We start from the raw sequence: 54741 nt of genomic DNA, 5'->3' as shown, positions 1-54741 counted from the left end.
GGCATCGCCTGCGGCGCGATCGTCTGGAAGACCGCCCCGCAGCGGCGGCTGGTCCTCGCCTACGCGGCGCTCGCACTCACCGCGTCCGCCCTGTGGACCGCCCACTCGGCGCTGCTGCTGGCCGGGGTCGGCCTCCTGGTCGGCATGTGCATCGCCCCGGCGCTGATCACCGGCTACACGCTGGTGGAGGGCCTGGTCCCGGCCGGCGCCCGCACCGAGGCCTTCACCTGGCTGACCGGCGCCGTCGCGCTCGGCCAGGCCGCGGCCGTCACGGTCTCCGGACAGCTGGAGGACCGCTTCTGGGGCGGCGCCGGCTTCCTGGTGCCGCTGGCCGGCACGGTGCTCGCCCTCGTGACGCTGCTGGCGCTGCGGTCGCGGCTGGTTCCGGGACCGCGCGGGCGCACCGTCGCACGTGGCGTGGGTCACCGCGAGCCCGTCGCAGTGGACTGAACCCTCGGAATACGTCACTATGGATCGTCGTTAGCACTCATCGAGTGAGAGTGCCAGGAGGAAGACAAGTGCCGACCTACCAGTACCAGTGCACCGAGTGCGGCGAGGGCCTCGAGGCGGTGCAGAAGTTCACCGACGACGCCCTGACCGAGTGCCCCAACTGCCAGGGCCGCCTGAAGAAGGTGTTCTCGGCGGTCGGCATCGTCTTCAAGGGCTCCGGCTTCTACCGCAACGACAGCCGCGGCTCCTCGTCGAGCAGCTCGCCGGCGTCGTCGAAGTCCTCGGGCTCCTCCTCTTCCACGTCGTCGTCCTCCTCGGACTCGGCTTCGAGCTCGTCATCCGGTTCGTCCGGCTCGTCCGGTTCCAGCAGCTCCACCAGCACCACCGCCGCGTAGGGCCGCACTCTTACGAGACCCTGTCGTCCACCGACGACGGGGTCTTCGGCGTTCCCGGGGGCGGTTAGGGTGCGGGGCATGGCGAACAAGGCGAACGCCGGGATCGGCGTGATCGGCGGCTCCGGTTTCTACTCCTTCCTCGACGACGTGACCGAGGTCCAGGTGGACACCCCGTACGGGGCGCCCAGCGACTCCCTCTTCCTCGGCGAGGTGGCCGGCCGGCGGGTCGCCTTCCTGCCCCGCCACGGTCGCGGCCACCATCTGCCGCCCCACCGGATCAACTACCGGGCCAACCTGTGGGCGCTCCGCTCGGTCGGCGTGCGCCAGGTCCTCGGGCCGTGCGCGGTCGGCGGTCTGCGGCCCGAGTACGGGCCGGGCACGCTGCTGGTGCCGGACCAGCTCGTGGACCGGACGAAGTCCCGGGTGGGCACGTACTTCGACGGGCTGCCGCTGCCCGACGGCACGGTGCCGAACGTGGTCCATGTGTCCCTGGCCGACCCCTACTGCCCCACCGGGCGGGCCGCCGCGCTGAAGGCGGCGCGCGGCCGGGACTGGGAGCCGGTGGACGGCGGCACGCTGGTCGTGGTGGAGGGCCCGCGCTTCTCCACCCGCGCCGAGTCGCTGTGGCACCGGGCGCAGGGCTGGTCGGTGGTGGGCATGACCGGCCATCCGGAGGCGGTGCTCGCCCGCGAGATGGAGCTCTGCTACACGTCCCTGACCCTGGTCACCGACCTGGACGCCGGTGCCGAGACCGGTGAGGGCGTCTCCCACGAGGAGGTGCTGCGGGTGTTCGCGGCCAATGTGGACCGGCTGCGGGGCGTGCTCTTCGACGCGGTGGCGGCGCTGCCGGCGACGGAGGAGCGGGACTGCCCGTGCGTGTCGGCGCTGGGCGGGATGGATCCGGGGTTCGCGCTGCCGTAGCGGCTCGCGGGGGCGGGGAGGGAGACGGGGGACGGGGAGGGAGACGGGGGACGGGGACGGGGAGGGCGGAACCTCACGTTCGGGTGGGCGGGTTGTCCACAGGTTCGTGGTGCGTCCACAGGGCCCGGCGGGCCCTGGCGGGAGGCCCCATCGTGGGAGTCGCAAGCCGGTCCCTCGTCGCAGGTGGTGGTACCCGTGTCCCGTCCTTCCTCCGCTCTTCCCTCCCCGCTCTGCTCCCCCTCCCCCGCCGTCCCCCGCCCGCCCGGCGCGGAGGTCCCCCCGCCGTGCGAGGTGCCGCACTTCGCCCCGGTGCGCGTGCGCGGCGGCCTTCCGTTCCCGGGCCGGCTCGTCCGGCACCGGAGGCGGGCCATGGCGGTCGGCCTCGCGGTCACGGCGGCGGCGCTGGTGGCGGCGGGCCCACGCGACACGGAGCGGCCCCGTGGGCATCCAGGGGGGCCGCCGACGGCCGGGGCGTCCTCGGCGTCCCCCGGTGACCGTCCCTTACGGGCGCGGCGCGTGGCCGCGACGGTCACGGCGCCGGTGCGGATCGCCGACGCGGCCACGGTGCGGCTGCTGCGGGCGGGCGACCGGGTCGACGTGATCGCCGCCGGGGAGACGGCGTCCGGGGGCGGGGCCCGCGTGGTCGCGCGCGGGGCGCGGGTGACCGAGGTGCCGGAGCCGGTCGACGGCGCGGGCGACGGCGGGGCGCTGGTGGTGCTGTCGGTGCCGCGCTCCACCGCCGCCGATCTGGCCGGCGCGAGCGCGTCCGCGCGGCTGGCGGTGACGCTGTGGTGAACGGTGCCGTGCCGGGCGGCGTCCCCCGCCCGGCGGGCCTTCGCTTCGGGCCGCTCGACTGGACACACGGGCCCGGCGGTGACGTAGGTTGCGGAGCGTTTTCTTCCGCAACCTGTGCACGAGAGATGAGGGCCCGAAGTGAGCGACCAGGAGAAGACGAGCTTGTGGCAGGGCTTCAAGGCCTTCCTGATGCGTGGGAACGTCGTCGATCTGGCTGTCGCGGTGGTCATCGGCGCCGCCTTCACGAACATCGTCAACGCGGTGGTGAAGGGCGTCATCAATCCGCTGGTGGGGGCCTTCGGCACCAAGAACCTGGACAGCTACGCCTCGTGTCTGAAGGGCCCTTGCGAGGGCACCGGCGATGCCGCGACGGGCGTCAGGATCCTGTGGGGCTCGGTCCTCGGGGCGACGCTCCAGTTCGTCATCACCGCGGCGGTCGTCTACTTCCTGATGGTGCTGCCGATGGCGAAGTACCTGGCCCGGGTGGAGGCCCGCCGGAAGGCGAAGGAGGGCGCGCACGAGGTCGTCGAGATCACCGAGCTGGAGGTGCTCAAGGAGATCCGCGACACCCTCGTCGCGCAGCGTGGCCCCGGCCAGGGCGAGCGCGGGTGACCGCCCGCCGGCGGGCGGGTCAGATGTGGTGGGGCGGCTTCTCGTCGAGGAAGCGCTTCAGATCGGCCGCGCCGTCGCCGGACGGGCGCTCGCCCCACCCGCGGTCCGTGTCGTCCGAGGTCTGCTGGTCCAGCGGGTCGTCGAAGACCAGCGCGGGCTTCGGCTCACTGGGCCGGGGGTCGGGGGCGGTGCTCATGGGTCCAGAGTACGGCCGCGCGTGACCGGGCAGGACTGGCCCCATGACAGCTGACGCTCTGACGGATGTGGCCGGTGTGCGCGTGGGGCACGCGACGCGCACCGGCGACGGGTGGCTCACGGGCACCACGGTCGTCCTCGCGCCCGAGGGCGGGGCCGTGGCCGCGGTGGATGTGCGCGGCGGCGGCCCCGGCACCAAGGAGACCGACGCGCTCGATCCGCGCAACCTGGTGCAGAGGGTCGAGGCGGTCGTGCTGACCGGGGGAAGCGCCTACGGGCTCGACGCGGCGTCCGGGGTGATGGCCTGGCTGGAGGAGCGTGGGCGGGGGGTGCGCGTCGGCCCGGATCCCGCCCATGTGGTTCCGGTGGTGCCGGCCGCCTGTGTCTTCGACCTGGGCCGGGGCGGCGCCTTCCGGGCCCGGCCGGACGCGGCCACCGGCCGGGCCGCGGTCGAGGCGGCCGCGGCGAGCGAGGAGGGCGCGCCGGTGCCGCAGGGCTGTGTGGGCGCCGGTACGGGGGCCGTGGTCGGGCAGGTGAAGGGCGGGGTCGGCACGGCGAGCACGGTGCTGGGGTCGGGCATCACGGTGGCCGCGCTGGTGGTGGCCAACGCGGCGGGGTCGGCGGTGGATCCGGAAACGGGGGTGCTGTACGGGGAGTTGTTCCAGGGCCGGGTGCGTTATCCGGAGCCGGAGGTGCACGAGGCCGCGTTGCGGCGGCTCGCGGAGGTCGCCGAGCGGAACGCGGCTCCCCCGCTGAACACGACGCTCGCGGTGGTCGCCACCGACGCGGAACTGTCCAAGGCGCAGGCGCAGAAGCTGGCCGGCACCGCGCACGACGGCATCGCGCGGGCCGTACGGCCGGTGCATCTGCTCAGCGACGGGGACACCGTCTTCACCCTCGCCACGGGCACCCGCCCGCTCGACACGGCGAATCCCCTCGCCCTGAACGAGGTCCTCGCGGCCGGCGCGGACCTGGTGACCCGCGCGATCGTCCGAGCGGTGCGCGCCGCCGACCCGGTGGAGGGCGCGGGCGGGGCGTGGCCGTCGTACGGGGAGTTGTACGGCGGGCGTTGAGGGCCGGCTCCGGGCTGCCGAAGTACCGTTCTGTCAGGAACAATTGACGTCCGCCCGGGCGGCGTCGGGAACTTCTCGCGCGGCCCGAGCGTTTTTCGGCCATACGTTTTCTCGGTTCCTGGACATGATGTCCGGCCGAGGGGCTACGGTATGCACCCACAAGGTGACATGCAGCAACGCCGGGAGAAACCTTGAGCGTTCCGTACGAGACGGCAGCGTACGAACCACCCGACTCACCCGAGTCTCCGGAGGAGCACCTCGCGCGCCTCCTCGGCCGTGCCCTGAACTCCTTCGAGTTGCCGGACGAGACGATCCGGCGGCTGGAAAGCGCGCTGGCGCACGACGGTTCGCTGCACTCCGCGCACCACAGCGCGGGGCTGCACCGGGAGACGTACCGGCACACCTGGCTGCTCGCCGACGGTTCGGCGCTCACGCTCTGGGAGCTCGTGCACAACACGGCGCCGGGGGCCGAGCCGCAGCACGAGCTGTATGTGGACGAGGAGGAGCTGCGGACGGCCACGGCCCGGCTGCCGTTGCCGCCGGACCCGCCGGATTTCGAGCTGCCGGTGACGGTGCAGCTGTCCTCGCCTCCCGCGCTGCGGCAGGTGTACGTCCCGGACCGTTCCGCGGACCACGGGCGTCGTTTACTGCGCCGGGCGGAGAACGGGGACCGGCCGGGTGCGGAGACGGCCGCGCTGCTGGCGACGGCGTGCGCGCACCGGATCACGCAGGCGTTCGGCCGCCCGTCCCGCGCGGGGCGTCCGGGCCTGTGCTTCTCCCTCTACGAGCACGCGTTCCTGCTGGGTGACGGCGGGGAGATGTCGCTGTGGGAGGTCGAGCACACGGTCACGCCGGACGGGCGGCACATGTGCGAGGTGTACGTCAGCGAGGACGCGGCGCGGGACGCGATGGAGCGCCGGGCGACGCAGGTCTCCTGACGCGCGTCGGAGCGTGGGGCTCAGCCTCCCTCGCTGAGACGTCGTACCAGCACGGCGAACGCGTCGCGCTCCGCGTCGGTGAGCCGTACCGCTTCCGCGTGCGGGCCCGTCCGCCGCTGGCGCGGGATCGCCGGGCCGCCGTGGGCCGGGTGCCGTCGGGCGGCCTCGGAGTGCCTGCGGGCGCGCTCCTCACGCAGCCGCCCGCGTCGCCGCCGCAGCGTGTCGGCCAGACCCGCCGCGCAGGCCACGGCCACCAGGGTGAGGACGGCGGCGCCCGTCCTCCGCGAGAGTGTCTTGTACTCAGGCATGCGCCCCAGTACACACCACGGTCCGGGACTTCGGACCCGGACCGTGATGATCGTGATCTATATCGCAGTAGGCATGAACCGCGCACACCTACCCAAACGGACGCATCGTCGTAGGCCCTACGCGGCCACCGTCTCCTTGCTCCGGGCGGCCGGGGCCGTGCCCTCGCCGGGGCTCGTGCCGGAGGCTCCCCGCACCGGCCCGCGCAGGCCCTTGAGGACGATCACCAGGGCCGTGGTGACACAGACACCGGCGGCGATGGCGACGAGGTAGAGGAACGGGTTGCCGATCAGCGGGACCACGAAGACGCCGCCGTGCGGTGCGCGCAGGGTGGCGCCGAAGGCCATCGACAGGGCGCCGGTGACCGCGCCGCCCACCATGGAGGCGGGGATGACCCGCAGCGGGTCGGCGGCGGCGAACGGGATCGCGCCCTCGGAGATGAAGGAGGCGCCCAGGACCCAGGCGGCCTTGCCGTTCTCGCGTTCGGTCCGGTTGAAGAGCTTGCCGCGGACGGTGGTGGCCAGGGCCATCGCCAGGGGCGGCACCATGCCGGCGGCCATCACCGCGGCCATGATCTTCATCGCGGAGTCGCTGGGGCTCGCGACGGCGATCCCGGCGGTGGCGAAGGTGTAGGCGACCTTGTTGACGGGGCCGCCCAGGTCGAAGCACATCATCAGGCCGAGCAGGGCGCCGAGCAGGACGGCGTTGGTGCCGGTGAGGCCGTTCAGCCAGTCGGTCATGCCCTTCTGGGCCTCGGCGATGGGCTTGCCGATGACGACGAACATCAGGAACCCGACGACCGCGGCGGAGATCAGCGGGATCACCACCACGGGCATGATGCCGCGCAGCGCCGTGGGGATGCGCACCCGCTGGATCGCGATCACCACCCCGCCGGCGATCAGGCCGGCCGCGAGTCCGCCGAGGAATCCGGCGTTGATGGTGAGCGAGATCGCGCCGCCGACGAAGCCGGGCACGAGGCCGGGCCGGTCGGCCATGCCGTAGGCGATGTATCCGGCCAGGACCGGGACGAGGAAGCCGAAGGCGACGCCGCCGATCTGGAAGAGGAGGGCGCCCCAGCTGTCGGCCTGGGTCCACACGAAGTGGTCCATCACCGAGGGCGCCTCGTTGATCTCGTAGCCGCCGATCGCGAAGCCGAGGGCGATGAGCAGTCCCCCCGCCGCGACGAACGGGACCATGTAGCTGACGCCGGACATCAGCCAGGTGCGCAGCTTGGTGCCGTAGCCCTCGCCGCTGTCGCCGGCACGCTCGACGGGCGTACCGGTGGCGGCGGCCGTGGTGACCTCGCCGCGTTCGGCCTTGCCGCGGACCTCGGTGATCAGGTCGGCGGGGTGGTTGATGGCCGCCTTGACGCCGGTGTCGACGGTGGGCTTGCCCGCGAAGCGGTCCTTCTCCCGTACGGGGACGTCATGGGCGAAGATCACGGCGTCCGCCGCGGCGATCACGGCCGGGTCGAGGCGGGTGAAGCCGGCGGAGCCCTGGGTCTCGACGACGATCTCGATGCCCGCCTCCCGGCCGGCGTTCTCCAGCGATTCGGCCGCCATGTAGGTGTGGGCGATACCGGTGGGGCAAGAGGTGACGGCGACGACCCGGAACGGGCGGTCCTCGGGGGTGTCGGTGCCCGTGGCGGCGCCGGCGGAGGCCGCCGCCGGCGCCGTCACGGTGTCCTCGGTGCCGCTCGCCCCGGCCGTCGGGGGTTCGTCGCCGCGGATGAGCGCCGCCGCCGCGGCCGCGTCCCCGGCCGACCGGAGGGCGGTGGTGAACTCGGTGTTCATCAGCTGCCGGGCCAGCGACGAAAGGATCGTGAGGTGGGCGTCGTCGGCGCCGGCCGGGGCGGCGATCAGGAAGATCAGGTCGGCGGGTCCGTCCGCCGCCCCGAAGTCGATCCCGGCGGCGCTGCGTCCGAAGGCCAGCGTGGGTTCGGTGACGTGCTCACTGCGGCAGTGCGGGATGCCGATGCCGCCGTCGAGGCCGGTCGGCATCTGCGCCTCGCGGGCGGCGACGTCGGCGAGGAAGCCCTCCAGGTCGGTCACCCGGCCCAGGGTCACCATGCGCTCGGCGAGGGCGCGTGCCGCCGCCTCCTTGGTGTCGGCGGACAGGTCGAGATCGACCAGCTCCGCAGTGATCAGGTCACTCATCGCGGGCTCCTTCGCACGCGTATCGCCCGTACAGCGGGGTGGGCGGGGGAGGGGACGGGGGTGCGGTGGGGGGTGCGGGGGTTCATGACGTGGGCTCCCGCAGGGGGCGGCCCACCGGGACGTCGTCCGTGACCGTCACGGCCGCCGGGTCCAGGTCGTCCGGGGTCGGCATCACGCTGCCGGGGAGCCGGACGGCCGCCGCGCCGTGGGCGACGGCGGAGGCGAGTGCCCCGGGGCCCCGGCCGCCGGCGACGAGGAAGCCCGCGAGTGAGGAGTCACCGGCGCCGACATTGCTGCGGACGGCGTCCACCGGCGCGGTGCCGAACCACGCGCCGTCGTCGTCCACGAGCAGTTGTCCGTCGGCGCCGAGGCTCGCGAGGACGGCGCGGGCTCCCGCCTCCCTCAGTTCCTCGGCCGCCTTCAGCGCGTCGCCCACGGTGGCCAGGGGCCGCCCCACGGCCTCGGCGAGCTCCCCGGCGTTCGGCTTCACCACGTCGGGCCGCGCGCGCAGGGCCGCGAGCAGTGCCGGTCCGGAGGTGTCGAGCGCGATGCGTACGCCCGCGTCGTGCACCCGGGCGACCAGGTCGGCGTACCAGGAGGGGGCGAGTCCGCGGGGCAGGCTGCCGCAGCAGGCGATCCAGTCGGCGTCCGGGGCCTGCCGGCGCACCGTGTCCAGGAGCAGTTCCCGCTCGGTCGCGGTCAGTTCCGGGCCCGGCGCGTTGATCTTCGTCAGCACGCCGTCGGCCTCCGCGAGCGCGATGTTGGAGCGGGTGGCGCCGACGACCGGGACCGGAGCGACCTCGATGCCCTGCGCGTCGAGCAGATCGGCGACCAGGGCGCCCGGTGCGCCGCCCAGGGGCAGCACGGCGACCGTGCGCCGGCCGGCCGCGGCGACGGCGCGCGAGACGTTGACGCCCTTGCCGCCGGGGTCGACGCGTTCGCCGGTGGCCCGGACGACCTCACCGCGGTCCAGCGAGGGAACCTCGTAGGTGCGGTCCAGGGAGGGGTTGGGGGTGACGGTGAGGATCATGCGCGTACTACTTCCGTGCCGCCGCGCTCGATCGCGGCGGCGTCCTGCGGGCTCAGCCCGGTGTCGGTGATCAGCAGGTCCACGTCGCCGAGGTCGCCGAAGCGGGCGAAGTGCTCCTGGCCGTGCTTGGAGGAGTCGGCGAGCAGCACCACGCGGCGGGCGGCGGCCATGGCCGCGCGTTTCACGGCGGCCTCGGCGAGGTCGGGGGTGGTCAGCCCGTGCTCGGCGGAGAACCCGTTGGCGGCCACGAACAGGACGTCCGCGCGGATCTCGGCGTACGCGCGCAGCGCCCAGGCGTCCACGGCGGCGCGCGTACGGTGCCGGACCCGCCCTCCGACGAGATGCAGCTGGATGCCGGGGTGGTCGGCGAGGCGGGCCGCGATGGGCAGGCTGTGGGTGACGACGGTGAGGGAGAGCTCCACCGGCAGGGCTCCGGCGAGCCGGGCGGCCGTCGAACCGGCGTCGACGATCACGGTGCCGTCGGCCGGGAGTTCGGCGAGGGCGGCCTTGGCGATGCGGTCCTTCTCGTCCGCCGCGGTCGTCTCCCGCTCGGCGAGGTCGGGCTCGAAGTCGAGGCGTCCGACGGGGATGGCCCCGCCGTGCACCCTGCGGACCAGGCCGGCGCGGTCGAGTGCCTTCAGGTCCCGGCGGATGGTCTCGGCGGTCACCTGGAACTCCTCGGCCAGCGAGATCACGTCCACCCGGCCGCCGTCGCGGGCGAGCCGCAGAATCTCCTGCTGGCGTTCCGGTGCGTACATGTCCGTCTGCCTCCGAGTCCGTTCATGCCCGAACCTGTGGTTTCGCTCGCAGAGTACGCCCGGAAGTCGGTGAAGTAAACATGAGTGGGCATGTTCGGGCATGAACGGGCACCCGTTGGGGACTGCGGTCCGTTGGGGACTACGGTCCGTTGGGGACTGCGGGCAGAGACGGCAAGGGCCCGGCACCCCCGTGAGGTGCCGGGCCCTTCCCGTCAGCCGTGGGCGCCGCCCGCTCAGGACACGAGCTCGCGCTCCTTCTCCACCGTCACCGGAGCCTCCCCCGCCCCCTCCACATGCTGCGCCGGCCGCTTGGGCAGGGCGAACATCAGCAGGAAGATCACGCCCATCACCACGGCCACCCAGCCCAGCGCGTGCTGGAAACCGTCCGCGAAGGCCGGACCCACCTCGGCCGGCGCGAGCCGCTCATCGATCACCCCGAAGAACACCACCGACACCAGCCCGAGACCCAGCGCGTTCCCCATCTGCTGCACGGTGTTGATCAGCCCCGACGCCGACCCGGCGTGCTCACGCGGCACCTCGGACAGCACCGCGTCCGTCAGCGGAGCCACGATCAGACCCATGCCGACGCCCATGACCACCAGCGGGAGCGCCATCTGCCAGGATGCGATGGACTGGCCGTACCGCTCGGCCTCCCACATGTAGATCAGGACACCGGCCGCCATCACCAGCGCGCCCGCCTGGAGCACCTTGCGTCCGTAGCGCGGGACCAGCAGCTGCACCGACATGCCGGCCGCCGCGGAGACCGCGACGGAGAAGGGCACACCGGTCAGTCCGGCCCGCAGCGCGCTCCAGCCCAGGCCGACCTGCATGTACAGCGTCCAGACCAGGAAGAAGATGCCGAGGCCGATACCGAACACCGTCTGCACGGCGATGCCCGCCGCGAAGCTCTTCACCCGGAACAGGGACAGCTCGATCAGCGGGGACCCGTCCCGGGCGCCCTTGACCCGCTCGTACGCCACCAGCGCCGCGAAGACCACCAGCGCGCCGGCCATCGACACGTATCCCCACACCGGCCAGCCCAGCTCACGGCCGCGGGTGAGCGGGTAGAGCAGCATCAGCAGACCGAGCGTGACCAGCGCGACGCCCACCAGGTCCAGCCGCAGGGCGCGCGGGGCCTTCGACTCGGTGATGAAGCGGCCGCCGAGGATCAGGCCCGCTATGCCGACCGGGAGGTTGATCAGGAAGATCGGCCGCCACTCCAGGCCGAACAGGTTCCACTCCGTCAGCAGCGCGCCGAGCAGCGGCCCGGACACCGCGCCCAAGCCGACGATCGCTCCGAACAGCCCGAACACCTTGCCGCGTTCATGGGCGGGGAAGGTGGCGTGCACGATCGACAGCACCTGCGGAACCATCAGCGCCGCCATGGCCCCCTGGAGGATGCGGGAGGCGACCAGCATCTCCGGGTTGACGGCGAGCCCGCAGAGTGCGGAGGCGACGGTGAATCCGCCGATGCCGATGAGGAAGATCCGCTTGCGGCCGTGGATGTCGCCGAGCCGGCCGCCGGTGACGAGCCCGGCGGCGAAGGCCAGCGCGTAGCCCGCGGTGATCCACTGGATCTGGCTGAAGGTGGCGCCCTCGTCGCGCTGGATCGACGGGATCGCGATGTTGACGATCGTGACGTCGACGAGGTCCATGAAGGCCGCGGTCATCACGATCGCCAGCGCGAACCAGCGGCGCCGGTCGCCCGCGACGGGCTGCGGGGCTTGCGGGGTGTCGGTGAAGGTCATGTCCCGAAAGCTATGACCCAAGTAGGTCAGATCACGTCCTAGATACCGGGCATCCTCGTTTTCATGACAACGGACACTCCGGCCCGGCTCCTTCAGCTCCTCTCCCTCCTCCAGACGCCCCGCGAATGGCCCGGCGGCGAGCTCGCCGACCGCCTCGGGGTGTCCCGGCGCACGATCCGGCGGGACATCGACCGGCTGCGGGAGCTCGGCTATCCCGTACAGGCGACGATGGGCGCGGACGGCGGCTACCGGCTCGTCGCCGGCAAGGCGATGCCGCCGCTGGTGCTCGACGACGAGGAGGCGGTGGCCATCGCGGTCGGCCTGCGGGCCGGCGCCGGACACGCCCTGGAGGGCGTGGACGAGGCATCCGTGCGGGCGCTGGCCAAGCTGGAGCAGGTCCTGCCCAGCCGGCTGCGCCACCGCGTCAGCACGCTCCAGGCCGCGACCACCCCGCTGACCAGCGGCGACGGAGCGACCATCGCGCCCGAGACGCTGATCGTCATGGCCTCCACCGTGGCCGGGCACGAGCGGCTGCGGTTCGCCTACCGCGCGGCCGACGGCACCGGGTCCCGGCGCGTGACGGAGCCGTACCGGCTCGTGTCGACCGGGCGGCGCTGGTACCTCGTGGCGTACGACCTGGACCGCGCGGACTGGCGCACGTTCCGCGTCGACCGGGTCAGCGACCCCTTCGCGACCGGGGCACGCTTCACCCCGAGGGAACTGCCCGCCGGGAGCGCGGCGGAGTATCTGCGCCGCTCCATGCAGCGGGCGCAGGAGTCGTACGAGCTCGACGTCACCTTCGCCGCACCGGCCGGGACGGTCGCGGCCCGCCTCCCGGGCTGGCTGGGCCCGCCCGAGCCGCTCGACGAGGGGAGCTGCCGACTGCGGGCGACCGTGAGCGACGCCAAGGACTGGATGGCGGTACGGCTGGCGATGCTCGGGTACGACTTCACGGTGCACGAGCCCGCGGAACTGGCCGAGGCGGCGGGTGAGTTGGGCGCACGGATGAGCCGGGCCGCCGGCCGGGGCGAGCGCTGACACGGCATCACGTCACGTCCCCCGACCGCCGGTCAGGCCCCATCACCCCACGGCACATCCCGAAGCGCGGCCAGGTGAGCGGGCCGCCGACCGGGCCCAGCACGCGCCGCGAGGTACGCGGACCGCCGACCGGCCCCAGCACTGACACGGCACCACGGCCGCCGGTCAGGTCAGGTCGCCACGGCAAGTCCCGAAGCGCGACCAGGCGCGCCGGCCGCCGACCGGCCCCAGCACCGACACGGCACCACGACCGCCGGTCAGGTCGCCCCACGGCAAGCCCCTCAGCGCCACGAGGTACGCGGGCCGCCACCGGGCCCAGCACCGACACGGCACCACGCCACGCCCCCGACCGCCGGTCAGGCCACCTCGCCCCACGGGAAGTCCCGTAGCGCCGCGAGGTTGGCGACGGCCAGTTCGGCCGGTCCCTGCGGGCCGTTGGAGGGGCCGTCGCCCGCCGCCCAGCTCTCCATGGCCGTGCGTACGGCGGCGCTCGCGACGGCGGCGGTGAAACCCAGCCGGGCACGGGCGGCAACGTTGTCGGCACTGTAGGGGACTTGAGCGGCCGTCAGCCGGTCCGTGAGCGCCTGCGCCAGCTCCCGCTCCGCCGCCCGGCACGCCTCCGCCCACACCCGGCGCAGGGCCGGGTTCGCCTCCGCCAGCCGGATCAGGGTGCGGACCCAGTCCCAGGAGGCCTCCGACACCCCGAGGCCGGGGGTGAGCGTATGGCGCACGGCGTCCTCGAGCACCCGCGGCAGGGGCGCCTCGGCGGGGGCGGCGCGCACCGCCTCCACCCAGCGCTGGGCACCGGTGGCGTAGAGCGGGCCGATGGCCTCTTCCTTGCTGGCGAAGTACCGGTAGAAGGTGCGCGGGGCGATGCCGGCCGCCTGGGCGATGTCCTCGGCACGGGTGGCCCGGAGGCCCTGGCGGACGAAGAGACCGGCCGCCGCACGGGCGATCTCCATACGTGTCTCCGCCTTGCGCCGTTCGACGAGCGAGACCGGGGGCGGCGGAGGGGGCGACATCGGGGTGGTGCTGCTGCTCACGTTCGGCAGGCTATGCCCATGTGACACAATCTGCCATCTGGCGGGCCACCCCGGGGTTCAGGTTCGGGGTGGCCCGCTGTGCCGACGTGGCAGCGGGCGGAACCGGCCCGGTGGTACGGAGAGGCCCGCGCCCCGTGGACATGGGGAAGCCGGGCCCGGCGCCCGGGGGGAGGGCGCCGAACCCGGCTCTGGGAAGTCCCGGCGCCGGGGGGGGTTGTGCGTCGGGACGTGGCTCGTGGGTCCAGGGTCTCAGGTGGCCCCGGAGTTCGAACTCCTGGGCCTGGCATTCTTGTTCCCGGCGCCCGGCGGGTTGAAGCGGCGGGGAACAGCCATGTTTTGCGCGGTCTTTCGCCACCCGGCGTACGCGGCCGGGGCCCGGCACGGGCCCCGTCGCCCCCCAAGGGCCTGGGCTCCGCACCGGACTCGGCCGTCACACCACCGTGCTCGGTCCGGGCGTCACGCTACCGCGTCGTCGCCGGGCCTCACGCCGCCGCGTCGAACCCGGTGTCCCGGGCCAGCTTCTTCAGCTCCAGCAGCGCGTGCTTCTCGATCTGACGGATGCGCTCGCGGGTCAGGCCGTGCTCCTTGCCGACCTCGGTCAGCGTGCGCTCGCGCCCGTCCTCGATGCCGTACCGCATCTTGATGATGGAGGCCGTGCGCTGGTCGAGGCGGCCGATCAGGTCGTCCAGCTCCTCGCTGCGCAGCAGCGTCAGCACCGACTGCTCCGGCGACACCGCGGAGGTGTCCTCCAGGAGGTCACCGAACTGGGTCTCGCCCTCGTCGTCCACCGACATGTTCAGCGAGACGGGGTCACGGGCCCAGTCGAGCACGTCGACGACGCGCTCCGGCGTGGAACCGAGCTCGGCGGCGACCTCCGCGGGCTCCGGGTCACGGCCGTGCTCGCGGTTGAACTCGCGCTGCACGCGCCGGATCCGGCCCAGCTCCTCCACCAGGTGGACGGGGAGACGGATGGTGCGCGACTGGTCGGCTATGGACCGCGTGATGGCCTGACGGATCCACCACGTCGCGTACGTGGAGAACTTGAAGCCCTTGCGGTAGTCGAACTTCTCCACCGCGCGCACCAGACCGGCGTTGCCCTCCTGGATCAGGTCGAGGAGCGGCAGACCGCTGCGGGGGTAGCGGCGGGCCACGGCGACGACCAGGCGCAGGTTGGAACGGATGAAGACGTCCTTGGCCCGCTCACTGGCGTCGTACAGGGCCTCGAGCTCCTCCTCGGTGGCCCCGGCCTTGTTCTCCTCGAGACCGTCGAGGATCTGCCGTGCGAACACACCCGCCTCGATGATCTGGGACAGCTCGACCTCCTTGGCGGCGTCGAGCAGCGGCGTGCGCGCGATCTCGTCGAGGTACATGCCGACCAGGTCGCGGTCGGCGATCTCGCCGCCATGGGCGCGAACACTGCGTGCCGAGTCGGCCGTCTCGCCGGTGGCGGACTGACGACGGGCGACGGCGCGGGTTGCCATGCGTGCTCCCTTGCGATGATGAGGTCAGCGGGTGGTCCTGCGGACGCTCAACACGTCTCTCAGGTCCCTCCGGACTCTGGTCGAGTGCCCTGCATCCGATGGAAACAACGACTGGAATCCGGACAGAATTCCCAACCCGCCCCCCGATTTTTCTGATCATGCAGTACCCTGTCCGGCCACGCGAGGAGGCGGAATGCCGTCGGAGCTCACGGAGATCCAGGTCAGGCCGGGCGAGGAGGGCGATCTGGTGGCCCTCACCGACCTGTACAACCACTACGTACGTGAGACGGCGATCACATTCGACACGGCGCCCTTCACCCCGGAGGAGCGCCGCCCCTGGCTGCTCTCCCACCCTGTAGACGGCCCGTACCGCCTGATGGTTGCCACGGGCGCCGACTCGCGGCGGATCCTGGGATACGCCACCTCCAGCCCCTTCCGGCCCAAGCCCGCCTACGCGACCTCCGTGGAGACGACGGTCTACGTCGCCCCGGACGCCGGCCGGCGCGGCATCGGCACCCTCCTCTACAAGGCCCTCTTCGAGGCCCTGGCGGAGGAGGACGTGCACCGCGCCTACGCGGGGGTCGCCCAGCCGAACGACGCCTCCACGCGGCTGCACGAGCGTTTCGGCTTCCGGTACGTCGGCACGTACCGGGAGGTGGGCCGCAAGTTCGGCCGCTGGTGGGACGTGGCCTGGCACGAGAAGGAGCTCTAGCCCGGCCGGGTCAGCCGAACTGCACCGACCGCTTGGCCAGCCCCAGCCAGAACCCGTCGATCACGGACTTCTGTTCCCCGAGCTCCCCCGCGGCGTCCGCGGCGCCCATGGTCACGAAGAGCGGGGCGAAGTGCTCGGTGCGCGGATGGGCGAGCGAGCCCGCCGGGGACTTGCGGGTGAAGTCGAGCAGCGCGTCCACGTCGCCGGACTCCAGCGCCCGCCTGCCCCAGTCGTCGAACTCCGTCGACCAGGCGGGGATGCCGCCCTGCCGCAGCGCGGCCAGGTTGTGGGTGAAGAACCCGGAGCCGATGATCAGCACGCCCTCGTCGCGCAGCGGCGCGAGCCTGCGCCCGATCTCCATCAGCCGCACCGGGTCCAGGGTCGGCATGGAGACCTGGAGCACCGGGATGTCGGCGCCGGGGTACATCTCGACCAGGGGGACGTAGGCACCGTGGTCCAGCCCTCGGTCGGGGACGTCCTGTACGGGCGTGCCGGGGGCGCGCAGCAGCTTGCGGACGGAGTCCGCGAGGGCGGGGGCGCCGGGGGCGTCGTAGGTGACCCGGTAGTAGTGCTCGGGGAAGCCCCAGAAGTCGTAGACGAGGGGGACGGTCTCGGTGGCGCCCAGGGCGAGCGGGGCCTCCTCCCAGTGGGCGGAGACGACGAGGATCGCCTTCGGGCGGGGCAGTCCGGCCGACCATGCGGCGAGTTCACCGGGCCAGACGGGGTCGTCGGCCAGGGGCGGGGCGCCGTGGCTGAGGTAGAGAGCGGGCATGCGCTCCTGGGTGGCGGCGGTCATGACAGCGGCTCCCTTCGACGCGGTCCACGTCGCTCCGGCGGCTTGGATCCGGCGACTCGAATCCGGGTTACTTGAACTCTCAACCTGCTCCATCGACAGTACGCCAAAATTGTTTAACCTTCAAGGAGAGTCGCCGTACAGTGGAGTACATGAACACGGCACCCGCAGCACCGTCGGCATCAGGGGACGAGCCCCGCTGGCTCACCGACGAGGAACAGCGCGTCTGGCGCTCGTACATCGAGGCCGCCACCCTCCTGGAAGACCACCTCGACCGTCAGCTCCAGCGCGACGCGGGCATGCCGCACGTCTATTACGGCCTCCTGGTCAAACTCGCCGAATCCCCGCGCCGGCGGCTACGGATGACCGAGCTGGCGATGTCCGCGAAGATCACCCGCTCCCGTCTCTCGCACGCCGTCGCCCGGCTGGAGAAGCACGGCTGGGTACGCCGTGAGGACTGCCCCTCCGACAAGCGCGGCCAGTTCGCCGTACTGACGGACGAGGGCCAGGAGGTGCTGCGCCGGCACGCGCCCGGCCATGTGGACGCCGTACGCCAGGCGGTCTTCGACCGGCTCACCCCGGAACAGCAGAAGTCCCTCGGCGAGATCATGCGGATCATCGCCGAGGGACTCCAGCCGAGCGGAGCGGGCGCGGATCTGCCCTGGCTCCGCTGACGCGGGGGCGCCCGATGTGGAACTGCCCCGGCACCCGCTTCTCGGCGGGGGCCGGGGCAGATCCGGGAAGCCGTACGGACGAGGCGTCCCCTCCTCGTCCGTACGGTAGGTCTCCGGCGCTCCGAAGTGGTGGGAAGCGGCGTACAGCCGTCCGTCAGTGGACGACGACCGGCACCGCCACCTCGTCCTCGGCGTTCTCGTCGGCGGACCCGGCGACAGCGGTGCTGCCCGGCCGGCCGGCGTTGATCAGGACCAGGGCGATGGCCGCGGCCACCACCAGGATCCCCACGGCGAACCAGATCGCGCTGGTGTAGCCCTGCACCTGTCCCTGGAGCTGGACCAGCTGCTGCTGGGACCGGCTCGTGGCACCGCCGATGTGGTCGGCGACGTAGGACGTGGTGGCCGAGGCGGCGATCGTGTTCAGCAGGGCCGTACCGATCGCGCCGCCCACCTGCTGCGAGGTGTTGACCATCGCGGAGGCGACACCGGAGTCACGCGGCTCGACGCCCAGCGTGGCCAGCGACATGGCCGGCATGAACGCCGTACCCATGCCGAGACCGAGCAGCAGCATGCCGGGCAGCAGGACCGCCGCGTAGGAGGTGTCGATCTCCAGCTGCGTCAGCAGCAGCATGCCGAGCGCGGCGACCAGGAAGCCGGGGCCCATCAGCAGCCGGGGCGCGACCCGGGTCATCAGCCGGGTGCCGATCTGCGTCGAACCCGTGATCATGCCCGCGATCATCGGCAGGAAGGCGAAACCGGTCTTGACCGGCGAGTAGCCCTTCACGACCTGGAGGTAGTAGGTCAGGAAGAGGAACAGGCCGAACATCGCGATGATCGCCAGACCCAGCGAGAGGTAGACCCCGCCGCGGTTGCGCTCGGTGATCACGCGCAGCGGCAGCAGCGGCGCCTTGACCTTGGCCTCGACCGCCACGAAGGCGGCGAGCAGCACGGCGGACGCGACGAACATGCCGATGGTGAGGGAGTCGCTCCAGCCCTCGGACTCCGCGCGGGTGAAGCCGTAGACCAGCGCGACCAGGCCCACCGTGGACAGGATCACGCCGGGGATGTCGAGCGGCGAGCGGTTGCGGCCGCCCTCGGGCTCACGGATGACGAAGTACGCACCGGCCGCGGCGACGACCGCGAACGGGATGTTCACGAAGAAGGTCCAGCGCCAGTCCAGGTACTCGGTGAGGAAACCACCGAGGATCAGGCCGACGGCACCACCGCCACCGGCGATCGCGCCGTAGATGCCGAACGCCTTGGCGCGCTCCTTGCCGTCGGTGAACATCACCGCGAGCAGGGACAGCGCGGCGGGCGCGAGCAGCGCGCCGAACACACCCTGGAGGGCGCGGGCGCCGAACATCATCGCCTCATTGGTGGCCGCACCACCGAGCGCGGAGGCCAGCGCGAAGCCGCCCAGACCGAGCACGAAGGCCCGCTTGCGCCCCCACAGGTCGGCTATCCGGCCGCCGAACAGCAGCAGTCCGCCGAAGGCGAGCGCGTAGGCGGTGACCACCCACTGGCGGTTGCCGTCCGAGATGCCCAGGTCCTGCTGGGCGGAGGGCAGGGCGATGTTCACGATGGTGGCGTCGAGGACGACCATCAGCTGGGCGAGCGCGATGAAGACGAGCGCTTTCCAGCGGTTGGCATCCGGAACGCCCGTGGCCTTTGTGGCCACTGAGGCTGTTTGAGACATGGGGGTACCCACTTCGGTACTTGTGACGGAAATCGGGACTGTGTAAGGAAAAATCGGGTGTCGTAAAGGGAACGACTCGCCCAAGGGACGGCCGCCGGAACGGGAATCCTGCTCGCGTCAGAGATCGCTCAGCAGCGCAGATCCTCCACGGTCACGGCCGCACCCGGCAGGACGGTCGGGGCCGGAGCCCGCATCCCGTCCAGGAACAGCTGGAGATGGCGGTGGACGAAACGGTCGGCGTTCACACAGCCGGTACCGGCCGGGGGCCGGCTCAGCTGGGCGACGCCCACCATCAGATCGCCGTACTCCACGTCGGGACGGAGCTGACCGGCCGCCTTGGCGCGGTCCATCAGCTGCGCGACGAGGCTCTCGGCGCGCCGGCGAGCGTCCTCGAGGTCGGGGTGGTGCTGGTCGAAGGTGCTGGAGACCATCGGGCACAGCGCGCTGATCCGCTCGTCGGCGGCCGCGTGCGCGAAGCGCTCCAGCGCCTCGAAGGCATCCCCGGTCTCGTTGAGCGCCTGCTCGGCCGCCCGCACCGTACGGTCCATCACGGAGCAGACGACCTCGCGCACCAGCGCGTCACGGTCGGGGAAGTTGCGGTACACCGTGGCATTGCCGACACCGGCGCGGCGGGCGATCTCGTCGAGCGGCACGTCCGGCCCGAACTCGACGAACATCTCCCGGGCGGCGGTGACGATCCGCTCCCGGTTGCGCAGAGCGTCGGCGCGGGGCCTGGGCATCTTGCGCGCTACGGGACTGGCGGTCTGCACGGTGCACTCCTGGGTCGTGGTTGGCGGGCTTGGCCCTTGTGTCGCTTGGCTTGTGTCGCCGTCCTGGCAATCCGGGGAGCAAGTCCCCGTTTCGCACGGACACAGGTCTAAACGGGGAAACGATCCCCGGTTATTTCCCGCCGCCGACTCCTTTCCCTGTGACTCGCCTCACAGGCTCCACCGGACCGCGCCCCACGATCGGCCCTCCCAGCGAGCGTCCGCACACCCGGCGACGCAGGGTGATCGGGAGGGTGCAGTCGGAGACCGGCGGCTGCCGTGTGGAGCGGAGGTCCCCGCATGCAGCCGCAGCCGAGCCGACGCCGGATATCCCCGCGCCGACTGGCCGCACTGACCTCGGTGGCCGCCCTGACCCTCGCGGTCAGCACCTCGGCCGGAAACGGCCACCTCTCCCCCGGCACCTCCACCGCCGGCGCCGGACCCAGCGCCCTGTCCCGCACCTCAGCCCACGGCCCGTGCATGATCACCGGCGAGGGCGGGGTCCAGATGTCCGAGGGCATCCCCACGCCCCCCGGCTACACCCGCTCCACCGGCACGGTCCGCGCCCTCACCCTGATGATCGACTTCTCGGACGCACCCGGCGAGGGCGACGCCCTCGACCGCTACCGCGAGTTCTTCCCCAAGACCCGCGAGTGGTTCGCCACCAGTTCCTACGGCCGCCTCGACTACCGCCCCGAACTCCCGATCCCCGACTGGCTCCGGATGCCCAAGTCGTTCCGCCAGTACGGCATAGAGCGCGGCGCCCCCTTCGACCCCGGCTACCGCGAACTGGTCCGCGACATCGTGGCCGAGGCCGATCCCGAGGTGGACTTCAAGGCGTACGACCTGCTGAACGTGCTGGTGACCCCGAACGCGGGCCCGGCCGCCCTCGACACGGTCCTGTCCGTCACCTTCGCGGGCAACAAGGAGGCCCCGAACGCGGACGGCGTCCCCGTCTCCAACGCGTCCTTCGTCTACTCCCGCCAGGACGACGGCTCCGGCTCCTACGACCGCACCGGCTACCGCGTCCTGCCCCACGAGAACGGCCACGTCTTCGGCCTGCCCGACCTCTACACCGCCGAGGGCGGCGGCGCCGTCGGCCACTGGGACATCATGAGCGAGGACTGGGGCGCCAACAACGACCTCCTCGCCTGGCACAAGTGGAAGCTGGGCTGGCTCGACGCCTCCCAGGTCGGCTGCGCGGCGAGCGCGGGCACGAGGGAGTACGTCCTCACCCCCCTCGCACAGGCGGGCGGCCCGAAACTGGTCTTCATCCCCCTGGACGACCACTCCGGCTACGCCGTCGAACTGCGCACCCGCGCCGGCAACGACGAGGCGGTGTGCCGCCCCGGCATCCTCGTCTACCGCGTCGACGCGAACGTCGACACGGGCATGGGCCCGATCACCGTCTTCGACTCCCGACGCGACAGCGGCGGCTGCACCCGCTCCCCCAACGTCCACGCGGAACTCTCGGACGCGACCTTCACCCCCGGCGAAAGCTTCGTCGACCACCGCAAGGGCATCCGCGTCACGGTCCTCCCAACGGGCCCCAAGGGCCACCGCGTCCAGGTGACCCGAACCACCCGCGGCTGACCCCCATCCGGTACGCTGACGCCAGCGACCGCACACGTGCGGCTCCGCCTTCGTAGCTCAGGGGATAGAGCACCGCTCTCCTAAAGCGGGTGTCGCAGGTTCGAATCCTGCCGGGGGCACAAATAGAAACGCCTGTTCAGCGGGCGTTTCGCTACGGCCCGTCCGGGACTGCCCGGACGGGCCGTACACATTCTGTACACCCGCCAGAGGATCGCCCGCGCGGGCCGCGGTCTCGATGGCCCGGCGATCGAGCAGACCGCGCAGCAGTCCGGCGAACGCTCCGAACTCTTTCCGCTTCGCGAGCATAAGCTGACGTTTCACGTCGAGCGCGTGGGCGACCTCGTCGAGCCGGTCGGGCCGCATCGAGAGTGCCGCCGACGCCATCGGCGCCGCACTGGAGATCACCGACGCCAACCCCGCACCCTTCAGCGATCACCTCGCGCCCCGCCTCGAAACCGCCCTCGAAACCCTGGCCGCGCTCCGCGCACAGATCGACGACCGATCCCACCCCAACCGCCCCGGAGCCCTGTCCGATGCAGTTCTGGCGGGGCTCATGCGGAGGCGACCTCGATCGTCTCGTCCAGGATGTCGCGCGTGAGCATCAGATCGGCGATCTTGCTGTCGATGCGGGCCCGCTCCTCGGCAAGTTGGGCGATGAGGCGGGGTGTGGCCACAGAGGAGGGGCCTCCGTCCGCGTCCCGCATACACGGCAGCAGTTGCTGGATCTTGGCGCTGCACAGCCCGGCGGCGTAGAGGGCCTGGATGCGGATGACGCGGTCCACGGCCCACTCCCCGTAATGCCGCTGCCCGCCAGGGCTGCGCTCGGAGGTCAGTAGCCCCTGCTCCTCGTAGTAACGCAAGGACCGTACGCTCACCCCGGAGCGTCGGGCCAGTTCACCTATGCGCATGTTCCCTACCCCCTGCGGCAGTTGAACCTCACACTGATGTCAGCTCTTACGTTACGGACATGACGAACACGGCAGCAACCACCGGAACCGACAGCCGCCTCTTCGAGCCCGTCCACCTCGGTCCGCTCGCCCTCCCAAACCGCCTCGTGATGGCGCCGCTGACGCGGAACCGGGCACACGCGGACGGCGTTCCGTCCGATCTCATGGCTGAGCAGTACGCGCAGCGCGCCACCGCGGGGTTGATCATCGCGGAGGGCACGACACCCAACGCCGTGGGCCAGTCGTATCCGAACATCCCCGGTATCCACCGACCCGAGCACGTCGCGGGCTGGCGTCGAGTGACGGACGCAGTACGAGCCCAGGGCGGTCGGATGTTCCTGCAGCTGCAGCACGCCGGGCGCTCCGGACACCCCGACACGAGCGGGCTGGCCCCCGTCGCCCCGTCGCCCGTCCCGCTGCCGGGGACGATCCACACGCCGCACGGCAAGCAACCAACGGTGGTGCCCGAAGAGTTGAGCGCGGAGGGGATAGCGGCGACCGTCGCCGACTTCGCGACAGCTGCACGGAACGCCCGCGCCGCCGGTTTCGAGGGCGTCGAGGTGCACTCCGCCAACGGCCACCTCCTGCACCAGTTCCTCGCCCCCAACACCAACCGCCGCACCGACGCGTACGGCGGCGGCGTAGAGAACCGCATCCGCTTCACTGTGGAGGTCGTCCGCGCGGTCGCAGACGCGATCGGGCCCGAGCGGACGGGGCTGCGCATCTCGCCGGGCAGCACCGTCAACGGCATCGACGAGGGCGAGGAGACGGAAGAGCTGTACCTGGCTCTGGTGGAGGAGCTGGCCGGCGACGGCCTCGCCTACCTCCACCCCGTCTTCGCCGACCCGGAAGAGCCGCTGTTCGCCAAGCTCCGCGGCGTCTGGCCCGGCACCCTGCTGGCCAACCCCCGACTGGACTGGTCCGGTCCGGGCCCGGCAGACGGGGGCAAGGCGGCGGGCGAGCGGCTCCTGGACGCAGGGGCAGATCTCGTCTCCCTGGGCCGCGCCTTCCTCGCCAACCCGGACCTGGTGGAGCGGCTACGGACGGGCGCCCCGCTGAACCCGCTGCGGCAGGGACCGCTGATGTACGTAGGCGGCCCGGACGGCTACACGGACTACCCGACGCTGGCACAGGCAGCTGCCCCGCCGGCGTGAGCTGCGGCGGGCGAGCCCCCACCCGGACGCAGAGACGCGCACCGCGCTGCACCGGCCACCAACCAGGCGCGCGCTGGGAGACCCTCTCAACCGTAGGCATCCGCCCGCCCTGTCATGCCATGGCTTCCTTGTGGCGCATCATCCGTTCGGCTATGCGCAGCCTCAAGCGCTTGGAGAAGAAGCGCGATGAGAGCGTGGCGAGAATGCTGTTCGCCAAGCCGTCCACCACCGAAGGCGATGAACCCGAGATGGCCTTCCACGCCGTGTCAACGACCTGCTCCGGTTGGCGCTTGTTCTTCGCGGCCCCCGGGTTCATCGGCGTTTCAGTGTCGCCGGGGGAGACGGCGAAGATGCGGAGCCCATGTCTGCGGTTCTCTTCGGACATGGCCTCGGTGAGCATCAGGACGTAGGACTTCGACGCCGAGTACGCCGCGAGATGCGGCATCGGCTCTGGACGCCATCCCGTGCGTGAGCGGGACCGGGATCCCCTGGCATTACCTCTGCTCGACTACCCGACACCGGCAGTTCTGCGATGAGGGCCCCGAGTCTTCCTCGTAGGCCGGCTCGGCCGGCGGGATCTGTCCTTGCGGTGCTCGTGTCCCTTGGCTCACTGGCTGCTGCACACGCGTCCAGTCGGTGTTCCCATATGCCCGTCCTCCGTTCTGGGAGGCTGGGCAGACCCGGTGCTCTCGTACCAACCGCGGTGAGTGACGGCCTCGCCAGGCGGCCGATGGGATGGGGGCAGGAAGCCTGCTCGGAGTACCATCCCCGCGAGGTTCTCCGGTCGACGCTCCAACCCTCAGTGGCGCAGGGGCGTTCGTGCAGAGGGGTAGAGGGAAATGAGTGTGGCGGAGAGCTGGTCCCGCGTGATGAGTCTTCTTCGGCAGCACGCCCCCGCCGATTACGCGGATCTGCCTGGGCCCGCTACGGAACAGCTGCTCGCGGCTGCCGAGGAACGGATGGGTGTCCCCCTCCCTCAGGATCTGCGGGCGTGGCTGCTGCGGAACAATTTGGATCTTCCCGAGGAAGATGTGTATGACGACGTGGCATGTTGCGGCTTCGCCGGGTTCCCGGATGAAGGACGCTTCTTTCTGGGCATCCGGGCGATGGAGAAGTTCTACTCGAACCGCTCCGTGCCCGGTGGATTCGATCCTCCGGACCGGCCGGACGATCCGTTCTGGCGCAATGAGTGGATTCCCTTCCTGTCGGATCAGGACGGCTGGACGGGGAAGTTCATCGACGTGCGGGACGGGCGGGTCGGCAGGTGGGTCGTGGGTGAGATCACGATCACGGACGAGTACGAATCACTGGCTCACTACTTCGACTCGGTGGCGGGGACGCTGACGAAGATCGCCGATGGAGACCATCCGGTCTGTGAGGTCGCCGACGGGCGACTCGTCTGGTCGTGAAACAAAGGCCCGGCGGCGCGCTGCGTGCAGCGGGCAGGGACGAAAAACGATCTACCGCATGCCCAACAGGCAAGCCAGGATGGCCCCCATGGGGGAATCCATCGTGCGCACCGCGTTCCGTCTCACGTTCACCGACTACCACCAGGACCCGGACGACAGCGACGTACTACGGCGGGCAGTGACCATCCAGGCTGATCGGATCACGTTCGACGAAGGCCACCTGCACCTCTGGCTCACAGGCACCCACGTCGGAGAGTTCCCGCTCGACATCATCGAGTCCGTCTGCCCCTACGGCGATACCGACAGGAAGCGTGAGACGCCGGAAGAGCTGCGGGCTCGCTTTCCGCGGATGGGCCACCCATGGTCACCGGAGGACGACGCCCGTCTCCTCGCGCTCTACCAACAAGGCGAACGGGACTTCGGCACCCTCGGAGAGCAGTTCGGCCGGAAGCCCAGCGCCATCCGCTCGCGCCTGGCCAAGCTCGGTCTCGAAAGTCTCGCCTAACAGCACTGAGTTCAGGCTAACGCTCGCTTTGCGGGTCCGGCGGTCCGACGGTCAGGCCGGCGCAGGCATGAAGCCGCCGCGTGCGGTGCCCGAGGACAGCAGGGCGGACCAGTCGAGTGCCTCAGGCAGCCGGTCCAAGGACAGAACGACTGCTCCGCCGGCCTGCTCGGCGTCCGCGCACCAGTCGCCCATGCCGCTCGGTGCCGTGCCGTCGTCGGCTCCGCCGACCACCGGCGCGGCGAGGGCGGGGACGACGAGACCGTGGCCCCCGGGTCCGTCCACGACGCACAGGGTGAGTCGGGGAACGATGTTCCAGCCCTCGCACAGGGGCACCGCGCCGTCCGGCGCGGTGAGGGGCGGCAGGGCATCGTGGACAGGGGCGCCGGCCAGCAGGAGAACGGGTGTGGCCCCACGGACGAACAGAGTGTTCTCAGGATCCAGCAGCACGGGACCACTCTCGCAGGCCGGGGCGTCGGGGCGGCAAGGGGGTGCCGAGGCGGCCGGCGAGCACGCGTCGGCCACGGCCTGAGCGCAGTGCCGCTCGAGGGCCTGGTCGATGGCCGTGCTCCGGAGCGCGGCTGGAGCGACCGGTCGGCTCAGTCCCGTTGTCCGTCGGCCGGTGCCTTGAGCAGCCGGGCCAGTTCGTCTCCGGCCTCCTCGTAGCCGGCGTCGGAGATTCGTTGCAGCTCGCGCAGGTCGCCGGCCGTGGCCGCGCGTCGCGTGAGGAGGAATCCGGCGTGCATGGAGCCCTCATCCAACAGATCGCTCAGCTCCGCGAGGTCGCCGGTTGCGTCGGCGAGGTCGGCCAGCCGGTCCAAAGCGGTTTCGTTGCCCTCATCGGCCAGCTGCCGCAGAGTCGCCCGATCGATGTTCGTGTTCGCCATGACACCATGCTGCAACCCTGCCCCAGGGGAAGGGTCAAGTGGGACGATGGCCAGGTGATCACCATCGGGCAGCTGGCCAGGTACGTCGGAGTGTCGGTCAAAACCATCCGCGTCTATCACGACAAGGGCCTACTCCCCGAGCCCGACCGCGATGCGTCCGGCTACCGACGGTACGGCGCGAACGACGCCATTGATCTGATCAAGATCCGGACGCTCGCCGAAGCCGGCGTCCCACTGGCCCGTATCCGAGAGCTTGGATCAGCGAGCGACGAGGCGTTTCAGCAGGCCCTGTGCGAGATCGACGACGAGCTCACCCACCGCATTCGTGGCCTGCGGGCAACGCAAGGGCGTCTGCGCCGGCTCGCCGCCGGGCATCTGACACCGCTGCCCGGTGAGGTCGCAGACCATCTGAAGCACCTGACCCGCTGGGGATTCACCCCTCGGTGGGTGGACCTCCAACGCGACCTGTGGATCCTCGTGTTCGCCACCCACCCGGACCGCGCGATCACCCTGTTCCACGACCAGGCCGAGACTCTCGCGGACCCGGCGCTACGGCAGCTCTTCCTCGACTACGACCACGCGCACGATCTCGATGCCGACGATCCCCGCATCGACGACCTCGCCCGCCGGATCGCCGAGGCGACCCGGGAACGCTACGGACCTGACGAACCACCCGAGCTGGACGAAGCCTCCGAGATCCCCGCCCTCATCCAGCGCGCGGTCAACGCCTCGTCCCCGGCGTGGCAGCGACTCGACACACTCATTCGCGCACGACGGGACGCGTGACTTGACGTGTACGCACCAGAGGTGTTGCCCTCCGTGGACCTTGACGGGTTCACATCCACGGCTACCAGGGGGCCCTGTGGGTGCCGCTCGCCGCGGCGCTGCTCGCCACGCTGATCAGTGCCTTCGGCCTGCGCGCCCGGCCGGCCGCCACGGTGGTCGCGTCGGGGGAACCCGCCGACCGTACGGCCGACGAACTCCCCGCCTCTCGCTGATCCCGGTTGCGGGCGTTTCAGGCCGCGCGGCCGGTGAGCTCGTAGCCGGCCTCGTCGATGACCTTGGCCAGCAGCGCGTCGTCGGGCTCGGCCTCGGTGGTCACCGTGACCTGGCCGGCCTCGAGGTCGACGTCGACCGCCAGGACACCCTCCAGGGCGCCTATCTCCTTGGTGAGCGTGGCCTTGCAGTGGCCGCAGGTCATCCCGGAGACGTTGTAGACGGTGGCGGTGCCCTGGGTCGCCGTGGCCGTGGCGGTGCCGGTGGAGCAGGTGCCGTCAGGGGTGCAGCAGGACATGGTTCCTCCAAGACGAGATGAGACGGTCGGGTACCCCATGGGGGTACCGCCACTGACGCCATTAGTTATACCCCTAGGGGGTATGCATCGCAACCGCCCTGCGGAGTGGTGCGGATGGTGAGGTTGCCGCCGATCTCCTCGACGCGTTCGTACATGGACTGGATCCCCACGCCGGGTGTCCATGTCCCGGCACAGTGGCCGCTGTCGGCGACCGTCACGCGCAGGAGCGCGGGGTCCGCGAGCTCCAGGACGAGGTGGGCGGTGGTGCCGGCGGAGTGCCGGGCGATGTTGGTCACGGCCTCGACCGCCACCCGGCACGCGGCGACCTCGACGGCTGCGGAGGGCTGCGGCAGCCGCTCGGGGGCGTCGACCGTGACGGTCAGGACGGCAACCCGCTGGGCGTGTTCGAGCACGACGTCGAGCGGGCCGACGTCGACTTCAAGGGCGAGAACAAGAAGTGGACGTCGTACGCCCGCGACAAGGTCGTCAAGGTCGAGCCGGCGGACGACGGGGACGAGGTCGAGGCCCACCGGCTGGTCGATGTCCAGGAGTCGGATGCCGGACTGGAACGGCCGGTGGGCTCGGACGGCACACGGGACACCGCCCTGCCCGAGGACCCGGGTGAGGCCGGCACCGAGGACGACGGCGGAGACGACGGCGAAGACGTCGAGGTGCCCGACGTGACGCGGAGCTCCGTCGAGGAGGCCACGGGGATTCTGGAGGGGCTGGGTCTGGCCGTCGAAACAGCGGAGGAGCCCTCCGCGACGGCCGGCTCCGGAACCGTCCTCGGTCAAAGCCCCGCGGCGGGTAAGAAGGTCCCGGTCTCCGGCACGGTGGCCCCCGTTCAGGGCCCGACCGACCCACCCGTCACGCCCCCTCCGGGCGAGTCCGTCACCCCGGCGTCGACGGTCGTCCCCTCGCCGGGGGACACGACAGCCGTACCGCAACCCCCGGCCTCGGACGTCCTGTTCACCGGCACCTCCTGAGGTCGCGGGTGCTCAGTGCTCGCAGAGCGAGAACTCCCGTTCGTAGAGCTGCTCGTTGTGCTCGTCGACGAAGAACTTGCGTTCCTTCATGAGTTCTTCGCGGTAGCCCTTGGCCTCGTCCAGCGTCATGGTCGACGTGTCGGCCCACGGCTGCTGCGGCGGCACATCGGAGGTCGACGGGATGGTCACCGACGGGTCGACCAGGAAGAACGCGAGGATCTTGCGGTGGCCCGCCCGAGTGGGGTCGGCGAGGCGGAACGCGCCCACGCGGTGTTGCAGGACGTTCGGGAACGCCAGGCATCGGCCCGCCGGGGTCGATGCCGATCCCAGCACCTGGTTCAGGGCGTCCTCGTTCTCCAGGCCGTAGACCTCACGCATGCCGTTGTCGTCGTTCTGCTCGTAGCGCGGGTCGTCGACCGCCGCCCGGAAGCTCAGCCGGCTCTCGGTGATGTTCTCGCTGTCCCAGTAGTAGATGCCGGTCGAGACGATCCGCTCGTTCAGCATCCCCTCGACATGCCAGGAGCCACCGGCGTATTCGGGCTTGTCGGGGGTGAGATGGATGGTGGCGAGCTTGACGATGACCTGGAGACGGCGACCGCGCAGGTCGACGCGGGCGGAGTCGTCGGGCGGCGCGGGCGGGGTGAAGGCGGGGGCGTCCGGGATGACCGGGACGCGGTTGTCCCACCATTCGTCCATGGCCGCTTCGTACGCTTCGTAGGCCTCGTCGTCGTCCTCGTCCTCGGGTTCGACCGGCTCGCCCGCGCCCTCGTACCACGAGTAGGGGTCGGCCTCGATCCGCAGGGGCCGATGGTGGCGCAGATCGGTGAGCACGTTCTCGAAGAGCGGGCGCATGCGGGCGAACAGGTCCGGCAGGACGGAGGCGAGTTCGCGATGAGCCACCGGGTGGACGTTGTTGACGTACGAGCGGAAGACGACATCGCCGTCGTCGCCGACCTCGACGTCCGTGGGCAGCCACTGGAATTTCTTGGAGAATTCGTACCGCGCGCTCGTGTCGGCCGGGCCCCGCCACGCCTGCTCGGGTATGTCGCTCAGCCCGCGCACGAGGCAGAACAGTGACGGATGGACCAGATCCAGTACCTGGCCGTCGGATCCCGGGTGCCAGTCCTTCTCCGCTTCGGGGACCTCTTCCAGCACCCGGACCGCCTCACGCAGCCGGGACCTGAGCCCGTCGTCGACCAGCGTGTCCGACTGCCACACCCCGTCCACGGCGGACACCTCGATGCCGGTTCGCTCGTCCCGCAGCCCGGCGTAATGCGCGAGCTCGGCCAGCACATAACGGATTTGCGCTTCGGTCAGGCCCTGGTCGAGCGCTTCTCGCGTCCACTTGGCGGCGATTCCGGCATCGTTCATCTTGACGAACCACTCGGGCTTCGACCGGATTTCGGCGCTGCACTGGATCATCTGAAGCTCCCGCAGCGTGCGGGGCTTCGTGAGCGGTATGGCGCGGGACGCGAGAAAGGGCAGCGGGAAAGCAGACAGGTCGGTCAATTCGCTCGATCCTCCCGGGTGAATTTCGGCGCCGGGAAGGATACTTCAGCGGACTGACACGGCTGTGCCGCCGCTGCCGGACCCGTGCGGCTTCCGGGTCAGCAGCAGGGTGGCGCCCACGGCCGCCGCCCCCACCGCTCCCGCCGCCAGGAAACCGTGCGAGGAACGCCACGACAGCACCGACCAGCGGGACTGCGCGGAGAACAGCGAGCCGGTGCTCAGCCACGATCCGGTGGAGACCAGCGACAGGGCGGACCCGATGGAGCCGACCGACAGGGCGCTTCCGATCGAGCCGACCGACAGCGCGGAGCCGACGGACCCCACGGACAGCACCGAGCCGACCGAGCCGATCGACAGCACGGAGTCCTGTGACCACAGCGACAGCACCGAGCCGGGGGAGGAACGACGGACCGACGGTCCGGACAGTTTCGTCATGGGGCCATCCTGCCCGGGATCCGGCCGTGGATCTCGGCGAGGAGGTCGCGCATCGCCATGTGGAAGAGCTCGGCCTGGTGCCCCTCCATGAAGGAGGTGTGGCCGAACACCTCCAGGACGACGAGGCCGTGCATATGGCCCCACCCGCTCAGCATGAGCACGGTCGCCGGGGCCGGCGGGGCCGACGCGCCGGTCGGGGACAGGCCCTCCAGATGGGCCCGGAGCGCGGGCGAGAGCGAGCGGGTGTCGGCCGCGGCGAGCTGGGCCTCGGTGAAGCCGCTGTACAGCTCGCGCTCGAAGATCGCGCTCATCCGGCGCATCGCGTCGGTGGTCGGACCGCCGGCGGGTGCCGCGTAGTCCCGCAGCGGTGTGCCGTACAGGAGCTGGAACAGCTCGGGATGGTCGATGGCCCAGCGGCGGTAGGCCTCGGCCGCGATCACGAACCGTGGCACCGCCGGGTCGTCCGGCGCGATGTCGACGGCAGTCTGCACGGCGTCGGCCATGTCGTCGTACGCCTTGGCTATGAGCACCGTGACGAGGGCGTCCCGGTTCGGGAAGTAGTGGTAGAGCGCCTGGACCGTCATGCCGAGGCCGCGGGCGACCGCCCGCAGGGACAGGGCGGCGGGGCCGTGTGCGGCGATGTGGCGCTCGGCGGCGTCCACGATCTCCTGGGTGGCGACGGCCCGGCGGCGCTGCCGCAGCGTGAGCGGGGCCGCCGTGGGCTGTTCGTCTGCGGGCATGCGGTGACCTTACGGCGGAACACTCCTGCCGTTCGGGAAATCTGACACTGTCAGGAAAATCTCCTTCTGCTCAACAAGTCGCCCGCTCACTAACGTCGTTCGCGGCGACGAGGAGTGCGGTAGCACCGCACCCGCCCGCACGGGCCGAAGTGCCTCCGCGGGGTACCGCGCCGGCTCCCCCGTGCGCCCCGGCCGACACACGTCGTCTCCGAACCAACCCCTGCCGACGCGAAGGAGATCCCACGTGTTCGAACGTTTGGCCGAATTGACGATTCGGCGGTCCCGGCTGGTACTGGTCGTCGCCGCCCTGGCGGTGGCCCTCATGGGGGTGCTGGGCGCCGGCGCGTTCAGCAAGCTGCTCGGCGGCGGCTTCGACGACCCCGCCTCCGAGTCCACCCGGGCCGCGCGGGTCATCGACGAGAAGTTCGACGGGGAGACCAACCTCGTCCTGCTGGTCCGCGCCTCCGACGGCCGGGTCGACAGCGCCCCGGCCAGGCGGAGCGGACGGAGCCTGGTGGCCGACCTCAAGGACGACGCGCGGCTCACCAACGTCGTCTCGTACTGGGACTCGGGCAGCGACGATCTCCGCTCCCGGGACGGCCGCGAGGCCATGGTGCTCGCCCATGTGACGGGCGACGAGACGCGGCAGCAGGAGAACGCCAAGGAGGTGCTCGACGCCTACACCGGAACGTACGAGGACGTCCTCACCGTCCGGGCCGGCGGCGGGGCCGCCGTGGGCAGCGACATGTCGGAGCAGGTGGTCGCCGATCTGGTCCTGGCGGAGACCATCGCCATACCGCTGACCCTCCTGCTGCTCCTGTTCGTGTTCGGCAGCGTGGTCGCGGCGCTGCTGCCGCTGGTCGTCGCCGTCGTGGCCGTCATCGGCTCGTTCGCCCAGCTCTCCCTCCTCGCGGGCGTCACCGATGTCGCCAACACCGCGACCAACCTCACCACCGCCCTCGGCCTCGGCCTCGGCATCGACTACGCCCTGCTGATGGTCAGCCGCTTCCGGGAGCAGCTCGCGGCGGGGGCGAGCGTGGACGACGCCGTGCGGCGCACGGTGAGCACCGCGGGCCGTACGGTCGCGTTCTCCGCCGCGACGGTGGCGGCGGCGCTCGGGGCGCTCCTGGTGTTCCCGCAGTACTTCCTGCGCTCGTTCGGCTTCGCCGGGGTCGGGGTCGTCGCCATCGCCGCCGTCGGCACCCTGTTCGTCATGCCGGCTCTGCTGGCCGTCCTGGGGCACCGGGTCAACAGCGGGCGGCTGCCGTGGTCCCTGCGGGGGCGGGCCGGCGCGCGGGGGCCGCTGTGGGGACGGCTGGCCCGCACCGTCATGCGGCGGCCCGCGCTCACCGCGCTGCCCGTGCTCGCGGTCCTGGTGCTGGCGGCGAGCCCGCTGCTGGGCATCACCTTCGGCACCCCGGACGAGCGCGTACTGCCCGAGGACGCCGAGAGCCGTCAGGTCGCCACCGCCCTGCGGGAGAACTTCGACGGCAGCGAGGACTCGGCCCTGCACCTCGTCATCGACAAGCCCATGAAGCGTGCGCCCCTGGAGTCCTACGCCGCCGAACTGTCCGCACTCGACGGTGTCGTCCGAGTCGAGGCCAGTACGGGCGACTACGCCGAGGGGCGCTCCACGGGTGCCGGGCCCGGCAACGCCGCCCTCGGCCGCGACGACGCGCAGCGGATCACCGTGGTGAGCGGCCTGGTACCGAGGTCGGACGCGGCGCAGGAGCTCGTCGAGGAGGTCAGGGCGGTCACCCCGCCCGCGGGCGCCCACCCCCTGGTGGGCGGCGTCGACGCCCAGCTGGTCGACTCCAAGGAGTCCATCGGCGGCCGGCTCCCGATCGCCGTCGCGCTGATCGCGCTCACCACCTTCCTCCTGCTCTTCCTGTTCACCGGGAGCGTGGTGCAGCCGCTGCGTGCGCTGGTCCTGAACCTGATCAGCCTGGGCGCCACCCTCGGCGTCATGACCTGGATCTTCCAGGACGGCAACCTCTCCTCCCTGCTCGGCTTCACCGCGCAGCCGATGGAGGTGTCGATGACGGTGCTGATGTTCTGCATCGCCTTCGGCCTCTCGATGGACTACGAGGTGTTCGTCACCAGCCGCATCAAGGAGCTCCACGACTCCGGCGCGGACAACGAGTCCGCCGTCGCCGACGGGCTCGGCCACACCGGACGCGTCGTCAGCGCGGCGGCCTGTCTGCTGGCGGTGAGCTTCTTCGCCTTCGGCACCGCGGAGATCAGCTTCATGCAGATGTTCGGCCTGGGCAGCGGACTGGCCATCCTCATCGACGCCATCGCCGTACGCGGCGTCCTCGTACCCGCCGCGATGCGCCTGCTCGGCCGGTCGGCCTGGTACGCGCCGCCCTTCCTGCGGAGGTTCCACGACCGGTTCGGGCTCAGCGAGGGCGGCCCCGAGGCCGCGGCCGGGCCGGTGGAGTCGTCGTACGTGAAGGACCCGACGGCGGTCTGACCGCGCGAACGGCCGGGGCGGTCACGGGGCGAGGCGCTGGAAGGCGACGTCGAAGGGGGCCAGGCGCGCCGACTCGCGCGCCAGCTCCCGGAGGAACACCAGGTGGGGACGGCGCCGTGGCGCAAGGCGCAGCCGGCGGGGGCGCGAGGGGAAGGACGCCACCGTCTCGGCGGACAGCATCGGCACCCCGAGGGTGAGGGTGACCTGCTGCTTCTCCTTCCTGGTCAGGCCGAGTTCGAGTTCCGTCTCGTGGACGAGGGTGCGCAGCTCCTCCTGGGCCGCCGCGATGGAGACCAGGTCCTCCTGGTTGCCGAGCTTCTCCTCGATGCCGTGGATCCACTTCCGGAGGGCGGTCGCCTTGGCGCTGCGGCGGACCTCGACGGCCGTCCGCAGGAGTGCGGCCCGGCTGTCGCACTGGCTGACGACGTAGGAGGCGATGAGCGGGAATCCGGCGGAGATGGCGGCGCCGTCGAACTCCCCGTTGACCCGCTCGCGCATCCCGTCCCTGATCAGGCCGACCCTGCTCAGCACGAGGTCCCGGAAGCGGACGGGCCGGGCGGTGAGCCGGTTCCGGATCAGTGTCGAGCGCCAGGTGTGCGGCATGTACGGGACGCCGGCGACGGAGGCCAGGCCCTGGTAGTAGAAGCCGCGGAAGGCGAAGTGGGCGAGACCGCGTACGACGGGGCCGCTGTCGTCGAGGACGCGGGCCAGGTTCTCCATCTCCCGCTCGACGGTCCGCGCGTACATCTCCTCGACCCCTTGCAGTGTCAGCTCCACGAACTGCGCCGAGTCCTGGTAGAGCGGCGGCAGGGTCCGGATGTCGTCCGAGTCGGCGATGAACCCGAGATCCCGGAGCAGCCGGCCCGACCGCACCAGGCTCCGCACGTGCGCCGCGCTGCTCTCGAGCAGGTCGGCGTGGAGTTGCCCGCCGTCGACGACGAAGGACGTCTCCCAGAAGAAGTCGCCGTTCGCACGGCTGATGTCCCACAGCTCGGGCCAGTCGACGTACGTGTCCCTGCTGGAGTTGTCGACGGTGAAGCCCTCGACGAGGACGATGGCCTCCAGGACGTCCATGAGCGAGCGCAGATCGACGCCGGAGGGCGGCACGCGGCCCGCCCCGTGGGCCCGGCGGGCCCCGAAGATCGTGGTGTTGTCCATCAGGACGTAGCCGTCCCCCGGCTCCGGACCAGCCCCCATGGCGTTCCCTCACCTCGTCACCAAGTCGGCGTCCCTCAAGATATGCAGCCGACGTCACGGACACCAGCGGACAACCGTGCGTGTGAACTCGCTTCCTTCCAAGGCAAGTTGACCTAGGTTGGAGACACTGGCCGGTCACCGCCCAACACAGGAGGCTCAGCCGTGTCCGAGGACATCAGTCGGGACGCCACCGGGTTCGCGGCACGCGCCCGGATCGACACGACCAAGCCGCACTCGGCGCGGTTCTGGAACTACTTCATCGGCGGCAAGGACAACTACGCCGTCGACCGGGAGATCGGGGACCGGATCAAGGAGATCTTCCCCGGGCTGGTCGACGTGGCGCACACCAGCCGCCAGTTCCTGGGCCGGGCCGTCCGGTACCTGGCGGGTGAGCAGGGGATACGGCAGTTCCTGGACGTCGGGACGGGGCTGCCGACCGCCGACAACACGCACGAGGTGGCCCAGCGCGTCGCCCCGGACGCCCGGATCGTGTACGTCGACAACGACCCGATCGTCCTCGCCCACGCACACGCCCTGCTCACCAGCGCGCCGGAGGGCAGGACGGCGTATCTGGACGCCGATCTCCACGACCCCGACGCCGTGCTGCGGGCCGCCGCCGGGACGCTCGACCTCTCCCGGCCGGTCGCCCTGATGATCCTCAACACGCTCGGGCACGTCCCCGAGTACGAGCGCGCCCGCGACCTGGTGCGCCGGCTCACGGCGGGGCTCGCCCCCGGCAGCCACCTGGTGATCTGCGACGGCACGGCCACGAGCGAGGCCATGGTCGCCGCGTCCGAGGCGTACAACGCGAGTGGCGCCGCGCCGTACCACGTGCGCGGCGTCGAGGAGATCGCCGGGTTCTTCGACGGGCTGGAGCTGGTGGAGCCGGGCGTCGTGCGGGTGCCGGAGTGGCGGCCGGACGCGGACGGCGACCGGCCGGCGGCCGTGGACGCCTACTGCGGTGTGGGGCGCAAGCCATAGCCGCCGAGCGGCACCCGGCGGGCCGACGCGATAATCGAGGCATGGTCTCACCCCCCGCCGGCGTGGACGCCGTGCACGAGCGGCTGGTGGCCGAGCTGCTCGCCGTGGGGGCGCCGTACGGCCTGGTCCTGGCCGGAGGTGACGCCGTACGGGCCCACGGGCTGGTGGACGCCCGGGTCAGCCGGGGCGTGGACGTGGTCACCGAGCATCCCGCGGACATGGCGGAGATCGTCGGTGTGGTGCGCTCCGGGGTCGAGGGGCGCGGGTGGGCGGTCAAGGACCTGGACGTCGATCCGCTGGCCGCGCGGCTGGTCGTCGGTGATCCCGCCTCCGGCGCGGAGTGGCGCGTCGACCTCCGCAAGGAGGCGCTGTGGCGTCCGGCGGTGGAGACCGCGGCCGGGCCGGTGCTGTCCCTGGAGGACCTCGTCGGTACGTCGGTGCGGGCGCTGGCCGATCGAGGGCTCCCCCGCGACCTCGTCGACGTTCACGCCGCGTCCGGCCGGTGGAGCCACCCGGAGCTGGAGGAACTCGGGCGCCGTCACGCCCCCGACACCTTCGACCTCACCGAGCTCCAGTCCCGGCTCACCGGCACGGAGTGGCTCGACGACGGCGAGTTCCGGGCCCACGGACTCGACGGCCCCGCGATCGAGCACCTCCGCCGCTGGGCGCAGAGCTGGGCGGACGACATCGCGGAACGCCTCCTGGAGGGCGAATACCCCCTCGAGGACTGACCCCGGCCGCCGCTCACGCCCTCCGCGCCCGCGTGATCCGCGCCGTCCGCCGCTGCGGGGCGGTCACCGTCAGCAGCAGGGTCACCGCGACCGACACCGCCGCCAGTGTCGTCATCGTGGCGGCCGGTGAGGTGAGTTGGGCGAGGGTGCCGGCCAGGGCCGCGGCGATGCCCTGCATCGTGAGCATGCCGGAGGAGTGCAGGCCGAGGGCGTGGCCGGAGAGTTCGGGCGGGGTGAGGGTCATCAGCCGCTCCTGCTGGACCAGGCTCGCCCCGAAGCCGGCCGAGGCCACGGTGACCAGGACGGCGGCCACGGGAAGGGGCGGGTGGAGGACGAGGGGGAGGTAGGGCGTGGCCAGGAGGAGCAGCAGCGGGGTGGCCAGGCGTCGGCGGCGGTCCGGTGGCAGCAGGCGGCCGACCGCCACGTCACCGGCCAGCATGCCCACGGCGGCGCAGGCGAAGAGGGTGCCGGCCGATTCGGGGGCGTAGGAGACGTAGAGGGACTCGCAGCCGACGATCAGGCCGTTGGGGATCCACAGGCCCAGGTAGGTGTGGCGGCGGGGCGGGGACGCCCAGAGCCGGGCGTTGGCGCGCCAGGTGGCCCGTACGGACGGGCGGCCCGTGGCGCGCGGGGGACGGCGGGTCAGGCCGAGGCGGGCGCCCAGTGCCGCGGTGGCGTACAGGGCCGCCGCCAGCAGCAGCGACAGCCGCGGGGACAGGAACGCGACCAGGACGCCGCCCGTCGCGTAGCCGGTGATCTGCATGATCCCGTTCATCATGTTGAAGACCGAGCGGCCCAGGAGATAGCCGTCCTTGGGGAGGATCTCGTTCAGCAGGCCCCAGCGGACTCCCCCGCCCACCGACGCCACCAGCCCCTTGAGGAAGAGGATCGCGAAGACACCGGCGACGGGCAGGGCGGGCAGCGCCAGCAGCGCCGTGACCGCCGCGAAGGCGACCGCCGTACCGGCCAGGGTCGCCCGGGGCGGCAGGCGGTCGGCGGCCGACATGAGGAGGGTCGCGCCGAGGACGTGCGCGAGGGACGGGCCGAACATGCTCAGCGCGGACAGCAGGGGCGAGCCGGTGTCCCGGTAGACGAGCGTGGCCAGGGCCAGGCCGCTCATCGTCTGGGCCACGGTCTGGGCGGAGGAGGAGAGGAAGAGCGGGGTGAATTCGGGGGTGCGGAAGAGGTCCCGGTAGCTGCGCATGCGCGGAGTCTGCGGACGGCGCGGGGGCGGTCGTTAATGTTTCGCCCAGGTGCGAAACATCTCCCGGAGGTGGCCGGTCGTGGGCTGGTGGCAGATCAGTGCGGACACGCTCGCCGGGAGCCGGTTCGTGCTCTCGCCGCTCGCCGAGACCTTCGCGAGCCTGCGGCTGCTGCACGCGGCACGGGCCGCGCACCCGGGTGAGCGGGCGTGGCTCGACGCCCATCTGCCCGCCTACCGCGCACGGCTGGCCGCCGATCCGGTGACCGCCCTGCTCGTGCCGTCCGCGCTCGGGACGGTGTGGATCGCGGACTTCCTGACCGGCGCCCCGCGGGGTGACGAGACCTACGAGGAGGAGGTCGAGCGAGTGCGCACGGTCCCGCCCGCCACCGCCCGCGCACATCTCCGGGTCTCCGTCGGCGGCCCGCTGCCCGCCCTCCTGGACCGCGACGACCTCGCGGAACGCGCCGCGGACCTCCTCACCCACGTCTGGGAGGACGCCGTACGCCCGTACTGGGCGCGGCGCCGGCGGATCCTGGAGGCCGACGTGATGGCCCGGGTGGCGCAGGTGGGCCGGGGCGGCTGGGCGGCCGTGCTGGACGCGCTGGGGCCGGGAACGCGGTGGCTCGGGGACAACCGGCTCCAGGTCAACGCGCACGAGCTGCCCCCGCGTGAGATCTCCGGGGCGGAGCTGCTGTTCGTGCCGGTGACTCCGCAGCGGGTGGGCTGGGTCTCCCAGGAGGGCACGCGGCGGTACGCGCTGGTGTACCCGTGCACGGGCGCGCTGGCCGGCGACGGTGACCGCGAGCCCGTCCCGGCGGGTCTGGGCGCCCTGCTGGGGGCCGCGCGGGCCCGGGTGCTGATGCTGCTCGGCTCCCCGCTGAGCACCAGCCATCTCGTCGCCGTGACCGGGCAGGGCCTGGGCTCGGTAGGTCGGCATCTACGGGTCCTGCTGGACGCGGGACTGGTGGAGCGGTGCGGCAGGGCGGGCCGGTCGGTGCTGTACGTACGGACGGCGGCCGGGGAGGTCCTCGTCGAGGCCGGTCGGGGATCGTCACCTCCCGGGGCTAGGGTCGGCTCATGACGACTCAAGAGAACAACGGCACCTCTCCCCTCGGCGTCGAGATCGGCGCCCTCAACGGCGGCTCCGCGGGCCTCGCCCAGTACGCGGGCCGGGCCGTGCTCGTCGTGAACGTGGCCTCCAAGTGCGGGCTGACCCCGCAGTACGCCGGACTGGAGCGGCTGCACGAGCGGTACGCGGAACAGGGCTTCACCGTGCTCGGCGTGCCCTGCAACCAGTTCCTCGGACAGGAGCCGGGCAGCGCCGAGGAGATCGCCGAGTTCTGCTCGGCGACGTACGGCGTGACGTTCCCGATGACCGAGAAGGTGGAGGTCAACGGGGACGGGCGGCACGCGCTGTACGAGCGGCTGGTCGGGTTCGCCGACGCCGAGGGGCACAGCGGGGACGTCCGCTGGAACTTCGAGAAGTTCCTGATCGGGCGGGACGGCGAGGTCGTCGCCCGATTCTCGCCGCAGACCGAGCCGGAGTCGGCGGAGCTCGTGGCGGCCGTGGAGAAGGCGATCGGCTGACCGTTGACCTTGCCCCTGGGGCAGGGCGGAGCGTACCGGTCGCCGGGCGGAAGGGCCGCCCGGTGACGGAGGACGTCGGCATGGGCGAGGAACTGCTCTCCATCGGAGCGTTCGCGGCGCGGGCACGGCTGTCGGCCAAGGCGCTGCGGTTGTACGACCGGCTGGGGCTGCTGGCCCCGGCGCGGGTCGACGAGGCCACCGGTTACCGGTTCTACCGGGCCGGCCAGGTCGAACGGGCCCGGCTGGTGGCGCTGTTGCGGCAGCTGGACATGCCGCTGGCCCGGATCGCCGAGGTCGTCGACGCGGACGGCGGTGCGGCGGGGGCCGAACGGCTCGCCGCCTACTGGTCGGACGTCGAGGCGCGGCACGCCGCGCAGCGGACGCTCGCCGAGTACCTCCGTGGACGGTTGTCGGGGAGGAGCTCCGAGATGTACGGGAAGTTCGTGGTCGAGACGGTGGACGTGCCGACGCAGGTGCTGGTCACCGAGTCACGGCATGTGCTGGCGGACGAGTTGCCGGCGTGGATCGGTGCCGCGCTGGGCCGGCTGGAGGAGGCGGCCCGGGAGTGCGGCGGCGTGGCCGGGACGCCGTTCGTGGCGTACCACTCCGAGGTGTCCATGGAGAGCGACGGCCCCGCCGAGGCGTGCGTCCCGGTCGCCGACGAGGCGGCGGCACGCGCCTGGGCCGAGGCGCGGGGCCGGGCCTTCGGGACGACGGTACGGGTGGAGCCCGCCCTGCGGCTGGCCCGCACCCGGATCACCAAGGCGCAGGTGGCGCATCCGCAGATCCTGGCCGCCTTCGAGGCGGTGGAGGAGTGGATGAAGGCCGAGGGGCTGTCGCCGACGGGCCCCTGCCGGGAGGTGTACTTCGCGGACTGGTCCGCCGCGGGTCCCGAGGACCCGGTGTGTGACGTGGCCTTCCCGGTGGGGCCCGCGGCGGGCTGAGCCGAGAGGCACCAGCCGAGCCCTCTCGGCTAGGACGGCGAACTGGTCGAGAGGGCCCTGTCGATGGTGCTGGTGCCGGCCGGTGCCGCCCGTGGGCGGTCGCCGGGCCGGTCAGCCCTTGACCGAGGCCACGAAAGCGCTCCACGCGTCCGCGGGGAAGGCCAGCTTGGGGCCCTCGGGGACCTTGGTGTCCCCGAGCTCCAACGCTGCCTCGGTGGTCGACCTGACCATCACGCACGCGCCGTTGTTGTTGGTGTAGGAGGACGTCGTCCACGTTTCCGTGGCGCCCAGACGAATTGCCATGTTCGCTCCGTAGCCAGATGCTGAGTCGCTGTCACCGGCCTGCGCATTCCGCCATGGACCCGCAGAACGGATTTCGCCAACCCTCGCTGGTGGTTGGCGTGATCGACGCTACTCGCCAACATCTTCTTCCGGAGCGGTCGTTCACTCGACCGGATGGCATATTCCAGGCGAGACTTCCAGCCAGGCATGTCAGCGGTGTACCATTCCGCCTCCTCCTGACAAGAGCTCAGCGCGCGTACTCCTTCGCGAGACGCTCGACCCGCTGCCTGGACTGTTCCACGTTGAGTGACTGCGCCCGCAGGTGCTCGTACATCACCGTGTACTTCTGCACGTCGTGCGGCTTCTCCAGGTACAGGTCGCTGGTGACGCCCTCGATGTAGACGACGCTCGAGTCGGCCGCGTCGGCGAACTCCAGGATCGAGTACTGGCCGTTGATGCCGGCGTGCGCGCCGACCTCGAACGGCAGCACCTGCACGGTGACGTGCGGCAGCTGCGACAGCTCCATGACGTGCTCCAGCTGCTCCCGCATCACCTGCCGGCTCCCGACGACCCGGTGCAGCGACGCCTCGTCCAGCACCACCCACAGCCGCAGCGGGTCCTTGTCGGCCGTGATCCGGCTCTGCCGGCGCAGCCGGACCTCCACCCGCTTGTCGTTCTCCTGCCCGGTCGACTCCGGCGAACCGCCCTGCACGATCGCCTCGGCGTACGCGCGGGTCTGCAACAGGCCCGTGATGATCTGCGGTTCGTAGACCCGGAGCGACTCCGCGTCCGTCTCCAGGCCGATGTAGACGCTGTACGGGATGTCGCCGAAGGCGTGCCACCAGCCCTGCTGGCGCGAGTCCTTGGCCATCTGCATCAGCGACTCGACGATCCGCTGGTCCTCCACCTCGTAGACCCCGCACAGGTCGCGGACGTCGCGCTGGCTGATGCTGCGACGGCCGTTCTCCAGGCGGCTGATCTTCGACTGCGACACCAGCAGTCGCTCGGCGACCTCCTCGGCGGTCATGCCCTTGAGCTCGCGGAGCCGGCGCAGCTCCTGGCCCAGCCGGCGCCGCCTGACGGTCGGATTGACATTGGACGCCACGGGACGTGCACCTCCGGCTGCGTGCCTCGTACTTGCAACTTTGCGTGTCTGCTGATGAGCAGACTGCCACCAAGGTGCTTCCTACCGCTGGGAAACGGTGGATATACGACGGGTACACGCCATCTCACGGCCCGATGGCCGGTATTGGCGGTATCGGCGCCGGTCCCGGGGGACGCCGAGCGGGGCGGAGAGAACCCGTGTGTTCTCTCCGCCCCGCTCGGACAGCGGCTCCCGTGACCGGGTCTGCGGTGCCGTGGATCCGTCGGCCGTGCCGTGCCGTTGGGCCTGGGGGACGTACGGCTCAGTGGGCCGCGGCGCGTGCCATGGATCCTCGACGGGGTTGCGCCGGAACGCCACGGGCGGGCTCCGGTGCGCCCCGGCCGCCGGCGGGGGCCTGCCGGCCTGCCGGAGGAGCGGGGCTGCGGCGCGGCTGGGCCGCCACGCCGTTCTGGACGTCCATCACGGCGTGCGCGACGAGTCCGCCCATGGGGTCGTGCCGGATCAGATCCCGCAGCCGGGAGCGAGAGGAACGCCCCTCGTTGCCCGGATACAGGTGCTTGCCGAGACCGACCGCGTGCGCCAGCGCGGCGAGCGCCGCGGTCCGCGGGTCCGGCGGAACGCCGGTGCGGATCGCGGAGTCCAGCCGGGCCCTGATCTCCCGGCTGATCTCGGTGTCCGTCGCCTGGTAGCGAGTCGTCGGCAGCACCCCGCACATCTGTCCGGCCACGGCATGCACCATGCCGCACCGCTCCAGATGCGAGAGGTAGGTCTGGCGCAGCCCGAGACGCGGCCCGCCGATCCAGTGGACCGCCCGTACCGGAGCGCCGCGCCTTCGCAGCAACTCCAACGCGCAGTCCAGTGTTGGGTCTCCAGTCGGCCGTGGCACCACCACGGCGATACGATCCCCGTCTGGGGCTATCCGTCCGGCCAGCGCCAGCTCCACTAGCTGTGCTCCGGCCAGACCGAGGTCGAGCGACTGCGGCTGTGCAGTGGTACCCGTGGCCGGGTCCAGTGCCAGCAACAGAAGCTCCTCCGGAAGTGTTCTGCGGCTCCTGCCCATCCATGCCTCCCCGCGTGGATGAATGACAGGGTGACCCCTCTCACATTGGTCTGTCGAGGGTGCGTGACCGGTTCGTAGTGGAACCGGTAGGTATGTCGTTCTCGTCTACCGCGTGGGGTAAGCCCGCACACAGGACACTGGTACATGGTTCGGACAGCGCCGTGGAGCGTTGTCGCGGGCGGGCGGTTCACGGTTCGGTTGGCGCACGCGGGGCGTGCGGCACATGGAGGAGGCATCGGTGGCGGGCGAGTCCCCCGACAGGTCGAAGCAGCGCGAGTCGTCGGAAGAATCGACGTCGGGGAGCGCGGGTCCGGTTCCCGAGAAGCGGGATCCCCGATTGGCGGTGGCCCGTGAGGCCGAGCCCTCGGAGAGCCGCGGCACCGTCGACACGGCCACGCGCGTGCTGTCGGCGCGCGACGGTTCTCCGGCGGAGGGCGACGGCCGGCTGCGCGAGGCGGTGGCCGCGTGGGTCCGCTCGGCGGAGCCGGAGGACGGGCCGGGCGAGGTCTCTGCCGCGAGCGGCGACGCGGACGCGGAGGCCGACACTCCGGATGCTCCGGACGCCGGTACGGCTTCGGAGGCGCCCGACGCCTCCGAGGACACCTCGACCTCCACGACGCCGGAGGTCCCGGACGCCCGTCCGTCCTCGGAAGCGCCCGACGCCTCCGAAGACACCGGCGCCTCCACGGCGGACGCGCCCGGCGACGAGGAGGACGCGGAGGACACCGCGCCGGACGCCTCCAAGGCCGCCCCGAGCGACGTGCCCGCGCGGGACGCCGCCGAGACCGCCGCGAGCGACGGGTCCCGCGAGGAGACCGACGCCGAGGACACCGCGCGGGACGCCGCCAAGCGCGCCCCGAGCAACGCGCCCCGCCAGGAGACCGACACCGAGGACACCGCGCGGGACGCCGCCGAGACCGCCGCGAGCGACGCGCCCCGCCAGGAGACCGACACCGAGGACACCGCGCGGGACGCCTCCAAGGCCGCCCCGAGCGACGCGCCCACGCGGGACGCCGCCGAGACCGCCGCGAGCGACGCGCCCCGCCAGGAGACCGACGCCGAGGACACCGAGGGTGAGGCGCCTGCCGCTGCGGCGAGCGAGACGTCCCGTGAGCCGGACGCGCCCACGGACGCCGACGCCGAAGCCCTCTCGGGGTCGGCGAAGCCCACCGCCCCCGCGAGCGACAGCTCCGACGCCCAGGACACGCCTGAGGACGCCCTGGACGCTTCCAAGGACACCCAGGCCGAAGCCCCCGCACGGACGGCGAAGCCCACCGCCCCCGCCGACCAGGACACCCCTGAGGACGCCGCCGACGGCCAGGACACGGCCGCGGACACGGCGAAGGGCGCGCCGGACGCCTCCGACGACCGGGAGGCGTCCGAGGACGCCGAGAAGGCCGCGCAGGACGTGCCTGAGAGCCGTACGTCCTCGGATGACGCTCCCCGCGCCGAGGGGGCCGACGGCTCCGGCGAGGAGGACGGTGGGCCCGTCGATCAGCCCACCGCCGTGTTCCGGACCGGGCGGCCCTCCGCGCCCGCCGTCGACCAGCCCACCACCATGCTCAAGATCGGCGACGTGGACCGCGCGGCCGACGCCGAGCGGACCAGCAGGTTCGTGGCGCTCAAGCGGGACGAGGACCTCGGCGGCCGCAAGCCGCCAGCCGCCCCCGCCGGGCCCACCGGCCCCACCCGCTCCCTCCCGCAGGTCGGCCCCGAGCGGACCACGCAGCAGCCGCTGCCGCCCAAGCCGCCGCTGGATCTGCTGGCCGAGCTGACCAACACCCCGCCGCCCCCGCAGACGCCGCTGCGGACCGCCGTGCGCCGGGTCAAGATCTGGACGCCGCTGGTCCTGCTGCTGGTGATCGTCTTCGCGGTCGTGCAGAACGTCCGCCCGCTCCCGGCACCCACCCTGGAGCTCACCGCCGAGGACAGCTACACCTTCGAGGGCGGCAAGCCCGACATCCCGTGGCCCGCCGACGGCCAGGCCGCGCTGGACGTCGACGGCATCGGCACCTTCGGCTCCTCCGGCGCGGAGAAGCCCGTACCGATCGCCAGTGTCGCCAAGGTCATGACCGCGTACCTGATCCTGCGCGACCACCCGCTCAAGAGCGGCGCCGAGGGTCCGATGATCAAGATCGACGAGCTCGCCGAGAAGCAGTCCGACGCCGGGCAGGAGTCGACGGTCAACGTCACCGCGGGCGACGAGATCTCCCAGCGGGAGGCGATCGAGGCCATCCTGATCGCGTCCGCGAACAACGTGGCGCGGCTGCTCGCCCGCTGGGACGCCGGTTCGGAGAAGGCGTTCGTCGAGAAGATGAACGAGGCCGCGAAGGACCTCGGGATGACCAACACGACGTACACCGACCCGTCGGGTCTGAACAACACCACCGTGAGCACCGCCGTGGACCAGGTGAAGCTGGCCAGGGCCGCGATGGAGCAGCCCGCCTTCCGCGAGGTCGCCGCGATGATGGAGTACATCGACTACAAGGGCACGAAGCACGGCAACTGGAACCGCCTGGTCGGCTCCAACGGCGTCGTCGGCATCAAGACCGGCACCACCACCTCCGCGCTCGGCAACCTCAGCTTCGCGGCGAAGAAGGACGTCGACGGCGAGACCCACCGGATCATCGGCGCGGTGGTGCGCCAGCCCGAGGGCGGCGCGGACAACACGATCCTGGGCGGTGCCCTCGCCGCGGGCGACCAGCTGATCCGGGCCGCGCAGGACGTGCTGGAGTCGGCGACGATCCTGAAGAAGGGTGAAGTCGTCGGCTACGTGGACGACGGTCTCGGCGGCCGTACGCCCGTCGCCGTCACCGAGGACGTCAAGGCCGTCGGCTGGGCGGGCCTGTCGGTGAAGCTGACGTTCGCCGGGGACGACCTGCCGCACACGGCGAAGGCCGGCACGAAGGTGGGCACGCTCACCGTGGGCGACGGCTCGAACGGTGCCGTCAAGGTGCCGGTGGCCCTCCAGGAGGACCTGGTGGAGCCCGGCTTCACGGACAAGCTGACGCGTCTCGCCTGATCCAGGACCGTACGGAACCGGCGGCCGCCGCCCACCGCGGGCGACGGCCGCCGGGCTGCGTGCTAGCGTCACGAAACGGGCAAGAGGACGGGATACGGGGAGTGCCTTCAGGTGGCCACAGCGGAGCCGACACGCGCCGACGACGCCGATCCGGACCCGGGATCCGGCCCGCGAATACCCCTACCCGGGGATCAGCGGCAGCCGCCCGCGGAGCGGCCGCCCGGCACCGTGATGAGCGCCGTCCTCGCCGTGCGCGCCCGCATGCTGCGGCACCCGGTGCTGTCGGTCACGGCTCTCGCCGGTCTGCTGCACGTCGTCTGGTTCTTCACGTTCGCCAACAGCGGCGGTGACCTCGCCGCGCAGGACGCGTGGGCCGAGTTCGTCGGCCGGCACCCGGACTCCGCGTACAACCTCGCCTGGTACGGCGGGATGCACCCGGTGTCGTACAGCGTGGTGTCGCCGTATCTGATGTCGGTCCTCGGCGTGCGGACCACCATGATGATCGCGGGCACGGTGTCGGCGGGGCTGCTGACGCTGGTGCTGATGCGCAGCCGGGCGGTGCGCAACCCGCTGTGGGCCGCGCTCGCGGGCGTGTTCGCGCTGCTGTGCAACGCGGCCTCGGGCCGGGTGACGTACGGGCTCGGCACGATGTTCGCGCTCGGCGCCGTCGCCGTCGTCTTCTGCTGGCCGTACCGCTGGCGCTACAAGCGCTGGGCGAAGGCCCTGTGCGCGGCCCCGCTGGCGGCGCTGGCCACGATGGCCTCGCCGGTCGCGGGACTGTTCGTGGGCCTGGTGGCGGTGGCGCTGTTCCTTCAGAAGCGCCGGCCGGGGGCGTGGGCGCTGGGGCTGGCGCCGAGCGCGGTGGTGGCGGTGTCGGCCTGGCTGTTCCCGTTCTCGGGGACGCAGCCGATGGGCATCGGCTCGGTGATCCTGCCGCTGCTGTACTCGATCCTGGTGTGCGTCCTGGTGCCCAAGGAGTGGAAGACCGTACGGATCACGTCCGCGGTGTACGGGCTGGGGGTCGTGCTGGTCTGGCTGATCAGTTCGCAGATCGGGTCGAACATGACCCGGCTGGCGATGCTGTTCGGCGGGGTGGTGCTGGTGGCGGCGCTGCCGTTCACGGTGCCGAAGTCCCGCAAGTGGTACGTGATCGTCGTCGCGATCGTCGGGTTCAACGGCTGGATCGGCTTCAAGTCCGTCGACGACGTCATGCACACCACGCCGGCCGCGTCCTGGGCGCGTGAGCTGGCGCCGCTGGTGAACGAGCTCCAGGAGGTCGGCGCCGAGCGGGGCCGGGTGGAGGTCGTCCCGGCCCGCTCGCACCGCGAGGCGTCCGCCCTCGCCCCGTACGTCAATCTGGCCCGCGGCTGGAACCGGCAGGCCGACATGAAGCGCAACCCACTCTTCTACGACAACACGCTCAACTCGGCGAACTACCACGAGTGGCTGAAGCGCTGGGGCGTGCACTTCGTGGTGCTGCCGAAGGACGAGCCGGACGGGGACGGCGGTCAGCGGGAGCGGGAGCTGGTGCAGCGCGGGCTGCCGTATCTGAAGCAGATCTGGGGCGACGCGAACTGGCAGCTGTTCGAGGTGGACGAGCCGACCCCGCTGGCGGAGCCGAACACGGTGGTGGAGCGGGCCGAGCAGGGCGAGATGACGCTGCGGGTGGAGCGGGCGGGCCGGATCCTGGTGCGCATCCCGTACTCGCCGTGGCTGAGCCTCGTCGACCCCGAGGGCAACAAGCTGGATCCGCCGCAGGAGACGGAGGAGTCCCGGAACCGTCCGGAGGGCGAGCCGAGCACGTACGAGAACGTCCACGGCTGTCTGATGGAGACGGAGGAGGACGCGAACGGCGACAGGTGGACGATGCTGCTCGCGCCCGAGCCGGGGACGTACCGGCTGGCGGCTCCGTACCAGTGGCAGCGGGGCACTCCCTGCCCCGACGAGCTGCGCTGACGGGGCGGATCCGGCACCCCTCGCTCCGTTCATAACTGTGAACGGAGGTCAGCTAGTCGAACATTTTTACTTCCTCTTGACCTTACGCTTCCTTGTCGTGCCCACACCGGCCCGCCCACGATGAGCGGGCACTTCGCACCCTTCCCTGCCCCTACCCCGCTCAGGCGAAGTGCCAACCAGCTGAGTGGAGTTCACAAGGCGGACCCTGGAAGGGGGGACATGAACAGTCTCGACTGGGCGGTGCTCATCGGCTACTTCGCCGTGATGGTCGCCATCGGCATCTGGTCGCACAAGCGGGTGGACAACGTCAGCGACTTCTTCACGGCCGGCGGCAAGATGCCCTGGTGGCTCTCCGGCATCTCCCACCACATGTCGGGTTACAGCGCGGTGATGTTCACCGGCTACGCCGGCATCGCCTACACCTACGGTGTGACGTCCTTCGTCACCTGGTCCTTCCCCATCGCCCTCGGTATCGCCATCGGGTCGAAGCTGTTCGCGCCGCGGATCAACCGGCTGCGCTCCCGGCTCCATGTGGCGTCACCGCTGGAGTACCTGAAGAACCGCTACGACCTGAAGACCCAGCAGGCGCTGGCCTGGTCCGGGATGCTGCTGAAGATCGTGGACGTGGGCGCCAAGTGGGCGGCGATCGCCACCCTGCTGTCGGTGTTCACCGGTGTCTCGCTCAACCAGGGCATCCTCATCACCGGCGTGGTCACGGCGATCTACTGCACCATCGGCGGTCTGTGGGCGGACGCGCTGACCGAGCTCGGCCAGTTCGTCATCCAGCTGTTCGCCGGTCTCGCGATGTTCTTCGCGGTGCTGGTCGAACTCGGCGACCACGGCGGCTTCTTCGGCGTGTGGGACCAGCCGGAGCTCCAGGGACACGAGAAGCCGCTGGTCGGACCGTACGGCACGATCTTCCTGCTGGCGTTCCTGTTCATCAAGCTGTTCGAGTACAACGGCGGCATGCTCAACCAGGCCCAGCGCTACATGGCCACCCCCAACGCCCGTGAGGCGGAGCGCTCGGCGCGGCTGTCGGCGATCCTGTGGCTGGTCTGGCCGCTGGTCCTGTTCTTCCCGATGTGGATGTCCCCGCTGCTGGTGGAGTCCCAGAAGGCGGACGGTTCCGACTCCTACGCCCTGATGACCGAGCAGCTGCTGCCACACGGTCTGCTGGGCCTGGTCATCGTCGGCTTCTTCTCCCACACCATGGCCATGTGCTCCTCGGACGCCAACGCCATCGCGGCCGTGTTCACGCGCGATGTGGCGCCGGTGCTGTCGGCGAAGGCCCGCTCGTGGGGCGACCGGTCGGGTCTGGTCGCGGCCCGGGTCACGACCGTGGTCTTCCTCGGCCTGTCCATGGCGGTCGCGACGCAGGTCAACTCGCCGACCTTCAAGGACATCATCACGGTCGTCATCAAGTGGGTGGCCGGGCTGATGGGCCCGATCGCCATTCCGATGATGCTCGGTCTGCTGCGGCCGTTCCGGCGGTCCGGGCCGACGGCGGCGCTGACCAGTTGGGGGCTGGGGCTGGTCGCGTTCTGGCTGGTGAACTATCCGATCAACTGGGCCGTCGATGGTGGGGTGCCGCTGGAGTACCAGGTTTCCATTCCGCTGGCGGTTTCGCTGATCCTGTATGTGCTGATCGGGTTTGTGAAGCCGGAGGACACGCCGGAGCGTATGGCGATCATCGATCGCGTGAACACCGATGACGACGATTCGGCGGCGGCTTCGGTGCCGGCGCAGGGGGTGGCGCCCGCGCCCGTGAAGGACTAGGTGGCGGTGCGGGACGGGGGGGGCTTGCCTTGGGTTTGTCGCCCCCGCCGCCCCTTCCCGTCCCGTTCCTGGGGGCTTCGCCCCCAGACCCCCTTCGCGCAGTTCCCCGCGCCCCTATGGGTGTTAGGCCCCTCGGGGGTAGCGGGTCAGCCACGCCGGGGACGAGCCTGCCGGGCCGTGGAGAGCGGGGCCCTGGGTCATTTCCATGGCGAAGTCGTCGGCCAGTTCCAGGATCGTGGGGCGGCCCTCCAGTTCGGCCAGCCAGGCCGGGGGGAGGGCCGTTTCGCCGTGCAGGGCGCCCAGCAGGCCGCCGGTCAGCGCGCCGGTGGCCGCGCTGGGGCCGTCGTGGTTGACGGCGAGGCACAGCCCGTGCCGTACGTCCTCCCCCACCAGCGCGCAGTACACGGCGGCGGCCAGCAGCCCGTCGGCGGTGGCGTTGCCGGCGAGTTCCGAGACCCGCTCCGGGCTGGGCATCCCCTGCCGTACGGCACCCAGCGCGTGCTGGAGCGCGTCCGACACCGGCTGGTGTCCGGGCCGCGCCGCCAGCAGCGCGAGCGTCCGCTGCACCGCCGTGTCCAGGCTCTCGCCCCGGGCCAGCGCGTGCACGATCACGGCGTACGCGCCCGCCGTGAGGCAGGCGACCGGATGGCCGTGGGTCTGCGCCGCGCACTCCACGGCGAGCTGCGCGACGAGTTGCGGCTCCCAGCCCACGAGCAGCCCGAAGGGCGCGGACCGGGCTGCCGCCTCCGGCCCCGCCTCGCCGGGGTTCTTGGGCGCATCGAGCGTTCCCATGGTCTCGTCGCCGAGCCCGAGCAGCAGCGTGCGGACGGGCTCCCGGCGGGCGTAGAGCCACTCCTCCCGGGCCAGCCAGCCGTCGTCCTTGCGCCGCTCGTCCGGCCCCCAGTCCCGCTGGGTGGTGGCCCAGCGCAGATACGCCCGGTGCAGATCGGTCGGAGGGTGCCAGGCGCCGGTGTCGCGCCGTACCTGGGCGCGGATCAGGCCGTCCACGGAGAAGAGGGTGAGCTGGGTGTGGTGGGTGACGGCACCGCGCCGGCCGTAGGCGGGGGCGAGGTCGGTGAGGCCCTCCGCGCCGTGCGCCCGGCGGATCCCGTCGGTGTCCAGCCCGTCCACGGGTGCGCCCAGCGCGTCCCCGAGGGCGACCCCGAGCAGCGTCCCGCGCACCCGGCTGCGGAAGTCCTGCTGCTCGCGACGCCCCCACACGGGCCCGGCAGTACCTCCCACCAAGACCTCCCGGGGCACCGTCCGTACGTACGACGCCCAGCACTGTAATCGAACGGGGACGGTCGGTTCAGGGGGCGGATCGGTATGCGGAGTGTGGGGGGTGTGAAGTGAGTGACCGGAAGTGGTCGGGGAGGGGGTTTTCAGCCGTCGCGGTGCCGCACGACCTCCTCGCGCCGGTCCCGTGCCCACGCGTAGGAGGGGTTGAGTTCCAGGGCGCGGTCCAGGTCGGCCAGGGCGTCCGTGACGCGTCCGAGGTGGAAGCGGGAGACCCCCCGGCTCGCGTACGCCGACGCGTACTCGGGGTCGAGGGCGAGGGCGCGGTCGTAGTCGGCGAGGGCCTCCTCGTCCCGGCCGGCGGCGCGCAGCGCGTCACCGCGTTCGCAGTGGGCCCACGGGGAGTCGGGCTGAAGGGCGACGGCCCGCTCCAGGTCGGCCAGCCGGCGGCCGGGTTCGCCGAGCTCCCGCCACACGCGGGCCCGGCGGATCAGCGCCCAGGCGTAGTCCGGGTCGAGGTCCAGGGCGCGGTCCAGGGCGATGAGCGCGGCGGCCGGGGCGCCGAGGGCGAGACGGGTGGCGCCGAGGGAGGCCCAGGCGTAGGCGTGACCGGGGTCCAGGGTCAGCGCCTTGCGCAGGTCCCGTACCGCCGACGAGTGAAACCCCAGGGCGCGGTAGTACTCGCCTTGCAGGGCGAGGAGGCCGGCGTCCTGGGGCGCCAGGCGGACCGCGTACCGCAGGTGGGCGACGGCGGCCCGGTAGTCGCCCCGGGTGGCGGCCAGGACGGCGTTGCCGCGGTGGAGCCGGGCCGCCAGGGAGGACGGGAGCGCGAGGTCGGGGTCCACGTCATCGGTCCCGGGCACATCCGGCTCGTCGTCGGCGTCGTGCCTCCCCGCACCGGGGGACAGGGGGCCCGCCCAGGGAACGCCCAGCAGGTCGGCGTCGTCGCCGGCCACCGGCGGCGTCTCACGGCGCCACCCCGCGTCCAGCCGATCGCGCCTGCTGAAGTGAACGGCGTGCGGATCGGGCAGCAGGCGCAGCAGCCGGTTCAGGACGGCTGCCGGGCCGCCCGTCCCAAGTGCCGCGGACAGCTCCCGCCACCAGTAGGTCACCGTTTCCAGGTCCGCGTCCCGGCCCGCGTCCTCCAGCAGCCGCACCCACCGCTCGGCCGCGGCCTCACCCTGCTCGCAGGCCTCGATGAGATCCCCGATCACCGCCTGCGGCGCCCCGCGCTCCCGGGCGCACAGCAGGTGGTACGACTCGGCCAGCCGCAGTTCCCGCCACTCCTCGTCCGCCCACAGCTCGCCGGTGTCCCGCCCGGCCTCGCTCTCCTCGCGCCACCGGCGGAACGTCCCCGCCAGGTGCCGGTGCCGTTCCGCCCACAGGCGCGGGGAGCGGCTGCGCTGCCAGCGCAGCATGGGGGCGCGTACGACGTCGTGGTAGTGGAGCCGGGCCGCGCGCTCGTCGGTGAACGCCAGCCCGCTCAACCAGTCGTACAGCTCGTCGCGCCGCTCCTCCGGGCAGTCGGCCGCCGCCCGGAACACGTCCGCGTCCAGCCAGCGGGGCAGCGCGCCCCAGACCGCTGCGGCCCTGCGCAGGGGTTCCCGCTCCCACTTCAGGAACCGGTCCAGCGCCGTGGCGCTCGGGTCGTGGACGTCGTCGGGTCCGGCGGGCCGGGTCCCGGCGAGGGTGGACACCAGCACCGGAAGGCCGCCGGTGAGCCGCAGGACCTCGGCGACGACCGGCTCCGCCGTGACGCCCCGGCCGGCGAGCAGGTCCCGCGCCTCCGCCTCGGTGAACGGTTCGAGCGGCACGACGGTCATGAAGTCCGCGAAGCCGCCCCAGCGGGCGGTGTCGAAGGGGCGCTGGCCGGCGGTCACGACGATCACGGTGGCGGGCAGGGCGCCGTGCCGGTCGGTCGTCATGACGTCGTGCAGCCAGCCGTCGAGGAACGGGCCGGTCCGCTCGTAGGTGTCGAAGAACAGGACGATCCACGGCACCGCGGAGGCGGCGTCGGCGAGTTCCTTCGTCAGCACGGGCGTGAGGACGCTCTCCGGGGAGAGGACGAGCTGCACGTCCTCGTGACTGCGGAACCGCGCGCTGAGGGCGGAACGCAACCGGTCGGCACCTTGGGCGAGTTGACCCGGATCGACGGCACCGGTGAAGGCGCCGACGCCCGGGATCAGTCCGAGCCCGGCCAGTCCCGCCCGGGCGACGGCCATGCTGCCCGCCGACGGGCCGCCCTCCGGGGCCGGTTCCAGGGCGGCGAGGGCGGCGACCTCCGCCTCGTGGCGCCGTTCGCGGTGGGCGAGCAGGAGCTTGTCCAACTCCTTGAAGCGGTGGCCCTGGTCGGCGACCTGGCGGCACACCGTGGCCAGCACCTCGGGCACGCTGCCCGCGCTCTCGTCGACGTACGCGGTGAGCGCGCCCCGCTCCCGGGCGATCTGCTCGAACTCCCGGACCAGGAACGTCTTCCCGACCCCCGCGTTGCCGTGCACATGGAACAGGAAGCGGTGCCGTTCGTCCTCGGGCGGGGTGTCGAAGTTCGCCCGGAACAGCTCGCGTTCGGCGCTGCGGGCCACGAGTCCCGCGCGTCTGCGCCGCTGGATGAGCTGCTGCATCGACGACCGTGCCTGCGCCACGCGAACGTCCCCTCGCCCCGGAACCCGACGTCCCCCATTCTCGCCCAACTGGCAGGGGAGACAACGGCGGTTACGGGGAAGGACGATGGCATGCCCACCATCCCACGCGGCGCCCTGCCCCTCGCGGCCACGCTCCTCACCGCCTCCGTCGCCCTCTACATGGCGCTGGTCGCCCTCGGCAACATCACGGACTTCGGCACGAACCAGGAGTTCGTACGGCATGTCCTCGCCATGGACACCACGTTCAAGGACGACGACCTGATGTGGCGCGCGATCACGAACGAGGGCGTGCAGGACGCCGCGTACGTCGCGATCATCGTCTGGGAGACGGCCGCCGCGCTGGTCCTGATCTACGGCACCTGGCTCTGGGCCCGCCACGACCACCCCCGCGCCCGCCGGATCTCCACCTACGGCCTGCTGATGGTGATGCTCCTCTTCGGCGCGGGCTTCATGGCGATCGGCGGCGAGTGGTTCGCGATGTGGCAGTCGGAGAACTGGAACGGCCTGGACGCGGCCCTCCGGGTCTTCGTCCTCAGCGGAGTGGTCCTCCTGGTCAACCACCTGCCGACGGCACCGACAGGAGGCACCGGCCATCGCTCCGATTGACTTCGGAATACGTTCCGAAGTACCGTCGGACTGTGTCCACTCCTACGGTCGCCTTCAGCGAACTCTCGAAGAATTCGAAGCGGGTAGCCGCGACCCTCGAGCGCCTTCAGCGCGTGCACGTCACACGCCGGGACGGCGAGGATCTCTACCTGACCACCGCCCGCCACGACCGGCAGCGCGAGGAAACCGCGGACATCACCGCCCGCCTCCTCGCCGCCCTCGTTCGCAGCGATGCCGGCGAGCGGGCCATACTGCGGGCACTTCCCTCGGTCTTCCCATGGGTGCGCCACCTGTCCGCGGAGGAGTCGAAGGAGTTCGTGGCGGAACTCATCGACGCCACGCAGGACGCGGCCCAATTGGATGTGCACGGCAACCTTCATCGCGTCATCGTCGAGTGGCGCGCGACGGCCCGCATCCTCGCCGATCCCGACCTCACGGCTCAGCTCACCCGTCGGCTCCCGGACGAGGACCACGGCGAGGTGACAGCACCGTGAGCCCAAAACGCGGTGACGACGTCGCACCCCCGCCCGTGGACGGCGAATGGCGTCTCCGGTTCGCGACGAACGAGGCGGCGAAGGGCTGGGGCGAGCTGGGGGCGGAGGCTCCTGGAAGCACACGGCGCTGCTTCGAGGCCCTGCGCTCCGACCCACTGTCCCGGACGGACCCCGACCGACAGCACAGGCTCCGCGGTCGACTGTCCACAGGGTGTCTCGGCAGCAAGAGCTACCCACAGTGGGAGTACGAGGTGACAGCAGGCGGCCGCGTGCGCTACCTCGTCGACGAAGCGCGCCGCACGGTTCATCTCGTGTACGCGTCCACCCGGCATCCCAAGGACACCGAGTAACCGGCCGCTACTCGACGACCCGGACCGTCGTGCCCGCCGTGCCGAAGGTCCACAGGGC

At 71.7% G+C, this 54741-nt stretch carries 57 protein-coding genes and 1 tRNA gene (2 of these 58 only partly in view); 30 read left to right on the top strand and 28 right to left on the bottom strand.

The window, feature by feature from the left end; genetic code table 11:
* The 5 genes from ACZ470_RS21075 to mscL form a co-directional block, all read left to right on the top strand.
* Window positions 1-450, top strand: the end of a protein-coding gene (locus ACZ470_RS21075) for an MFS transporter (protein WP_468429189.1). Its footprint begins 837 nt before the window's first position; the window shows 450 of its 1287 coding nt (coding positions 838-1287); its start codon lies off the left edge, out of view; it ends in the stop codon at window positions 448-450.
* Between the two features lie 68 nt (window positions 451-518).
* Window positions 519-845, top strand: a complete 327-nt coding sequence (locus ACZ470_RS21070) for an FmdB family zinc ribbon protein (RefSeq protein WP_468429187.1) — start codon at window positions 519-521, stop codon at window positions 843-845.
* 78 nt (window positions 846-923) lie between these two features.
* The gene (locus ACZ470_RS21065; RefSeq protein ID WP_468429185.1) at window positions 924-1766 is read left to right on the top strand and encodes an S-methyl-5'-thioadenosine phosphorylase; all 843 of its coding nucleotides are present in this window, start codon (window positions 924-926) and stop codon (window positions 1764-1766) included.
* 195 nt (window positions 1767-1961) lie between these two features.
* Window positions 1962-2561, top strand: coding sequence for a hypothetical protein (locus tag ACZ470_RS21060; RefSeq protein ID WP_468429183.1), 600 nt, complete (start codon window positions 1962-1964; stop codon window positions 2559-2561).
* 138 nt (window positions 2562-2699) lie between these two features.
* Window positions 2700-3173, top strand: coding sequence for a large conductance mechanosensitive channel protein MscL (gene mscL, locus ACZ470_RS21055; RefSeq protein ID WP_468429181.1), 474 nt, complete (start codon window positions 2700-2702; stop codon window positions 3171-3173).
* 19 nt (window positions 3174-3192) lie between these two features.
* Here the strand turns inward: mscL and ACZ470_RS21050 are convergent, their stop codons facing one another.
* Window positions 3193-3369 carry a hypothetical protein gene (locus ACZ470_RS21050; protein WP_468429180.1) on the bottom strand — a complete coding sequence of 59 codons (177 nt, stop codon included), beginning with the start codon at window positions 3367-3369 and terminating at the stop codon, window positions 3193-3195.
* A 43-nt stretch (window positions 3370-3412) separates the two neighbouring features.
* On the opposite strand from ACZ470_RS21050, the gene ACZ470_RS21045 reads away from it, so the two are divergent.
* Both ACZ470_RS21045 and ACZ470_RS21040 read left to right on the top strand, forming a co-directional pair.
* On the top strand, window positions 3413-4441 hold the full coding sequence (locus ACZ470_RS21045; protein ID WP_468429179.1) for a P1 family peptidase: 1029 nt from the start codon (window positions 3413-3415) through the stop codon (window positions 4439-4441).
* Window positions 4442-4632: 191 nt separating this feature from the next.
* The gene (locus ACZ470_RS21040; RefSeq protein WP_468429177.1) at window positions 4633-5379 is read left to right on the top strand and encodes a DUF6227 family protein; all 747 of its coding nucleotides are present in this window, start codon (window positions 4633-4635) and stop codon (window positions 5377-5379) included.
* 20 nt (window positions 5380-5399) lie between these two features.
* Here the strand turns inward: ACZ470_RS21040 and ACZ470_RS21035 are convergent, their stop codons facing one another.
* The 5 genes from ACZ470_RS21035 to ACZ470_RS21015 form a co-directional block, all read right to left on the bottom strand.
* Window positions 5400-5687 (bottom strand): hypothetical protein, encoded by a 288-nt coding sequence (locus tag ACZ470_RS21035; protein ID WP_468429175.1) that lies wholly within the window; start codon window positions 5685-5687, stop codon window positions 5400-5402.
* 117 nt (window positions 5688-5804) lie between these two features.
* Entirely contained in the window at window positions 5805-7841 is a 2037-nt protein-coding gene (locus tag ACZ470_RS21030; protein ID WP_468429174.1) for a PTS fructose transporter subunit IIABC, read from the bottom strand.
* Between the two features lie 82 nt (window positions 7842-7923).
* On the bottom strand, window positions 7924-8871 hold the full coding sequence (gene pfkB / locus ACZ470_RS21025) for a 1-phosphofructokinase (protein WP_468429172.1): 948 nt from the start codon (window positions 8869-8871) through the stop codon (window positions 7924-7926).
* Window positions 8868-9629 (bottom strand): DeoR/GlpR family DNA-binding transcription regulator, encoded by a 762-nt coding sequence (locus ACZ470_RS21020; RefSeq protein ID WP_468429170.1) that lies wholly within the window; start codon window positions 9627-9629, stop codon window positions 8868-8870. The genes pfkB and ACZ470_RS21020 overlap by 4 nt, the downstream gene beginning before the upstream one ends.
* A gap of 233 nt (window positions 9630-9862) precedes the next feature.
* Complete coding sequence (locus tag ACZ470_RS21015; RefSeq protein WP_468429168.1) at window positions 9863-11377, bottom strand: MFS transporter; 1515 nt, start codon at window positions 11375-11377, stop codon at window positions 9863-9865.
* A 63-nt stretch (window positions 11378-11440) separates the two neighbouring features.
* Here ACZ470_RS21015 and ACZ470_RS21010 point away from each other — a divergent pair, with 63 nt between their 5' ends.
* A complete protein-coding gene (locus tag ACZ470_RS21010) occupies window positions 11441-12415 on the top strand; it encodes a helix-turn-helix transcriptional regulator (protein WP_468429166.1) in 975 nt (324 codons plus the stop codon).
* A 356-nt stretch (window positions 12416-12771) separates the two neighbouring features.
* On the opposite strand, the gene ACZ470_RS21005 is transcribed toward ACZ470_RS21010, so the two are convergent.
* Together ACZ470_RS21005 and ACZ470_RS21000 are read right to left on the bottom strand one after the other, a co-directional pair.
* On the bottom strand, window positions 12772-13437 hold the full coding sequence (locus ACZ470_RS21005; protein ID WP_468429220.1) for a TetR/AcrR family transcriptional regulator: 666 nt from the start codon (window positions 13435-13437) through the stop codon (window positions 12772-12774).
* A gap of 503 nt (window positions 13438-13940) precedes the next feature.
* Window positions 13941-14939 (bottom strand): sigma-70 family RNA polymerase sigma factor, encoded by a 999-nt coding sequence (locus ACZ470_RS21000; protein ID WP_468429164.1) that lies wholly within the window; start codon window positions 14937-14939, stop codon window positions 13941-13943.
* Between the two features lie 193 nt (window positions 14940-15132).
* Here ACZ470_RS21000 and ACZ470_RS20995 point away from each other — a divergent pair, with 193 nt between their 5' ends.
* Window positions 15133-15651 carry a GNAT family N-acetyltransferase gene (locus tag ACZ470_RS20995; RefSeq protein ID WP_468429163.1) on the top strand — a complete coding sequence of 173 codons (519 nt, stop codon included), beginning with the start codon at window positions 15133-15135 and terminating at the stop codon, window positions 15649-15651.
* A gap of 10 nt (window positions 15652-15661) precedes the next feature.
* Here ACZ470_RS20995 and ACZ470_RS20990 read toward each other — a convergent pair whose 3' ends face one another.
* A complete protein-coding gene (locus tag ACZ470_RS20990; protein ID WP_468429218.1) occupies window positions 15662-16423 on the bottom strand; it encodes a dioxygenase family protein in 762 nt (253 codons plus the stop codon).
* Between the two features lie 173 nt (window positions 16424-16596).
* On the opposite strand from ACZ470_RS20990, the gene ACZ470_RS20985 reads away from it, so the two are divergent.
* Window positions 16597-17118 carry a MarR family winged helix-turn-helix transcriptional regulator gene (locus ACZ470_RS20985; protein ID WP_468429161.1) on the top strand — a complete coding sequence of 174 codons (522 nt, stop codon included), beginning with the start codon at window positions 16597-16599 and terminating at the stop codon, window positions 17116-17118.
* 154 nt (window positions 17119-17272) lie between these two features.
* Here the strand turns inward: ACZ470_RS20985 and ACZ470_RS20980 are convergent, their stop codons facing one another.
* Together ACZ470_RS20980 and ACZ470_RS20975 are read right to left on the bottom strand one after the other, a co-directional pair.
* Entirely contained in the window at window positions 17273-18814 is a 1542-nt protein-coding gene (locus ACZ470_RS20980) for an MFS transporter (protein WP_468429160.1), read from the bottom strand.
* Between the two features lie 128 nt (window positions 18815-18942).
* Window positions 18943-19584, bottom strand: coding sequence for a TetR/AcrR family transcriptional regulator (locus ACZ470_RS20975; protein WP_468429159.1), 642 nt, complete (start codon window positions 19582-19584; stop codon window positions 18943-18945).
* A 297-nt stretch (window positions 19585-19881) separates the two neighbouring features.
* On the opposite strand from ACZ470_RS20975, the gene ACZ470_RS20970 reads away from it, so the two are divergent.
* Together ACZ470_RS20970 and ACZ470_RS20965 are read left to right on the top strand one after the other, a co-directional pair.
* The gene (locus ACZ470_RS20970) at window positions 19882-21174 is read left to right on the top strand and encodes a M6 family metalloprotease domain-containing protein (protein WP_468429158.1); all 1293 of its coding nucleotides are present in this window, start codon (window positions 19882-19884) and stop codon (window positions 21172-21174) included.
* A gap of 46 nt (window positions 21175-21220) precedes the next feature.
* Window positions 21221-21293 (top strand) — tRNA-Arg (locus tag ACZ470_RS20965).
* A gap of 432 nt (window positions 21294-21725) precedes the next feature.
* Here the strand turns inward: ACZ470_RS20965 and ACZ470_RS20960 are convergent.
* Window positions 21726-22082, bottom strand: a complete 357-nt coding sequence (locus ACZ470_RS20960) for a MerR family transcriptional regulator (protein ID WP_468429156.1) — start codon at window positions 22080-22082, stop codon at window positions 21726-21728.
* A gap of 59 nt (window positions 22083-22141) precedes the next feature.
* Here ACZ470_RS20960 and ACZ470_RS20955 point away from each other — a divergent pair, with 59 nt between their 5' ends.
* Complete coding sequence (locus tag ACZ470_RS20955; protein WP_468429154.1) at window positions 22142-23275, top strand: alkene reductase; 1134 nt, start codon at window positions 22142-22144, stop codon at window positions 23273-23275.
* Between the two features lie 112 nt (window positions 23276-23387).
* On the opposite strand, the gene ACZ470_RS20950 is transcribed toward ACZ470_RS20955, so the two are convergent.
* Window positions 23388-23720 (bottom strand): SDR family NAD(P)-dependent oxidoreductase, encoded by a 333-nt coding sequence (locus tag ACZ470_RS20950; protein WP_468429152.1) that lies wholly within the window; start codon window positions 23718-23720, stop codon window positions 23388-23390.
* A gap of 394 nt (window positions 23721-24114) precedes the next feature.
* Here ACZ470_RS20950 and ACZ470_RS20945 point away from each other — a divergent pair, with 394 nt between their 5' ends.
* Window positions 24115-24684 carry an SMI1/KNR4 family protein gene (locus ACZ470_RS20945; protein ID WP_468429150.1) on the top strand — a complete coding sequence of 190 codons (570 nt, stop codon included), beginning with the start codon at window positions 24115-24117 and terminating at the stop codon, window positions 24682-24684.
* Between the two features lie 88 nt (window positions 24685-24772).
* Window positions 24773-25189, top strand: coding sequence for an SANT/Myb-like DNA-binding domain-containing protein (locus tag ACZ470_RS20940; RefSeq protein WP_468429148.1), 417 nt, complete (start codon window positions 24773-24775; stop codon window positions 25187-25189).
* 51 nt (window positions 25190-25240) lie between these two features.
* On the opposite strand, the gene ACZ470_RS20935 is transcribed toward ACZ470_RS20940, so the two are convergent.
* Both ACZ470_RS20935 and ACZ470_RS20930 read right to left on the bottom strand, forming a co-directional pair.
* Window positions 25241-25636: a hypothetical protein gene (locus ACZ470_RS20935; RefSeq protein ID WP_468429146.1), complete on the bottom strand. Its 396-nt coding sequence runs from the start codon at window positions 25634-25636 to the stop codon at window positions 25241-25243.
* Between the two features lie 149 nt (window positions 25637-25785).
* Window positions 25786-26073, bottom strand: coding sequence for a hypothetical protein (locus ACZ470_RS20930; protein ID WP_468429145.1), 288 nt, complete (start codon window positions 26071-26073; stop codon window positions 25786-25788).
* 54 nt (window positions 26074-26127) lie between these two features.
* Between ACZ470_RS20930 and ACZ470_RS20925 the strand changes: the two genes are divergently transcribed.
* Both ACZ470_RS20925 and ACZ470_RS20920 read left to right on the top strand, forming a co-directional pair.
* Window positions 26128-26859 carry a MerR family transcriptional regulator gene (locus ACZ470_RS20925; protein WP_468429144.1) on the top strand — a complete coding sequence of 244 codons (732 nt, stop codon included), beginning with the start codon at window positions 26128-26130 and terminating at the stop codon, window positions 26857-26859.
* Between the two features lie 80 nt (window positions 26860-26939).
* Window positions 26940-27071 carry a hypothetical protein gene (locus ACZ470_RS20920; RefSeq protein WP_468429142.1) on the top strand — a complete coding sequence of 44 codons (132 nt, stop codon included), beginning with the start codon at window positions 26940-26942 and terminating at the stop codon, window positions 27069-27071.
* Between the two features lie 17 nt (window positions 27072-27088).
* Here ACZ470_RS20920 and ACZ470_RS20915 read toward each other — a convergent pair whose 3' ends face one another.
* Both ACZ470_RS20915 and ACZ470_RS20910 read right to left on the bottom strand, forming a co-directional pair.
* Window positions 27089-27367 carry a heavy-metal-associated domain-containing protein gene (locus ACZ470_RS20915; protein ID WP_468429140.1) on the bottom strand — a complete coding sequence of 93 codons (279 nt, stop codon included), beginning with the start codon at window positions 27365-27367 and terminating at the stop codon, window positions 27089-27091.
* Between the two features lie 65 nt (window positions 27368-27432).
* Window positions 27433-27780: a sensor histidine kinase gene (locus ACZ470_RS20910; RefSeq protein WP_468429138.1), complete on the bottom strand. Its 348-nt coding sequence runs from the start codon at window positions 27778-27780 to the stop codon at window positions 27433-27435.
* Between ACZ470_RS20910 and ACZ470_RS20905 the strand changes: the two genes are divergently transcribed.
* A complete protein-coding gene (locus ACZ470_RS20905; protein WP_468429136.1) occupies window positions 27769-28353 on the top strand; it encodes a PASTA domain-containing protein in 585 nt (194 codons plus the stop codon). The genes ACZ470_RS20910 and ACZ470_RS20905 overlap by 12 nt on opposite strands.
* 12 nt (window positions 28354-28365) lie before the next feature.
* Here the strand turns inward: ACZ470_RS20905 and ACZ470_RS20900 are convergent, their stop codons facing one another.
* Genes ACZ470_RS20900 through ACZ470_RS20890 form a run of 3 tightly spaced genes read right to left on the bottom strand, consistent with a single transcriptional unit; the run spans window position 28366 to window position 31037 of the window.
* On the bottom strand, window positions 28366-29862 hold the full coding sequence (locus ACZ470_RS20900; protein ID WP_468429134.1) for a DUF4246 domain-containing protein: 1497 nt from the start codon (window positions 29860-29862) through the stop codon (window positions 28366-28368).
* A 45-nt stretch (window positions 29863-29907) separates the two neighbouring features.
* Window positions 29908-30297: a hypothetical protein gene (locus ACZ470_RS20895; protein WP_468429133.1), complete on the bottom strand. Its 390-nt coding sequence runs from the start codon at window positions 30295-30297 to the stop codon at window positions 29908-29910.
* The gene (locus tag ACZ470_RS20890; RefSeq protein WP_468429131.1) at window positions 30294-31037 is read right to left on the bottom strand and encodes a TetR/AcrR family transcriptional regulator; all 744 of its coding nucleotides are present in this window, start codon (window positions 31035-31037) and stop codon (window positions 30294-30296) included. Before ACZ470_RS20890 ends, ACZ470_RS20895 begins: the two co-directional genes overlap by 4 nt.
* 244 nt (window positions 31038-31281) lie before the next feature.
* On the opposite strand from ACZ470_RS20890, the gene ACZ470_RS20885 reads away from it, so the two are divergent.
* Complete coding sequence (locus tag ACZ470_RS20885; protein WP_468429129.1) at window positions 31282-33510, top strand: MMPL family transporter; 2229 nt, start codon at window positions 31282-31284, stop codon at window positions 33508-33510.
* A gap of 21 nt (window positions 33511-33531) precedes the next feature.
* Here ACZ470_RS20885 and ACZ470_RS20880 read toward each other — a convergent pair whose 3' ends face one another.
* A complete protein-coding gene (locus ACZ470_RS20880; RefSeq protein WP_468429127.1) occupies window positions 33532-34707 on the bottom strand; it encodes a hypothetical protein in 1176 nt (391 codons plus the stop codon).
* Window positions 34708-34869: 162 nt separating this feature from the next.
* Here ACZ470_RS20880 and ACZ470_RS20875 point away from each other — a divergent pair, with 162 nt between their 5' ends.
* Together ACZ470_RS20875 and ACZ470_RS20870 are read left to right on the top strand one after the other, a co-directional pair.
* The gene (locus ACZ470_RS20875; RefSeq protein WP_468429125.1) at window positions 34870-35688 is read left to right on the top strand and encodes an SAM-dependent methyltransferase; all 819 of its coding nucleotides are present in this window, start codon (window positions 34870-34872) and stop codon (window positions 35686-35688) included.
* A 41-nt stretch (window positions 35689-35729) separates the two neighbouring features.
* Complete coding sequence (locus tag ACZ470_RS20870) at window positions 35730-36419, top strand: nucleotidyl transferase AbiEii/AbiGii toxin family protein (protein WP_468429123.1); 690 nt, start codon at window positions 35730-35732, stop codon at window positions 36417-36419.
* A 13-nt stretch (window positions 36420-36432) separates the two neighbouring features.
* Here ACZ470_RS20870 and ACZ470_RS20865 read toward each other — a convergent pair whose 3' ends face one another.
* Window positions 36433-37623, bottom strand: a complete 1191-nt coding sequence (locus ACZ470_RS20865; RefSeq protein ID WP_468429122.1) for an MFS transporter — start codon at window positions 37621-37623, stop codon at window positions 36433-36435.
* A gap of 79 nt (window positions 37624-37702) precedes the next feature.
* On the opposite strand from ACZ470_RS20865, the gene ACZ470_RS20860 reads away from it, so the two are divergent.
* From ACZ470_RS20860 to ACZ470_RS20850, 3 genes are all read left to right on the top strand, one after another.
* Window positions 37703-38704, top strand: coding sequence for a helix-turn-helix domain-containing protein (locus ACZ470_RS20860; protein ID WP_468429120.1), 1002 nt, complete (start codon window positions 37703-37705; stop codon window positions 38702-38704).
* On the top strand, window positions 38701-39210 hold the full coding sequence (locus ACZ470_RS20855; RefSeq protein ID WP_468429119.1) for a glutathione peroxidase: 510 nt from the start codon (window positions 38701-38703) through the stop codon (window positions 39208-39210). The genes ACZ470_RS20860 and ACZ470_RS20855 overlap by 4 nt, the downstream gene beginning before the upstream one ends.
* A gap of 80 nt (window positions 39211-39290) precedes the next feature.
* Complete coding sequence (locus ACZ470_RS20850; protein WP_468429217.1) at window positions 39291-40154, top strand: MerR family transcriptional regulator; 864 nt, start codon at window positions 39291-39293, stop codon at window positions 40152-40154.
* Between the two features lie 111 nt (window positions 40155-40265).
* Here the strand turns inward: ACZ470_RS20850 and ACZ470_RS20845 are convergent, their stop codons facing one another.
* The 3 genes from ACZ470_RS20845 to ACZ470_RS20835 form a co-directional block, all read right to left on the bottom strand.
* Window positions 40266-40457 (bottom strand): DUF397 domain-containing protein, encoded by a 192-nt coding sequence (locus ACZ470_RS20845; protein ID WP_468429117.1) that lies wholly within the window; start codon window positions 40455-40457, stop codon window positions 40266-40268.
* Between the two features lie 226 nt (window positions 40458-40683).
* Complete coding sequence (locus ACZ470_RS20840; protein ID WP_468429115.1) at window positions 40684-41541, bottom strand: helix-turn-helix domain-containing protein; 858 nt, start codon at window positions 41539-41541, stop codon at window positions 40684-40686.
* A 301-nt stretch (window positions 41542-41842) separates the two neighbouring features.
* Window positions 41843-42601 (bottom strand): GOLPH3/VPS74 family protein, encoded by a 759-nt coding sequence (locus tag ACZ470_RS20835; RefSeq protein ID WP_468429113.1) that lies wholly within the window; start codon window positions 42599-42601, stop codon window positions 41843-41845.
* A gap of 238 nt (window positions 42602-42839) precedes the next feature.
* Between ACZ470_RS20835 and ACZ470_RS20830 the strand changes: the two genes are divergently transcribed.
* From ACZ470_RS20830 to ACZ470_RS20820, 3 genes are all read left to right on the top strand, one after another.
* Window positions 42840-45623, top strand: a complete 2784-nt coding sequence (locus ACZ470_RS20830) for a D-alanyl-D-alanine carboxypeptidase (protein ID WP_468429112.1) — start codon at window positions 42840-42842, stop codon at window positions 45621-45623.
* Between the two features lie 111 nt (window positions 45624-45734).
* Window positions 45735-47579 carry an MFS transporter gene (locus ACZ470_RS20825; RefSeq protein WP_468429110.1) on the top strand — a complete coding sequence of 615 codons (1845 nt, stop codon included), beginning with the start codon at window positions 45735-45737 and terminating at the stop codon, window positions 47577-47579.
* A gap of 219 nt (window positions 47580-47798) precedes the next feature.
* Entirely contained in the window at window positions 47799-49355 is a 1557-nt protein-coding gene (locus ACZ470_RS20820; protein WP_468429109.1) for a sodium:solute symporter family protein, read from the top strand.
* Between the two features lie 123 nt (window positions 49356-49478).
* On the opposite strand, the gene ACZ470_RS20815 is transcribed toward ACZ470_RS20820, so the two are convergent.
* Window positions 49479-50597 carry an ADP-ribosylglycohydrolase family protein gene (locus ACZ470_RS20815; protein ID WP_468429107.1) on the bottom strand — a complete coding sequence of 373 codons (1119 nt, stop codon included), beginning with the start codon at window positions 50595-50597 and terminating at the stop codon, window positions 49479-49481.
* A gap of 140 nt (window positions 50598-50737) precedes the next feature.
* Window positions 50738-53212 carry a tetratricopeptide repeat protein gene (locus ACZ470_RS20810; RefSeq protein ID WP_468429215.1) on the bottom strand — a complete coding sequence of 825 codons (2475 nt, stop codon included), beginning with the start codon at window positions 53210-53212 and terminating at the stop codon, window positions 50738-50740.
* Between the two features lie 111 nt (window positions 53213-53323).
* Here ACZ470_RS20810 and ACZ470_RS20805 point away from each other — a divergent pair, with 111 nt between their 5' ends.
* Genes ACZ470_RS20805 through ACZ470_RS20795 form a run of 3 tightly spaced genes read left to right on the top strand, consistent with a single transcriptional unit; the run spans window position 53324 to window position 54683 of the window.
* Window positions 53324-53839: a DUF2165 domain-containing protein gene (locus ACZ470_RS20805; protein ID WP_468429105.1), complete on the top strand. Its 516-nt coding sequence runs from the start codon at window positions 53324-53326 to the stop codon at window positions 53837-53839.
* 32 nt (window positions 53840-53871) lie between these two features.
* Window positions 53872-54333 carry a prevent-host-death family protein gene (locus ACZ470_RS20800; RefSeq protein ID WP_468429103.1) on the top strand — a complete coding sequence of 154 codons (462 nt, stop codon included), beginning with the start codon at window positions 53872-53874 and terminating at the stop codon, window positions 54331-54333.
* Window positions 54330-54683, top strand: coding sequence for a hypothetical protein (locus ACZ470_RS20795; RefSeq protein WP_468429101.1), 354 nt, complete (start codon window positions 54330-54332; stop codon window positions 54681-54683). Before ACZ470_RS20800 ends, ACZ470_RS20795 begins: the two co-directional genes overlap by 4 nt.
* 7 nt (window positions 54684-54690) lie before the next feature.
* Here ACZ470_RS20795 and ACZ470_RS20790 read toward each other — a convergent pair whose 3' ends face one another.
* Window positions 54691-54741, bottom strand: partial view of a hypothetical protein gene (locus ACZ470_RS20790; RefSeq protein ID WP_468429099.1) — the 3' end only. It continues 516 nt past the right edge of the window; 51 of the gene's 567 nt are visible here — the last part of the coding sequence; its start codon lies off the right edge, out of view; it ends in the stop codon at window positions 54691-54693.

The sequence above is a fragment of the Streptomyces sp. NPDC031111 genome, from assembly GCF_055570675.1.
Note: the sequence above shows the minus strand (reverse complement) of the source record. Positions and strands in the feature narration are given on the sequence as shown.

Coding starts and splice junctions, on each gene's coding strand:
- ACZ470_RS21065 (WP_468429185.1), top strand. CDS start 924: ATGGCGAACAAGGCGAACGCCGGGATCGGCGTGATCGGCGGCTCCGGT.
- ACZ470_RS21050 (WP_468429180.1), bottom strand. CDS start 3,369: ATGAGCACCGCCCCCGACCCCCGGCCCAGTGAGCCGAAGCCCGCGCTG.
- ACZ470_RS21045 (WP_468429179.1), top strand. CDS start 3,413: ATGACAGCTGACGCTCTGACGGATGTGGCCGGTGTGCGCGTGGGGCAC.
- ACZ470_RS21035 (WP_468429175.1), bottom strand. CDS start 5,687: ATGCCTGAGTACAAGACACTCTCGCGGAGGACGGGCGCCGCCGTCCTC.
- ACZ470_RS21030 (WP_468429174.1), bottom strand. CDS start 7,841: ATGAGTGACCTGATCACTGCGGAGCTGGTCGATCTCGACCTGTCCGCC.
- pfkB (WP_468429172.1), bottom strand. CDS start 8,871: ATGATCCTCACCGTCACCCCCAACCCCTCCCTGGACCGCACCTACGAG.
- ACZ470_RS21020 (WP_468429170.1), bottom strand. CDS start 9,629: ATGTACGCACCGGAACGCCAGCAGGAGATTCTGCGGCTCGCCCGCGAC.
- ACZ470_RS21015 (WP_468429168.1), bottom strand. CDS start 11,377: ATGACCTTCACCGACACCCCGCAAGCCCCGCAGCCCGTCGCGGGCGAC.
- ACZ470_RS21010 (WP_468429166.1), top strand. CDS start 11,441: ATGACAACGGACACTCCGGCCCGGCTCCTTCAGCTCCTCTCCCTCCTC.
- ACZ470_RS21005 (WP_468429220.1), bottom strand. CDS start 13,437: ATGTCGCCCCCTCCGCCGCCCCCGGTCTCGCTCGTCGAACGGCGCAAG.
- ACZ470_RS21000 (WP_468429164.1), bottom strand. CDS start 14,939: ATGGCAACCCGCGCCGTCGCCCGTCGTCAGTCCGCCACCGGCGAGACG.
- ACZ470_RS20995 (WP_468429163.1), top strand. CDS start 15,133: ATGCCGTCGGAGCTCACGGAGATCCAGGTCAGGCCGGGCGAGGAGGGC.
- ACZ470_RS20990 (WP_468429218.1), bottom strand. CDS start 16,423: ATGCCCGCTCTCTACCTCAGCCACGGCGCCCCGCCCCTGGCCGACGAC.
- ACZ470_RS20985 (WP_468429161.1), top strand. CDS start 16,597: ATGAACACGGCACCCGCAGCACCGTCGGCATCAGGGGACGAGCCCCGC.
- ACZ470_RS20980 (WP_468429160.1), bottom strand. CDS start 18,814: ATGTCTCAAACAGCCTCAGTGGCCACAAAGGCCACGGGCGTTCCGGAT.
- ACZ470_RS20970 (WP_468429158.1), top strand. CDS start 19,882: ATGCAGCCGCAGCCGAGCCGACGCCGGATATCCCCGCGCCGACTGGCC.
- ACZ470_RS20960 (WP_468429156.1), bottom strand. CDS start 22,082: ATGCGCATAGGTGAACTGGCCCGACGCTCCGGGGTGAGCGTACGGTCC.
- ACZ470_RS20955 (WP_468429154.1), top strand. CDS start 22,142: ATGACGAACACGGCAGCAACCACCGGAACCGACAGCCGCCTCTTCGAG.
- ACZ470_RS20950 (WP_468429152.1), bottom strand. CDS start 23,720: ATGCCGCATCTCGCGGCGTACTCGGCGTCGAAGTCCTACGTCCTGATG.
- ACZ470_RS20945 (WP_468429150.1), top strand. CDS start 24,115: ATGAGTGTGGCGGAGAGCTGGTCCCGCGTGATGAGTCTTCTTCGGCAG.
- ACZ470_RS20940 (WP_468429148.1), top strand. CDS start 24,773: ATGGGGGAATCCATCGTGCGCACCGCGTTCCGTCTCACGTTCACCGAC.
- ACZ470_RS20930 (WP_468429145.1), bottom strand. CDS start 26,073: ATGGCGAACACGAACATCGATCGGGCGACTCTGCGGCAGCTGGCCGAT.
- ACZ470_RS20915 (WP_468429140.1), bottom strand. CDS start 27,367: ATGTCCTGCTGCACCCCTGACGGCACCTGCTCCACCGGCACCGCCACG.
- ACZ470_RS20895 (WP_468429133.1), bottom strand. CDS start 30,297: ATGACGAAACTGTCCGGACCGTCGGTCCGTCGTTCCTCCCCCGGCTCG.
- ACZ470_RS20890 (WP_468429131.1), bottom strand. CDS start 31,037: ATGCCCGCAGACGAACAGCCCACGGCGGCCCCGCTCACGCTGCGGCAG.
- ACZ470_RS20880 (WP_468429127.1), bottom strand. CDS start 34,707: ATGGGGGCTGGTCCGGAGCCGGGGGACGGCTACGTCCTGATGGACAAC.
- ACZ470_RS20870 (WP_468429123.1), top strand. CDS start 35,730: ATGGTCTCACCCCCCGCCGGCGTGGACGCCGTGCACGAGCGGCTGGTG.
- ACZ470_RS20865 (WP_468429122.1), bottom strand. CDS start 37,623: ATGCGCAGCTACCGGGACCTCTTCCGCACCCCCGAATTCACCCCGCTC.
- ACZ470_RS20855 (WP_468429119.1), top strand. CDS start 38,701: ATGACGACTCAAGAGAACAACGGCACCTCTCCCCTCGGCGTCGAGATC.
- ACZ470_RS20850 (WP_468429217.1), top strand. CDS start 39,291: ATGGGCGAGGAACTGCTCTCCATCGGAGCGTTCGCGGCGCGGGCACGG.
- ACZ470_RS20845 (WP_468429117.1), bottom strand. CDS start 40,457: ATGGCAATTCGTCTGGGCGCCACGGAAACGTGGACGACGTCCTCCTAC.
- ACZ470_RS20835 (WP_468429113.1), bottom strand. CDS start 42,601: ATGGGCAGGAGCCGCAGAACACTTCCGGAGGAGCTTCTGTTGCTGGCA.
- ACZ470_RS20820 (WP_468429109.1), top strand. CDS start 47,799: ATGAACAGTCTCGACTGGGCGGTGCTCATCGGCTACTTCGCCGTGATG.
- ACZ470_RS20810 (WP_468429215.1), bottom strand. CDS start 53,212: ATGCAGCAGCTCATCCAGCGGCGCAGACGCGCGGGACTCGTGGCCCGC.
- ACZ470_RS20805 (WP_468429105.1), top strand. CDS start 53,324: ATGCCCACCATCCCACGCGGCGCCCTGCCCCTCGCGGCCACGCTCCTC.